The sequence below is a fragment of the Neorhizobium petrolearium genome, assembly GCF_029854435.1.
Classification (GTDB): Bacteria; Pseudomonadota; Alphaproteobacteria; order Rhizobiales; family Rhizobiaceae; genus Neorhizobium; species Neorhizobium petrolearium.
The window spans coordinates 57672-114536 of record NZ_CP123000.1 but is presented as its reverse complement, the minus strand read 5'-3'; the positions used below and the strand labels follow the sequence as shown (position 1 = coordinate 114536).

Here is a 56865-nt window from a genome sequence, read left to right as displayed (position 1 = left end):
AGCCCCTGGCGGAAGATCAACGATACGTCGCGCACATTTTCCAGGAAACCGTCGGCAAGGATGACATCCAGCACGGCATTGCCGACCGCCATGGCGAGCGGGTTGCCGCCATAGGTCGTACCATGGGTACCAGCCGTCATCCCCGACGCCGCATCCGCGGTCGCGAGGCAGGCGCCGAGCGGGAAGCCGCCGCCGATGCCCTTGGCGAGTGCCATGATATCCGGCGTGACGCCCGACCACTCGTAGGCGAAGAGTTTGCCGGTGCGACCGACGCCCGTCTGCACTTCGTCGAAAACCAGGAGCAGGCCCTTGTCGTCGCAGATCTTGCGCAGCGCAGCCAAGAATTCCTTCGGAACCGGACGGATGCCGCCCTCGCCCTGGATGGGCTCGATCAGGATCGCAGCCGTCTTTTCCGTGATGACCGCGTTCAACGCGTCCAGATCGCCGAAAGGCACCTGGTCGAACCCTTCGACCTTGGGCCCGAAGCCTTCCAGATATTTCGCCTGACCACCTGCGGCGATGGTCGCAAGCGTGCGGCCGTGGAAGGCGCCTTCGAAGGTCACGATATGGAACCGCTCCGGATGACCCTTCACATACTGATAACGGCGGGCTGTCTTGATGGCGCATTCCAGCGCCTCCGCACCGGAATTCGTGAAGAACACCTTATCCGCGAAGGATTTCCCGACGAGGCGGCGCGAGAGCGTCTCCTGCCCGGGCACTTCATAGAGATTGGAGGTGTGCCAGACCTTCTCGGCCTGCGCCTTCAGCGCTTCGACGAGATGCGGATGGGCATGACCAAGCGAGTTGACCGCGACACCCGATCCGAAGTCGAGATATCGCTCCCCGCCTTCCGTCACGAGCCATACACCCTCGCCACGCTCGAAACGCAACGGGGCCCGGGCAAAGGTGTCGAAAAGCGCGGCTTCAGCCATGGCGACATCACTCCTCTAGGCAATCCAAAAAGCCGTGGAACCGGCCAAAAAATCAAAAATGCCGCCCACTGGGCGGCGGTGGCACTATCGATGTTTAGGCTATGAATGTCAACAAACCGCGGTATTTTGCGTGACCTTGGCTAAGAAACAGGCAGGCGCCTTCAGATGTGACAAAAATGACTCTCCCGAACAGCAAGTTGGGGAAAACCACGAAATCGATTCCTGCAGATTCCTCCGACTCTTGCCACGGAGTCAGCCTCACACTAGGTTAATCGTCAATTACTAGACTGCATGCGGCGGAACTAGTCACCTCAAGCATAGATGTAGTGGGTGCTGCGGAATGATGTCCTCAGCAAAGGTGGAAGGATTCTGCATGCCTGCAACGTTCAACGGCGGAGAACGGGCATGAACTGGACAGACGAGCGTGTCGAGAAACTCAAGAGATTGTGGTCGGAAGGCCTTAGCGCCAGCCAGATCGCTGCGCAATTGGGGGGCGTGAGCCGCAATGCCGTGATCGGCAAAGTGCATCGCCTCAGCCTGCCGGGCCGGGCGAAGGCCGGCGGCACCGTGGCAACCGGTCGCAGCACCACCAAGCGCACGACGTCTGCCCCAAGGGCTCCGAACTACGCCTCCCGGGTTACGACCCGGACCGTCGCCCGTGCTGTCGGCGCGACCGTCATGAAGGAGGAGATCGAGGTCGACTCCTTCCAGGAAATGGAATACGTGCCGGCCGGCAATGTCGTGGTGCCGATTTCCCGCCGCCTGGCACTGACGGAACTCACCGAGCGCACCTGCAAATGGCCCGTCGGCGATCCGCTCAAGGAAGACTTCCACTTCTGCGGCTGCGACTCCCCGGATTCCTCACCTTATTGCAATTACCATGCCCGGCTCGCCTATCAGCCGGTGCACGACCGCCGCAGAGCCGCCGCCCGAGCCTGAAGAACCGGCACGAAGATGAATTGAAAGCGGGCTTCGAGGCCCGCTTTTTTGCGCATGACAGCCATGCCCTCCAACACTTGCCGATTGCTTCGAAAGCACCTATCTCAACGGAGCGAGGACGGCCTCCCCCATATTGGGCCAAGACTTCGGGACGACCCGGAACCAACCCATTCGGGGAGTATCATGCGCTCGACCAGCGACCGTATCCGCCACGCCATCAGCTTCGAAATTATCGCGCTGCTCATCGTCACGCCGCTCGGTGCGCTTGCCTTCGGCAAGCCGGTCTCCGACATCGGCGTTATCGCGATCGGCGGTGCGACGATCGCCACCGGCTGGAACTACCTCTACAATCTCGGTTTCGACCACCTGATGCGGCGGCTGACCGGAGGCACCCACAAGACGCCGGCAATTCGCGCAGGGCATGCCATCCTTTTCGAGGTGGGCCTGCTCGTCGTGCTTCTGCCGTTCGTTGCCTGGTATCTCGATATCAGCCTGTGGGAAGCGCTGATCATGGATCTCGCCTTTGCCGCCTTCTACGTCGTCTATGCCTTCGTCTTCAACTGGGCCTATGACCGGCTTTTCCCGCTGCCGGAATGGCAGAAGGCAGAGGCGCGTTAATGCGCGCCTCTTTTTCAGCCGTCAGGATTCCATAAGACAGGCTGTGAGTGCGAAAAGGACCATCCGCTGCCTTGCAGGCATCCGGTTTAGATCAGAACCTCACGGTGAATTCGCTTCCCTTGCCGACTTCCGACTTCACAATCAGGCGCGCCCGGTGACGAGTAAGGATATGCTTGACGATCGCAAGCCCGAGACCGGTGCCCTTCTTTGAGCGGCTGTCGGCAACGCTGACCCGGTAGAAACGCTCCGTCAGCCGCGGAACGTGCTCGGCGGGTATGCCTGGCCCCTGATCCACGACGCTCACCTCAACCGGCTTCGACGGTCCCTTCTTAAGATAAACATCGACGAACTTGCCTTCCTGACCATATTTGCAAGCATTCTCGATCAGGTTCTCGAAAACCTGGACGAGCTCGTCGCGATCACCCAGAACCTCGACCTTGCCCTCCGGCAGGTGCGTGCGGATTTCCACCCCGAGGTCTTCGGCAAGCGGCAGAAGCGCATCCCGCACGTGACCGATCAGGGGCCTCAGATCGACGGTCTGGTCAGGGGCGATATGGGATTTGAGCTCCAGGCGCGAAAGCGACATCAGGTCGTCGACGAGGCGGCTCATCCGCGTCGCCTGATCGAACATGATGGCAAGGAACCGCTCCTGGGCTGCCGGGTCGGACCGCGCCGGTCCTTGCAGCGTCTCGATGAAACCCCTCAGCGACGCAAGCGGCGTGCGTAATTCATGGCTTGCATTGGCGACGAAATCCGAACGCATCCGATCGATGCGGCGCAGTTCCGAAATGTCCTTGAACGACAGAAGGTAGAATTTCTGCACCTCGTCGTCCGGGGTCTCGGGCGCCCGCTGGCCGAGATCGATCGGCGCGACGCGCAGCATATAGACGCGTTCGGAAGGCAGGCGTTCGGAATGCTCGATCTGGTTCGGCTCGTCCGTGGCGATGGTCTCGCGCACCATGTCGAGAATGCCGGGCGAGCGTAACTTCGCGGAAAGATGCGAACCGGTGGGCAACGCACCGAAAGCCTTTTCCGCCGCCTTGTTCTGAAAAAGTACGGAGGCATCCTGCCCTAACACGAAAGCCGGAATATCCAGCGCTCCGAGGGTTGCAGCCACCTGCGGCAAAGGATCGAAAACCGGTTCCTCCTCTTCGACAACCTCCGGCTCCTCGACCGGCAAGACGGCCGGCTTGCGGGCCACCACGACGAGGATCAGGAGCAGCCAGCCGGCAAGCACACCCGGCCATGCCATACCGGCCAGAAGAGCGAGGGAGGCGACGAGCGTCAGGAGCAATAGCAAAGGCCGTTCCTGGCGAGCCCGGACAACCATCTCGCCCACACTCCGCCACCATTTTTCCAATACCGACTCCACGATCCGACTCGCCGTTCTCACAAGTTGAACACGCGCACATATATGCCTTGCGTGACAGATATACATCGCCTCCAATGGACCGATAAAAAAAACCGCGCTCACATGACAGTAGCCGGATTTCGAACCTGCGTTACATTTGAAAGTCGCTCTGTCTGCAACATTGAAGGAAGGGAATCATGGTGGATGTGACAGGAAGCCGGGCAGTCGACCTCAGGATCGGTGACAAGATCAGGCGGTTCGACATCGATGATCCGAAGCTGCCGGATTGGGTCGAAGACAATGCACTGGGCTCCGGCCGCTATCCCTATGACGACAAGATGGATGAGGACAAATACGAGAAGCAGCTCGAAAAGCTGCAGATCGAGCTCGTGAAGGTGCAGTTCTGGCTGAAGTCGACCGGCAAGCGGCTGATGGCGCTCTTCGAGGGCCGTGACGCCGCCGGCAAAGGCGGCACGATCTTCTCCATCCACGCCTATCTCAATCCGCGTTCAGCCCGGGTCGTGGCGCTCAGCAAACCGACCGAGACCGAAGCGGGGCAGTGGTATTTCCAGCGCTATATCGCGCATTTCCCGACTTCCGGCGAGATCGTGCTCTTCGACCGCTCCTGGTATAACCGCGCCGGCGTCGAACCGGTCATGGGTTTTTGCACGCCGGAACAATATAAAGACTTCATGAAGGCGGTACCGCGCTTCGAAGACACCATCTTCGATGAAGGCATCATCTTCTTCAAATTCTATCTGGATATCGGCCGCGAGATGCAGCTCAAGCGTTTCCATGAGCGCAGGCATGACCCGCTGAAGATCTGGAAGCTCTCGCCGATGGATATCGCCGCGCTCAACAAGTGGGACGACTATACCGAAAAGCGCGACGCGATGCTCGAAAAGACGCACGAGAAGGAAACGCCCTGGACGATCGTGCGGGCGAACGACAAGCGCCGCGCCCGCATCAATGTCATCCGCCATATGCTGCAGTCACTCGACTACGACGGCAAGGACAAGAGCGCCATCGACGAGGTCGATGACAAGATCCTGGGCTTCGGGCCGAAATTCCTGAAATAGGACTATTGGCCCGGCAGGATGCGCACCGAATAAAGCAGCACCGGCCGGTCGGCGCCGTCGAGGCCGCTGTTGACGATCAGGCGGCCGGGGCTGTTGGGCGCCAGCGACCGTTCGAAGGTGACGCGGAAGAGCGCATCCTGCTTCTCCTGCGTTGCCGTGAACCGATGGCGGCTGCAATTGCCGAGACTGCCGAAATCACAGCGCACCGACAGTTGCACGGAATTGTCCTGGGCCGATTGCAGCGTCAGCGCCACCGTCGAGCTCTTGCCGGCCATCTCACGCAACACTTCCGGCGGTACATCGATTGCCACGTCGCCGCCTTCGCCGGGCGTGGCGGATACGATGCGGACGGCCTGTCCCTCGGCCCCCGCCACGGCCTCCACCTGCGCCCGGTCCCCAGGCTTCAGCTCCGCAACCCGGGAGGGAACGAAGATTTCCGCCCAGTCATCGGAAAACCCGCTGCGCGGATCAAAGGCTATCGGTCCCTCTCCCGATCCTGTGGCGGTGGCCCGGTCGGCCGCCTTCATCGCCTCCTCGATAAACGACTGCACCATGCCGGACTGATAAAACCACCAGCAGGCGCCACCGACGACGGCGAGCGTGATCAGCCATGTCATGAGATGCGAGAGGAAACCGCGGCGCCGGCGCGGCTTCGCAGCGCGCTCCGGCGGAACGTCCAGGGTCGTGCCGGAAGGTGGTGCCGGCGTCTTCTTTGTCTTTGCAGCCTTGGCGGGCTTCGCTTCCGGCACGGCCTCGAGGCGCTCTGCACGGGCAGCACCGAGACCGCCGAGATCGCCGGAAGACCCCATCGGCGCGGCTGCGGCCGCCTCAACCGGGGGAGCGGTGGAAGCAGCAGGCGCGGTCGCCGCCGATCGCGTTTCGCCATCGAGCATGACCTCCGGCTCCCGCCTTGCCGGCTCGGAAGCGGCGGTCGTCTGGACAGGCGGATCCACACGCTGTGGTTCCGGATCATAGGGAAGTTCGGTATCGAGTTCGAGGACAGGCATCGGCGCCGGTTGCTCCAGGCGCCGAAGTTCCTCCGCCTCGATCTCCTGAATTTTCCGCTCCAGCAGTTCCTGCTGCTGCATGATGGTCAGCCGGTCGGAGACGCCCTGCTTGCGAAGACCGGCATCCAGCGCCTGTCGTGCCGACTGATAAATACGGGCCCTGACATCCCGGTTCAACCGGTCCGAGCGTTCCAGTGCGTTCCTGATGGCCGTTTCCAAACCGCTCACTGCCGGTCCTTCTTCCTTCTTGTTCCCGACACACGGGTATTCACGTTTCGGTAACCTCTCCGCAGAAGAACTGCAAGCGCCGCCTGCCCGCTGCACCATGGCGAAAAATAAGGTGAGCTTATGTTCCGGCCTGCCCCTGGCGATTTCAGGATCGCCACGGTTGAAAAATTTTACACCGACTTTTCGCGCCCCGCAGCATCTGCTAGGGAGATTTACGTTTGCGTAAAAGTAAATCGGGAGGGACTTACCGCATGCTTCCAGCAATCCTCAAGGACAGGCTGCGCCTGCCCGTGGTCGCGTCGCCGCTTTTCATCATCTCCCATCCGGAACTGACCCTGGCGCAGTGCAAGGCCGGCGTGGTCGGCGCCTTTCCGGCCCTCAACGCCCGGCCGGAAAGCCAGCTCGACGAATGGCTGGCGATGATCACCGAGGATCTGGCCGCCTACAATGCCGCGAACCCGGAAAGGCCCGCAGCTCCCTTTGCAGTCAACCAGATCGTGCACACCTCCAACAAGCGGCTGGAGCACGATCTCATGATGTGCGTGAAATACAAGGTTCCGATCGTCATCTCCTCGCTCGGTGCAGTGCCGGAGGTCAACGCTGCAGTGCATTCCTATGGTGGCATCGTACTTCATGACGTCATCAACAACCGCCACGCCAATTCAGCAATCCGCAAGGGCGCGGACGGGCTGATCGCGGTCGCAGCCGGCGCCGGAGGCCATGCCGGCACGCTATCGCCTTTCGCCTTGGTGCAGGAAATCCGCGAATGGTTCGACGGTCCTCTGCTGCTTGCGGGCGCAATCGCCACCGGCGGGGGGGTTCTGGCCGCCGAAGCCATGGGAGCGGACATGGCCTATATCGGCTCGCCCTTCATCGCCACCCATGAAGCGCGCGCTTCCGAAAGCTACAAGCAGATGATGGTCGATTCGAACGCCGCCGACATCGTCTATTCGAATTATTTCACCGGGGTTCACGGCAATTATCTCAAAGGCTCCATACGGGCCATGGGCATGGATCCGGATGCCTTGCCCGCCGCCGACCCGTCGAAGATGGATTTCGACAAGGCGGTGAGCGGGCCGAAGGCCTGGAAGGAAATCTGGGGTGCGGGACAGGGCGTCGGCGCAGTCAAAGCGGTGGTTCCCGTGGCCGAACTCATCGATCGGCTGGAGAGCGAGTACCGCACGGCACGGAAGCGCCTCGCGCTTTGAGCCCGGCCCTCGACGAGGAAGGCGCATTTCAGGAAAATCGCAGAGCGGATCAAATCCCGGCTTGAAATCGCAAGTTTTTGCCTGTATCAGCCGCATCACTTGCAGCCGGCCAAGCCGCCCGCTGCCCGTGCCGCTTTAGCTCAGTCGGTAGAGCACATCATTCGTAATGATGGGGTCAGGTGTTCGAGTCACCTAAGCGGCACCATTTTTCTTCAAACACGTGGAAATTTCCATCGCCAGACCGGCTGGCATCGGGCTGCCGAGCATGGCGTCTCATCCCGCTGCGGCGTCCGAATCCGCCTCCGCAAAGAGCGCCTGCAATTCCATCTGAACCGCATGCATGAACAAACCTGCCTGCCGCGATATCTCTTCCTCCGCCATTCCCTGCCCCCTGAGCGCTGCGGCAAAGCCTGTGATCTCCGATCGCCAGAAATGGTTTGCGGTCTCCCCATGGAGCCGCCGGAGGGCTTCTGCGCATCGTCTTACATCGCCGGTGCGCCGATCGGCCGGGAACTGCAGAACCGTCATTTCATCTCCATCACTGTCACGCGAATCGCCTCAGAATGCAGGCACCATCGCCGCCGATCCTTCACAAAGGGTGAACCGGTCCACCGGGCGTATTTCCCGCCGCCTCTCGCCGCAGCCACCCGGCAAGGCCGTCGAAGCACGCCTCACCAGGCCGGGGAGCGATTTTTTCCGGGAAACTCGCGAAAATACGCCTTTTTGTCAGGTCGGGCGTCCGATCAGGCGAATAGCCGAGATCGAGTGAAAATGGTCACTTTCCGGCATTCACCAACCAGACGCTCGATCCATACGTCGGAACATCCAGATGAAATACAGACCAGAGATAGATGGTCTTCGCGCAATCGCCGTGGTCTCGGTCATTCTGGCGCATGCCGGTCTTCGCCTGACGACTGGCGGGTTCATTGGCGTGGACGTCTTCTTCGTCATCTCCGGATATCTGATCACAAAGATCATCCATGACGACCTGACGAACGGGAAATTTTCGCTCTGGAAATTTTACGAGCGGCGAGCGCGACGAATTCTTCCGGCCCTGCTTGTCGTTCTCGCTGCATCCTCCGTTTTTGCGTGGATGTGGATGCTTCCCGACTATCTGGAGAATTTTGGCCAAAGCGTCGTCGCTACCCTGCTGTTCTCCAATAATATCCTGCTCGCCCTGACGAGCGGTTACTGGGAACTGGAAAGTTACTTCAAGCCTCTCCTTCACACCTGGAGCCTCGGGGTCGAGGAGCAATTTTATATAGCGTTTCCGCTTCTGATGTTCCTGCTCAGGAAGCAGACGAAACAGGTAATCCTGGGTTTCTTCTGCATTCTCGCGCTCGCCAGCATCGCGTTCGCTCAGGTTGGCTCTGTCCAATTTCCGTCCGGAAACTTCTACCTTCCATTCGGAAGGGCGTGGGAACTGCTGCTGGGAAGCATCTGCGCCTTAACGCCCCTTCGACCAAGACGCCACGACGGCTTGCTGGCATTCGTGGGACTGGCGTTGGTGCTGGGGTCCGTGGTTTTTTTTGATGAGAAACTTCCAACGCCATCGGTTTTCCTCTTGCCGCCCGTCGTTGGCGCTGTGCTGATCATTCTTTTCGCCAACGGGCAAAACCGGGTAGGGCAGCTTCTCTCGACCAAGGCGTTCGTCATGATCGGGCTGATCAGCTACAGCGCCTATCTGTGGCACCAGCCGATATTCGCATTTGCCCGCATCCGAAGCCTGGATCCGCCTTCGCCCGCCCTGATGGCGGCTTTGACACTGTCCATTTTTCCGGTCGCCTGGCTTTCCTGGCGCTTCATCGAGCTGCCTTTCAGGAAACCGGCCTTGTTGAAGGTGAGGCCCTTCACAGCGATCTGTACCGCTGCTGCGGCCCTTATGGTGACTTTCGGACTCTATCTTCACGCAACCCAGGGACGGCCGGACAGACTATTCCCAAACGCCAAGCAGGGCGATCTCTACATAGCCTACAATGAGCGGATCAGGACTTATACCGCAGATACTTTCCCCGCAAATGCGCAGGAAAATGTTCTGGTGATTGGCGACAGCTTCGCGCGTGATGTGGCAAACGCGCTGTTCGAAGGCGGCTTTCTTGCCAGCCGAAATCTCGTTTACAGAGAAGACCTTCCCGCCTATTGCCGGCAGGGCGAAATGCAGTCCCAGGTCCACGACGCCCTTTTCCAACAGGCCGACTACATCGTTCTCACCGGCATTGACGATTGCGCTTCGCTGCTGGTCTCCCGCGCGAAGCAGCTCGAAAGGAGAGCCCTGGTGATTGGCCCGAAGCATTTCGGCTACAACCTCAACCCGTTCATCGGGACGCCGATCGAAAAAAGAGCCTATGCCCTGACCACTCCGATTGAAAGCGTCCGCGTACAGAACGAGACTTTGAGAAGACAGCTTCCTCCCGAAAACTATTTCGACCTCCTGGCCTCCCTCGAAGGCAATAGGGGCGGATTGCCGGTTTTCGACGATCGCGGCCAGATGATCTCGCAGGACAGAATGCACTTCACGAAGTTCGGCGCAATCTATGCGGCTCCGATGATTGTCTCCGCGGTCAGATCAATCAGCCCGTGAAGACGGGATCTGCCGGACCATCTTAAGGGGTCTGTGCCGCCTCGGCACAGGAGCTGTGGAAAATAAAAGTTCGTTTACTTCGATCCTTAACGGCACTGGAACCAAGAGCAGGACTCGAAAAACGTCAGGCGCGTCGCGCCGGGCGGAGTCCTCCCCGCCTGGGCAGCGGCCGGAGGCTCGGTGCGGCGGATCACGCATCAGGCGGGCGCCGGGCCTCCAGAAGGTTGATATCACGATCGCCGGAAAACGATCCGCTTAATCAGAACATTTGTTCGATCGGGCCGCTTCGCAAATTTGCGGCGCATGATCCTGGCTCCTTCGACATTGGCACTAAAGCGCGGCGGATGGTCGACGACCACCCTCCGGTGTCTCGACGCTCATATCTGAAAAATCAATGACTGCGGGCATCAGGGCCCTGCCGGCGACGGGATCGCTCTCATGTCAATAAAGGAAGCCATCAGTTTCCTTGACGAACGGGAGTACGCGAAGGAATATCGCGCCCGTCGCCAGCCCTGGCGGCTCAAGAAATTTCCCGAGGAGAATTCATGTCGCTGGACCAGGAGATCATCGAGACACTCAAAGGCGTTTCCACCGCCACGCTAACCACGGTGCTTTTGAAGAAGGGCCTGCGAAACGTCTGGATGCGCGGCACCAAGCCGATCAGGCCCGGCCAGGACCGTGTCGTCGGCAGGGCCTTCACTCTGCGCTTCGTGCCTGCCCGCGAGGACCTGGCGACGCCGGAAAGCTGGTCTTCGCCAATCTCGACCCGTGCTGCGATCGAGGCGATGCCGGAAGGCTGCGTGGCGGTCGCGGACGCGATGGGCGTCACCGATGCCGGCATTTTCGGTGACATTCTTTGCGCCCGCATGGCCAAGCGCAATGTGGCGGCTCTCGTTACCGACGGCGTCATGCGCGACGCGGAAGGCGTGCTCGGCAGCGGCATGAAGGTCTGGTGCAACGGGGTCGCAGCCCCGCCGTCCGTTGCCGGGCTTACTTTCGTCGGCTGGCAGGAGCCAATCGCCTGCGGCGGCGTCGCGGTCTTCCCGGATGATATCGTCGTGGTGGACGAAGACGGTGCCGTGCTGATCCCCGCGAAACTCCTCGACGCGGTGCTTGCGGAAGCTCCCGAGCAGGAACGCATGGAAGCCTGGATCATGACCGAGGTCGATCGCGGCGTGCCGCTGCCCGGCCTCTATCCAATGAACGCAGAAACGAAAGCCCGCTACCAGGCCTGGAAGGACAGCCAGAAATGACATTCGGAGCCGATTCCAAAGGCGTCTATGCCATCGCCACCACGCCCTTCCTTGAAGACGGCTCGATCGACTTTGTCTCGATCGACCGGCTGACGGATTTCTACGAGGAAAGCGGCTGCACAGGCATCACTATCCTCGGCATTATGGGCGAGGCACCGAAGATGGAGCCCGAAGAGAGCCGCGCCATCGTCAAACGCGTCCTCTCGCGTGCCAAGGTGCCGGTGATCGTCGGCGTTTCGGCGCCCGGCTTTGCCGGCATGCGGTCGCTGGCACGCGATGCGATGGAGATGGGTGCGGCCGGAGTCATGATCGCCCCGCCGCCTTCGCTGAGGACCGATGACCAGATCGTCAACTATTTCGCCGGCGCCGTCGAGGCGGTTGGCGAGGATGTGCCATGGGTGCTGCAGGACTATCCGCTGACGCTGACCGTCGTCATTTCGCCCGGCGTCATTGCGAAGATCATGACCAACCATCCGTCCTGCCTGATGCTGAAGCATGAAGACTGGCCGGGACTCGAGAAGATTTCAAAGCTGCGCGCCATGCAGAAGGCGGGCGAACTGCGTCCCTTCTCGGTCCTGTGCGGCAATGGCGGACTGTTCCTTGATTTCGAACCGGAACGCGGCGCCGACGGCGCGATGACCGGCTATGGTTTCCCGGACATGCTGACCGAACTGATCAGCCTTTTTGCAGCCGGTAAGCGGGACGAGGCGCATGATCTCTTCGATGCGCATCTGCCACTCATCCGCTACGAGCAACAGGTCGGCGTCGGCCTTGCGATCAGGAAGCACGTGCTGAAACGGCGCGGGGTTATCGCCACGGATGTGCAGCGCAAGCCGGCGCAGATGCTTTCGGCGACTGCGAAGGCGGAAGTCGACTACCTGCTTGCCCGCCTCGCCAAGCACGACAAGCGGGCGGCGCTCTGAATCCGGTAGCGCCTCCCTTCACAAAGCGAGGCGCGCCACCCTCTCGGCAATCGCCATGGAGGCCGTGAGGCCGGGGCTTTCGATACCGTAAAGCGCAGCGTAAGCGGGATGGCCGGTCGCCTCAGGTCCCTGAATGACGAAGTCGCCGCCACCACCCCCGTTAGGCCCAACCACCTTGGGACGCATGCCGGAATAGGCAGGCTGCAATGCTCCATCGGGCAGGTCCGGCCAATAACGGCGGATGGCTGCGTAAAACCTGTCCGCCCGGCGCGGATCGACATCGTAGTCGATCGTCTCGACCCATTCGACATCCGGTCCGAAACGCGCCTGACCGGCGAGATCGAGCGTCAGGTGGACGCCGAGGCCGCCCGGTTCCGGCACCGGATAGATGAGCCGCGCCGCCGGCGCACGGCCGGCGAGCGAGAAATAGCAGCCCTTGGCATAATGGCGTTCCGGCATCGTCTTTGAGTCAAGGCCGGTCAAGCCCTCCGAGACCGCCCAGGCATTCAGGCCCGCGGCGTTGACCACCAGCTTCGCCTCGATCTCCACCGGATCGCGGCCGCCGACCGAAAGCCGGACGGCATCGTTCAGCAGTTCGCCAGCAAGGACGGGCGAGTTCAGCACAATCGCGCCGCCATGCGCCTCGATATCGGCGGCATAAGCCTCCATCAGCCGGTGGCTGTCGATGATGCCGGTTGAGGACGAGACAAGTGCGGCGTACCCTCTGATCCGCGGTTCCATGCGCGCCAGTTCTGCAGCATCGCTCAGATAGCAGTCATCGACCCCGTTGGCTTCCGCCTGTTTCAGGAGCTTTTCGAGATAGCCGACTTCCGCCTCGCTGGAGGCAACCACCAGCTTGCCGCATCGCCTGTGCGGGATATCTCTTTCACGGCAATAGTCGTAGAGCCGATGTTTGCCGGCGACACAAAGCTCCGCCTTCAGGCTGCCGGTCGGATAATAGAGCCCGGCATGGATAACCTCGCTGTTACGGGCGGACGTGATGCTGCCGGTCATCGGCTCCGTCTCCAGGAGCACGACCTCGCGGCCGGCGACCGCCAGTTCACGAGCGATGGCCAACCCTACTACGCCGCCGCCGACAATGACGCAATCGAGCGTCAGGATCTCACTCATCCTCCTCCCCCTGCAATTTTACCTTCCGGTTGGCAGGTTGGATGATATACGAGAAAACCATCGCGGCCAGCGCTTCAATCGGAGGAGGGATTTAAGACATGCAGGACGTTTCTCAATGAAGGTGGTGTTTCTCGACCGCGACACGATCGGCCCCTCGGTGACGATCATAAGACCCTCTTTTGCGCACGAATGGGTGGAGTACGGCAAGACGGCGCCGGAGGACGTTGCGGCGCGCATCGCCGATGCGGATATCGTCGTCACCAACAAGGCACCGGTCCGCGAGCAGGCAATAGCCGCTGCATCGAAGCTGAAAATGATCGCTGTCGCCGCCACCGGCTATGACGTGATCGACCTCGCTTTCGCCAAGGAGCGCGGCATCATCGTGTCCAACGTGCGCGGCTATGCGGTCAACACGGTGCCGGAGCACACATTCGCGCTGATCTTCGCGCTGCGCCGCTCGATCGTCGGCTTCCGGCAGGACGTGATCGCCGGCGAATGGCAGCGTGCCAACCAGTTCTGCTTCTTCAACCACCCGATCCGCGACCTCGCCGGCTCGACGCTCGGCGTCTTCGGACGCGGCACGCTCGGCAAATCGGTGGCGCGGATTGGCGAGGCATTCGGCATGAAGGTGATCTTCGCAGCGCGAAAAGACGCGGAAAAGGTCGAACCGGGTTACACGGCTTTCGATGACGTATTGGAAACCGTCGACATCATCACCTTCCACATGCCGCTGACGCCGACGACGCGAAACCTGATCGGGATCGAGGAATTCCGCAGGATGAAGAAGCGCCCGCTGATCATCAACACGGCGCGCGGCGGGCTGGTGAACGAGGCGGACCTGGTCACCGCGCTCGACGAGGGGCTGATCGCCGGCGCCGGTTTCGACGTTCTGACGAAGGAACCGCCGGCGCCCGACAATCCGCTGCTCGCCGTCCTCGAGCGGCCGAACGTCATCGTGACACCGCATGTCGCCTGGGCGAGCGACGAGGCGATGCAGACGCTCTGGGCGCAGGTGATCAGCCATATCGAGAATTTCAAAAAGGGCACGCCCACCAACGTTCTTTAACGTCATCGCGGCCTCAAGGAGCGCAATCGATGGACCTCAGCACCCCCACCATCCGCCGCCCGCTTTCGGCCTGCCCGCTGGAGGTGGCGGCGCAGGCCTATACCGAAGGCTTTGCGGGTTATGTCGTTCCGGTCAACGTCACGCCGCAGGCCTTGGCGCTGCGCATCCAGCGGGAGGACGTCGATCCCGACATCAGCCAAGTCTTCTTCGACGGTGAAAAACCCGCGGGCATCCTGCTCGTTGCAAGACGAGGCGACCGGTCGCGCATCAGCGCACTCGGCATCGGCCCTACGATCCGCGCCAAGGGGCTTGGACGCAACATCATGCGCGAAGCCATCGAGGCGGCCAGGGCGCGCGGCGAGGCGAAACTCATCCTCGAGGTGATCAATTCCAATGTCCGGGCGCGCGACCTCTATCTCTCGCTCGGCTTCGAAATCACCCGAAAGCTGGTCGGCTTCAGCCGCAGCCACGAGCTCGCCGCCCCGGACGTGATGCCGGCAACGGAATGCGATCTCGCGACCGCCGTCGAGATGCTGTCAAAATTCTCGGATGCCGACCCGACCTGGCAGACGGACCCGATCTGCTTCCGGCAGGCCGGGCCGCCGCTCAAGGGCTTTGCGCTCGACGGAAAGGCGGCCGCATTGGTGGATGACAGCGGCCGCGACGTGCGGCTTTACGGCCTTGCCGTCGATCCGGACTATCGCCGCCGGGGATTGGGCCGGTCGCTGACGGATGCACTGGCGGCGCGCTATTCCGGGCGCAAGCTCTACGTCGTCGAAAATGTACCGGAGGGCGTGCTCGATCGTTTCATGCGGCGCGTCGCCTGGCGCAAGAGCAGGCTGACGCAGTCGGAAATGTCGCTGGAGCTCAAGTAAATTCGTCCATTACGACACATAGATACAAAAGTATTTCCGACTTTAGCGAAACATTTAGGGGTGATGCTGAAGATGGACGCTTGACTTCCGCGCCTTATCTGCGCTGGGATTTCAGGACAAAGAGGGGTTGGGCGATGGCAAATGCATTCGAAAATGCGGTGCGCGAATTTATTGCGGAAAATTTCCTTTTCCGCGCCGATGCCGACGTGACGAACAGCCAGTCGCTGCTCGATACCGGCGTGATCGACTCGACCGGTGTGCTCGAACTCATCGCCTTTCTGGAGCAGACTTACGGCATCACGATCGCCGACGAAGAGATCGTGCCGGAAAACCTCGACAGCATCGACAACATGACCCGATATCTCGCCTCCAAGCTTCCCGCGGCGGCGTGAGCGGCGGAAAGGTCATGCGATGCGCCTAGAGGCACGGCTCCGCGACAGCGCCCGACGGTTCGGCAACAAGATCGCGCTTGTTGCGGGTGACGTCCGGCTGACCTATGCGGGCCTCGATGCGCAATCCGACCGGTTGGCGGCGAGCCTCGCCCGCGCCGGCGTCAAGCCCGGAGACCGGGTACTGATGCTGCTGGATAACGGCCACGAGGCCGTCACCAGCTTCTTTGGCGCCTGGAAGGCCGGTGCGGTGCCCTGCCCGCTCCATCCTTCGATCAAAGCGGACAAGCTCGCCATCATCCTGGAAAGCACCGAGGCGGCTGCGATCCTCACGCAGGCGCGCCAGCAGATGGTTGTCAATGCCGCGGTCGCCGGCGCGAAGAGCCGGCCTATAATGATCGTCGCACAGGCGGATGCGGGAAGAGATACCGGCGAGGCCTTGCGGTTCGAGGAGGCCGTGGCGCGCGAGCCGAAGGCGCCGCCGCGGGAATTCCGAAACGAGGAAGCGCTTGCCCTGTTGATCCATACCTCGGGATCGACCGGGCGACCGAAGGGCGTCATGCTCACGCATGTCAATGTCCAGGCCGCCTGCGACGCAATCGCCTCCTATCTCGACAATACGGCGGACGACATCGTGCTGAGCGTGCTGCCTCTCTCATTCGGCTATGGCATTACGCAGATGGTCACGATGGTGACGGTCGGCGGCACGCTGGTTCTGGAAAAGAGCTTCGCGTTTCCGCGCAAGATCCTGGAGCGGCTGGCGGAGGTAAAGGCTACCGGCTTCCCACTGGTGCCGCCGATGGCGGCACTCATTGCCGGCATGAAGGATCTCGAGCCCGGCTTTCTGCCGCAGCTGCGCTATATAACCAGTGCGGCCGCCGCCATGCCGCCTGCTTTCACCGAACGACTGCAACGTCTTTTCCCGGCAACACGGCTTTTCCTGATGTACGGTCAGACCGAATGCCTGCGCGCCACCTACCTGCCGCCGGATGAAATTGCCCGCCGGCCTCTTTCGGTCGGCAAGGCCATTCCCGGCACCAGGGCCTTCGTCATCGACGAGGACGGGTTCCCGGCGCCGCCCGACGTGGTCGGAGAGCTCGTCGTCGAAGGGCCGCACGTGATGTCCGGCTATTGGGGCGACAGCCTGACGTCGCTGCGCGCGCTTTCTCCCGTGGCTGATGGCCGGCGGCTGCATACCGGCGATCTGTTCCGCACCGATGCGGACGGGTTTCTCTACTTTGTCAGCCGGCGCGACGATATCATCAAGACGCGCGGCGAAAAGGTGAGCCCGCAGGAGGTCGAGCGGGTTCTCTATGCGCTGCCGGGCATACGCGAAGCGGTCGTCGGCGGCATTGACGACCCGGTCTTCGGTCAGGCGATCCGCGCCTATGTGGTGATCGAGGATGGCGCGGTGCTGACGGAACGCGAGATCATCCGCCACTGCGCGGGCCAGCTTGAAGATTACATGGTGCCGAAAAGCGTCGAATTCCGCGATGCATTGCCGCGCACGACGACCGGCAAGATCCGGCTCGGAGCCGGTGAGACCAACGAAATCATACGGGAGAATGTGGCATGATCCAGAGTTTGAAGCGTGCCCGGGTTGCGGAGAAATTCTCGGCCGAAACACTGAGGCTCGACGCGGAAGCGGAAATCGAACGCATCTGCGGCTGGATCCGCGAAACGGTACTCAAGGACCTGCGCAAGCGCGGCGCCGTGCTGGGGCTTTCCGGCGGTATCGATTCCAGCGTGACGGCTGCACTCTGCGCCCGTGCGCTCGGGCCCGCCAAGGTTACCAGTATCTTCATGCCGGAGCACGATTCCGATCCGGAAAGCCTGCGCCTCGGCAAGGCGCTGGCCGAAGCCGTCGGCATCGAAACAGTGCTGGAGGATATCGGCCCGGCGCTCGCCGCCGCGGGCTGCTACACCCGCCGCGACGGTTTCATCCGCCAGATCGTGCCGGAATTCGGCGAAGGCTGGGGATGCAAGGTGGTGCTGGAAAATGCGCTCTCCAACCGAGGCTACAATATTTCCTGGCTGGTCGTCGCCAATCCGGCCGGCGAACAGAGCCGCCATCGCATGCCGCTCGATGTCTATCTCGGCATGATCGCCGCCGCCAACATGAAGCAGCGCACCCGCAAGCAGATCGAATATTACCACGCCGACCGGCTGAATTTCGCGGTTGCCGGCACGCCGAACCGGCTGGAATACGACCAGGGCTTTTTCGTCAAGAACGGCGATGGCGCGGCCGACTTCAAGCCTATCGCGCATCTCTACAAGAGCCAGGTCTACCAGCTCGCCGAAGCGCTCGGCGTGCCCGCCGACATTCGCCGCCGCCCGCCGACAACCGATACCTGGTCGCTGCCGCAGGGCCAGGACGAATATTACTTCTCGCTGCCCTATGACCGGATGGACCTTTGCCTCTACGGGCTCGAAAACGGCATTTCGCGGGAAGACGTGGGGGAGGCCGTGGGAATCACCCCGGATCAGGTCGAGGCCGTCTGGCGCAATATCGCCTCCAAACGCAAGGTTGCGGAATACCTGCACGCCGAGCCGTTGACGATGATCGGCTGACGAAAGTCAGTCGAAGCGGTCGCCGATCAGGCGCGTCCAGCCTTCGCCGGCCAGCCCGCTGATCAGCGCCTGGCCGGACCTGACCGGCTCCAGCAGCGCCTTGTCCCGCGCATGTGCGACATAGAAAGAGCGGCTGTAGAAGAAGGTGCGGCGGGTCATCAGCGCCGGAATCAGCCAAGGATGTGCAGCACCGCGCAGCCCGGCGCAGCCGAGCCCGTAGGCGTGGGTGAAGAGATCGTCGACGAGATCGCCCGCCATGGCCGGTGCGGCAAGCGCCTGAAGCACCCAGCCGATGCCTCCCGGCTCCGTGAAATAGGCGTAGGCGGCAATCGGCCTGTTGTCGGCAGCATAACCGACCCGCCATTCCGGATAGCCGAAATTCAGCTTCTGCTCCGCCTGACGGATGAACCAGCCGAGGCTGTCCGCGTCCCAGCGCGGCCTCAGGGGATAGAAATCCTTGAGCGTCAACAGCGCATCGCCGAACACGTCCGGCGTCACATCGCGAAAGGTGAGCTTGCCATTGTAGGCCGGATGGAAGGGCGATTTGCTGACCAGCGACACCATGCGGTCTGTAAGCCGGCCGAACGGACGCAGGAGCCGGGCCGGGCCAAAGCGGCGTTCCAGCAGTTGCACGCCGATCGCGGCCGGTCGCAACACGCGCAGCCAGTTCAGGCTGTATCCCGGGTCGAGTGGGTGACCGGCCTTCTGCCACATACCGAGCGCTGTCTGGTTGGCCGTCTCCGTCAGAGAGATATCCTGCGGGCCCGACAGAAAAGCGCGAACGAGGCGCGCGCCGGCGAGCGGATTTTCCTTCGGATTTTCCACCATCAGCGAACTTGCAAAAGCCGCACGCAGCAGACGGCCATCCAATTCCAGGCGCGAGGGAAAAACGCCGACGAAACCCGATATCCGGCCATTCCCCTCGACGAAAACCTTCGAGCGGATATCCGGCTCCGTCCAGGGATGATCGAAAAAGGCCTGTTTCAGATAGGTGACGAGCGAAGGCGATGGCGTCTTCGTGTCACGGAACGTCCTTTGAAAAAGCTGTGCGACGGCATCGACGTCGCCACGTTCAAAGTCGCGGACCGTACCCGCTTCCGTCCTGCCCGTCATGATCATCCCCTTGTTGGGGAAAGAACTTGCATGATGAGAATTAAATAAACGAAAAGAGGCTCGCTGATCGCGAGCCTCCCAAAAACGAATACTCTACCGGTTACATCCAATAGGGCGGAACGCCGTAATAGTCGTAGATCGACCGGCCGTCGTTGTACCAGGTCTCGTCGTCCAGATCGCGATACCGCGGGGCGCCGACGATCTGGTCCTTCGTCAAGTCGATACGATAGCCATCGAGCTCTTCATCGTAGCGCAGCTTTTCCCAAGGCAGCGGATAATAGTCGTCGCCGATCCCCAGGAAGCCACCGAAACTCAGCACCGCATAAGCAACTCGGCCGCCGCGCTTTTCAAGCAACACGCGCTCGATAGATCCAATACGCTTGCCATCGGCGCCGTAGACGCGCGTGCCTTCCACCTTGTCGCTGGCGATCAGCGACGGCGTATCCTTGACATAGGGGTCCTGTCCAGCTCGCGGTTCGTGATGCAACATGACGCACCTCCTTGTTTTCCTCGTATATTGTTACGTCTGGAAAACTCCGGCCCTGGCGCTTTGTTCCCCGGCTTGCGGACGTCAGAGAGAGCGCATCACGGCTCAATTGACGTTTACGTTAAAGTTATATAGCTCTTTTAAACTCCCTATGGCTCAAGGTCATGGTGGCGTGGCATAATCTGTTTTCTCGCGGCGAGGTGGAGGACCTTGCCGTTATGCGTCACAGAAAGACGTGGGGCAGCGGAAACACAACGGAGGAGGCTTTCATGAACGAACTGTCCGCACGAATAGGCGCAAACCCGGACAAAATCTGGCTGGCCTCCTATCCTCCGACCGTGCCGGAAGAGATTCCTCCCCTCGCCCATCATTCGCTCGGAGAGCTTTTCGAGGAAAGTTGCGCGCGCTACGCGGACCGGCTTGCCTTTTCGAGCATGGGCAAATCGCTGACATTCAGGCAGCTCGAAGCGGAAAGCCGCAAGATCGCCGCCTGGCTGCAGGCGCAGGGGCTTGAGAAAGGCGACCGCGTCGCCGTCATGCTGCCGAACATCCTGCAGAACCCGGTGATCGTCTACGGCATCCTCCGCGTCGGCCTGGTCGTGGTCAACGTCAACCCGCTCTATACGCCGCGCGAACTGGAGCATCAGCTCAAGGACGCCGGTGCGAAGGCCATTTTCGTACTCGAAAACTTCGCCCATACGGTCGAGCAGGCGCTGCCTCACACCGACGTCAAGCATGTGGTCGTCGCTACCATGGGCGATATGCTCGGCCTCAAGGGCCATATCGTCAACCTGGTCGTGCGGCGAGCCAAGAAGCTCGTACCGAAATGGTCGCTGCCTTCGGCCAAAAGCTTCAAGCAGGTCATCGCCGAAGGCGCACGGCTGACGATGAACCCGGTCGAAGTGCATGGCCGGGACATCGCCTTCCTGCAATATACCGGAGGCACGACGGGCGTCTCCAAGGGCGCGATCCTCACCCATTCGAACCTGCTCGCCAACAAGGAGCAGATGGGAATCTGGCTGGAAACGGCCTTCCTCACCAAACCCCGGCCGGAGAATCTGCAATTCCTCTGCGCGCTACCGCTCTACCACATCTTTGCGCTGACGGTGAATTCGCTGATGGGCATTGCGACCGGTAGCCATAACGTCCTGATCGCCAATCCCCGCGACATTCCCGCGCTGGTAAAGGAGCTGCAGAAATACAAGATCCACGTTTTCCCGGGCCTCAATACGCTGTTCAACGCGCTGATGAACAACAAGGACTTCCAGAAGCTCGACTTTTCCTCGCTGCTTCTCGTCTTCGGCGGCGGCATGGCGGTTCAGCGGTCGGTGGCGGAGCGCTGGCTGAAGATGACCGGATGCCCAATCACCGAGGGATACGGACTTTCCGAGACCTCGCCGGTCGCCACCGCCAACCGGCTCGACACGACCGAATTCACAGGCATGATCGGCCTGCCTCTCTCTTCGACGGAAATTTCCATTCGGGACGATGACGGTGACGAGGTCGAGCTCGGCGATGTGGGTGAGATCTGCATCCGCGGGCCGCAGGTCATGGCCGGTTACTGGAACCGTCCGGACGAGACCGCCAGGGCGATGACACCCGACGGCTTCTTCCGCACCGGCGACATGGGCTATATGGACCGCCAAGGATACACGAAGATCGTCGACCGCAAGAAGGACATGATCCTGGTCTCCGGCTTCAATGTCTATCCGAACGAAGTCGAAGAGGTGGTCACCATGCATCCCGGCGTGCTGGAATGCGCGGCGATCGGCGTGCCGGACGAGCATTCCGGCGAGGCGGTGAAACTCTTCGTAGTGAAGAAAGACCCGAACCTGACGGATGTGGACATCAGGGCCCATTGCGCCGCCAACCTGACCAATTACAAGCGGCCGCGCTTCATCGAATTCCGCACCGAACTGCCGAAATCGAATGTCGGCAAAATCCTGCGGCGCGAGTTGCGCGGCTGACCGATCGTTGCATTGCCGCGACAGGACCTCCCCAAGCGCCGGTCCTATTTGCGGAATCCCGGCATTCATGGTGGACGCTCGGGCATTCCTTGATTAGTGCTTTGCAATAATAGGCTGGACAAAGAGCATGTTGGAGTTCGCTTGCAGAGCCGCACCGGGTTTTCGTTTCACCTGATCATTGTCGTCACGGTCCTGGCCGTTCTTTCCGGCTGCGCCGGACGGCCCGAAGGCGTGCTCGTTCCAACTGAAGCACGGGCAGCCCAGACATCGAAGGTCGATGTGCTCGTCGCGACCACGCGGCGCCCTTCCGAAACGCCGGGCATGCTGTTTTCCGGTGAACGCGGCAAGGATCTGCAGGTCACCGAGATCGGCGTCTCGGTTCCGCCGGACAGCGCCCGCGAGATCGGTCAGGTGCAATGGCCGAAGAAACTGCCCGCCAATCCGGCCAAGGAATTTGCGACCATCTCCGTCACGCCGATGGCGCCGCAAAGCGCCCAGGGCTGGCTGAAGCAGCATCTGCCGAAAAGCCGGCGCGTGCTGGTCTTCGTGCATGGCTTCAACAACCGCTACGAGGATGCAGTCTATCGCTTCGCCCAGATCGTTCACGACTCGAAGGCGGACGTGGCGCCGGTGCTTTTCACATGGCCGTCGCGCGGCAGCATTTTCGCCTACAACTACGACAAGGAAAGCACGAACTATTCCCGCGAGGCGCTTGAGGAGATGTTGCGCCGGTTGTCCCAGGAGCCAACCGTCGGCGAAGTCACCATCATGGCCCATTCCATGGGGTCCTGGCTGACCGTCGAGGCGCTCCGGCAGATGGCAATCCGCGACGGCCGCGTGGCACCGAAGATCCAGAACGTCATCCTCGCCTCCCCGGATCTCGACGTCGATGTCTTCAGCCATCAGCTTGCCGAGATCGGCGAGAAGCGGCCGCATTTCACCCTGTTCGTTTCCCGCGATGACCGAGCACTCAGCCTGTCACGCCGTATTTCCGGCAATATCGACCGGCTCGGCCAGGTGGACCCGACCGTCGAGCCCTATCGCAGCGAGTTCGAAAAGGCCGGCATCGTCGTCCTCGATCTGACGGCGCTCAAGACTGGCGATCGCCTGAATCACGGGAAATTCGCCGAAAGCCCGGAAGTCGTAAAACTGCTCGGAAACCGGCTGATCGCCGGACAGACGGTGACCGATTCCAATGTGGGTCTCGGAGAGCGGCTCGGCGCGGTCGCGGTCGGCACGGCCCAGACGGTCGGAAGCGCCGCAAGCGTTGCGGTCAGCGCCCCGATCGCGATCTTCGATCCGGCAACACGCCGCACCTACAACGAACAGGTCGACCGCTTCGGCAATGCCGTGGGCAACACGGTTACCACGGCGGTCGGGCAATAAAACACATCGTCTCCTGAGCCGCGCTTGATTTGACATGCTTGATTTGATGGGGAAAGCGAATAGGTTCCCGTGCATCCCTTTCCGAGCGTGAGGACATATCCATGCGGGCCATCATCCAAGACCTGAAATCCGCCGTCGCGAGAGCCAATGCCACGAATATCCGTGCTGCATTCGCGGCCGATCCCGATCGTTTCGAAAGGTTCAGCGCCAGCTTCGGCGACCTGCTGATGGACTATTCGAAGACGGCGGTGAACGAGGAAATCCTGCTGCTTCTCGAAAGGCTCGCCGAAGTTGGCGGCGTCGCGAAGAAGCGCGAGGAAATGTTCTCGGGCGTTCCGATCAATTTCACCGAGGGCCGCGCGGTGCTGCATACCGCGCTTCGCAACCGGTCCAACACACCGGTCCTTGTCGAGGGCAAGGACGTCATGCCGGATGTCAACGCCGTACTTGCCGCGATGGGTGCGTTTGCCGACGGCATCCGCTCCGGCGCCCTGAAGGGCGCCACCGGCAAGCCGATCACCGATGTCGTCAATATCGGCATCGGCGGCTCCGACCTTGGCCCCGTCATGGCGACGCTGGCGCTGGCGCCCTACCATGACGGCCCGCGCGCGCATTTCGTCTCCAATGTCGACGGCGCGCATATCGCCGATACGCTGAAACTGCTCGACGCTGAAACGACGCTGTTCATCGTCGCGTCGAAGACCTTCACGACCATCGAGACGATGACGAATGCCGCCTCGGCCCGCGCCTTCATCGCCGACAAGCTCGGGGAAGCGGCCGTGAAACATCATTTCGCCGCGGTCTCCACGGCGCTCGACAAGGTCGCCGCCTTCGGCATCGAAAGCGGCCGCATCTTCGGCTTCTGGGACTGGGTCGGTGGGCGTTACTCCATCTGGTCGGCGATCGGCCTGCCGCTGATGATCGCCATCGGTCCGGACAATTTCGGAACGTTCCTCGATGGCGCCCATGCGATGGACAAGCACTTCCGCACCGCACCGGCGCGCCAGAACCTGCCGATGCTGCTCGGCCTGATCGGCTACTATCACCGCAACGTGCTGGGTTACCCGTCTCGCGCCATCCTGCCCTATGACCAGCGTCTCCTGCGCTTCCCGGCCTACCTTCAGCAGCTCGATATGGAATCGAACGGGAAAGGGGTGACGATCGACGGCTCGCCGGTCGAGGGCAATTCAGGCCCGGTCGTCTGGGGCGAGCCCGGCACCAACGGCCAGCACGCCTTCTACCAGCTCATTCACCAGGGCACGAGCATCATTCCGGCGGAGTTCATGATCGCGGCCAATGGTTTCGAGCCGCACTTGCGCCACCAGCACGAGCTCCTGATCGCCAATTGCCTGGCGCAATCGGAAGCCCTGATGAAGGGCCGTACCCTAGACGAGGCGAAGGAACAGCTCACCACCAAGAGCATGGACGAAGCGAAGGCGGATTTCATCGCGCCGCACCGCGTCTTCACCGGCAACCGGCCATCGATCACCTTCGTCTACGACAAGCTGACACCCTTCGCGCTCGGCCGGCTGATTGCGCTCTACGAGCACCGCGTCTTCGTCGAAGGCGTACTCTTCCGCATCAATTCTTTCGACCAGTGGGGCGTCGAGCTCGGCAAGGAACTGGCGACCGGCCTGCTCCCCATCGTGCAGGGCAAGGAGAGCGCCGCGGAGCACGACAGCTCGACGCAGGGACTTGTCACGGCGCTTGCGGGTCTAAAGGCATAACGCCCGCGACACGATAAGTCCTCCCCGCGAGAGCGCCGGGAGGGCTCCGTTCATTGCGTTGAAGTTACAAACCGATCTCGTGGGCGAAAGGCGGATTGGCGCCGGCGCGCGAGACGGTGACGGCGGCAGCCTTGGCGCCCAGCGCCAGCGCCTTGCGAACCTGATCCTCGGTCAGTGCCGCGACCTTTTCCTTGGTCAGAAGGCCCTGCTTCTTGAACGAAGCCAGAATGCCGGCATCGAACGTGTCGCCCGCACCGACCGTATCGACCACCGCCACGCGCTCGCTCGGCACCGAAACCTTGAAGCTCTTCGTATAACCGGTCGCGCCCTCCGCGCCGCGGGTCAGCACGACGAGCCTTGCTCCCTCGTTCAGCCAGTAGGCGGCGAGCGCATCGTGATCGCCCTCCATGCCGAACCAGTCGAGATCCTCGTCCGAAAACTTCACAATGTCCGACATGCCGGCCATGCGGCGGACACGATCCATATGCTTCTGCTTGTCCTTGATGAAACCCGGACGGATGTTCGGATCGAAGGAGATGACGCGCGTCCTGTATTCGCGGGCCATCAGCGCTTCATAGGTGCTGCCGCAAGGCTCCGGAATGAGGCTGATCGCGCCGAAATGCATCGCTTCGCAATCGTCGCCCAGCACCGGCAGGTCGGCCTCGGTGATCATCCGGCCAGCCGTGCCCTCGTCATAGAAGGCATAGCTCGCCTGGCCGTTGACGAGCTTCACGAAAGCGATCGTCGTCGGGCGGGAGGAGACGGCCGCGAGACTGTGGTCGACGCCGCTGTTTGCCAGCGTCTCGCGCAGGATGTCGCCCATCATGTCGTCGGAAATGCCGGTAAAAAAGGCCGTCGGCTGACCGAGGCGGCCAAGCGCGATCGCCGTATTGAAGACCGCGCCGCCCGCATAGGGCGCAAAACCCCTCTCTCCAAGCGTCGTCTCGCGCGGCAGCATGTCGATCAGGGCTTCGCCGCAGCACAAAATCATAAGAGTCCTCCCGCTCGCTCCAGCAACTTTCAATCGATTAAGCGAGCTTTTGTCAAAAGGCCAGAGCAAAAAATCAAGGCGCCAGTTCGCTCACGCCGCCATTGCGGCCCGACCAGGCGAGCGGCGCGTCGAGAAACGCCTCGACTTCAGATAGCGTCTTGTCGTCAAACAGCTTGCCTTCGCGCGCGACCGCCAGGACATTACGCCACGTGGCGATGTGATGGAGCTGGACCTTGCCGTCTGCAAAACGCTGTCCGGCTTCCGGAAAGATATCATAGAAGAAAAGCGCGATGCCGTGATCCACCACGCCGCCGGCGGCACGGATGGCATCAATGAACGTGAACATGCTGCCGCCTGCAGTCGTCAGGTCCTCGATGACAAGCACGCGCGCGCCTTCCGGCATGTGTCCCTCGATCTGCGCGTTACGACCGTGGCCCTTGGGTTTCTTGCGGACATAGATCATCGGCAGGCCGAGGCGTTCGGAGAGGAAAGCCGCGAAGGGAATGCCGGCCGTCTCGCCGCCCGCGACGCAATCGAACTTCTCGAAGCCGGCGTCGCGCATGACGGTCGCGGCAGCGAAATCCATGATCGACGAGCGGATGCGGGGATAGGAGATCAGCTTGCGGCAGTCGATATAGACGGGGCTCATCATGCCGGACGAAAGCTTGTAGGGCTTGTCGGCGCTGAAATGAACCGCCCCGATCTCCCAGAGCATCTTCGCCATCAGTTCGGCCATTACGCCCCGGTCTGGAAATGTGGTCTGGATCATGCGCCCGCTCCTGTTTGATCACCACGCGCCGCAATAGCAGCATGCGGCGGCAGGCGCCAGACGATGCCGGGAAATGATGTCAGAAATAACGTGCGATCAGGCGCTGCTGCGCGTGTCGCCCACGTCCACCGATCGCAGGTAGCCGGCAACCTCGACACGGTTGCGACCTGCGCGCTTGGCCTCATAGAGCGCGTTATCGGCCAGACCGAGCACGGTTTCGAAGGGCTGGCCGCCGGTCGCCCCCACGGCAACACCCGCGCTGACGGTGCAGCGGAGCACCGTTTCGCCCATCGGGATTTCGCGGGCAGCAAAGCGACGGGAAATCTCGTTGGCAATCCGCTCGGCCCGACCGGGCAGGACGTTGTGAAGGATCATCGCGAATTCCTCGCCGCCAAGACGGGCTACGGTATTCGGCGCCGGCGTACCGTTTGCCAGTTCCTCTGCAAAAATCTTCAGCATCATGTCACCCGCTGCATGGCCATGCTGGTCGTTGATCGACTTGAAGCGGTCGATGTCGAAAACGATCACGGCGGTCGACGAATTCAGGATGCGGCTGCCGTGCTGCTCGAAAAGCGCCCGGCGGTTGAGAAGCCCGGTCAATGCGTCGGTCATTGCCTCCCGACGGTGATGGGCGGCCATGCGCCACTGGTGAAGAGCAAGCGACAGCGAACCGATGCCGGTCATACCGGCAATACAGACACCGATATTGAGATTCTCCGCCCAGTTGTCGGGTGCGCGTCCGAGCACCCATTGGGCCCCGTCGATCAAGACGACGGCACATAGGGCGAAGGATAAACCGCTCAGATTATAGAGAATCGCCATTCCGCACAGCGGTCCGGGAGCTTCCTGACGCGCCAGCCAGTATTGCCAGGCGGTGCCTATCAGCAGCATCGCCGCGCCAATATTCATCGCAATCAGCCCGAGCCCGTCAACCCCGACGGCAAAGAGCGGCAGCCCCAGTATGGCGCTTACGACAGAGAGCGTTACAGCAAGCCTCCAAGGCTTGTTGCCGATCCGGAACTGCACGGATGCGGCATAGGTGGTGCTGAAGCCTGCCATGAGGAACGTGTAGGCGACCGATACCCGCAGCAGGCCTGTTTCCATAGTGTAGGAACTATAGGAAAATATCCCCGATACGATCAGGCAGAGCGCAACGACCAGCGTGAGCAGAAAGGAATCCGTACGACGGGAAAACCATGTTCCGAACAGCGTTACCATAAGGCACGCCGCCGAGACACCCAGCGCCAGCAGAAGAGAATGGTAGTCGAGCATCATGCCAAGCTTTCTCTTCGGGGCACCCCCAGCGGGAAATCTTGGCGCCTACGCTAATTCCGGATTCTATCCAAAAGGTTACCGCATTGCACCAAATGCTACCCATCCGCGTGCATTAGGCATCACTTTTCAACCACTTGCCAGTGGAGCGGGAACATCGGATCGAAAACCGTGATCGGTCCGGCACCTGTTTCCCGCTTTGGGGGGAAATTGGCCGGTTCATCCCGCTTCTCAAGCGTGATCGTCTCCTCGTTCGGCTTCAGGCCATACCAGGCAGGGCCGTTGAGTGACGTGAAGGCCTCCAGCTTGTCGAGCGCATTCTCTTCTTCGAACACATGCGCCAGACAGCTCATCGTGTTGACCGAAGTATAAATGCCGGCACAACCGCAGGCGCATTCCTTCAACGGATCGACATGCGGGGCGGAATCCGTACCCAGGAAGAAGCGCGCATCGCCGGAGGTCGCGGCAGCGCGGAGCGCCAGCCGGTGGTTCTCACGCTTGGCGACCGGCAGGCAATAATAGTGCGGGCGGATACCGCCGACGAGGATGGCATTGCGGTTGATGATCAGGTGATGGGTGGTGATCGAGCCGGCGAGATTGCCCTTCGACGACTTGATGTAGTCGATACCATCCGCCGTCGTCACATGTTCCATGGTGATCTTCAGTTCCGGCAAGCGCTTGCGCAGCGGATCGAGTACCGTCTCGATGAAAACCGCCTCGCGATCGAAGATGTCCACCTCCGGCGTCGTCACCTCCCCATGCACGCAGAGCGGCAGGCCGATCTTCGCCATGCGCTCCAGAACTGGCATCGCGTTGTCGAGATGGCGCACGCCGCCATGGGAATTGGTCGTCGCGCCCGCAGGATAAAGCTTCACCGCGGTGATGAGGCCACTCTTCTTGCCCTCCTCCACATCGTCCGGGTCCGTATGCTCAGTCAGGTAAAGGGTCATCAGCGGCTCGAAGCGATCGCCGTTCGGAAGCGCGGCGATGATACGGTCCCGATAAGCCCTGGCATCCGTGGTCGTCACAACCGGCGGCACCAGATTGGGCATGATGATGGCGCGAGCGAAATGCCGGCTCGTATCGCCGATCACCCCTTGCAGGATCGCGCCGTCGCGCAGATGCAGGTGCCAGTCATCGGGGCGGCGAAGCGTGAGCGTTTTCATGAAAAGCTTCCGAATTGATCGATCTCAACCGCATACCACCAACGGCTCATCCAAAACAATCCGATGGGATGAGTGAAACCGTCCAGGACATCTCATCTGCCAAATATCAGGCTTCACGGAAATGTGCAGGATAAGAGGACCGATCGTGGAACGAAAGCTCAGGACAAGCGGAACCTGCGCCCGCCAACAGCGTTCGTTAACCAATCTGAGGAATCTCTGAGTCGGAGTACATACGATGAAATCCCAGGCATCCAAAGTCAACAGGGGATTTGCAATTGCCACAGGTACCGCCATCGCACTTTGCGCATTGGCGGTTTCCCCGGGTGCCGAGGAACAAGCCAGCCTGCAGCTCGCGGCGGCCGTGCAGACGGAATGCGACCGGCTCGCCGGCAGCCCTTACGACCAGCAGCGCAACAGCGAATTCGCGCCGGTCGGCATCGATGATATCGACGGTTCTGCCGTCAATGCCTGTCGGATGGCCTATGACGCAACCGGCAATCCACGTTTTGCCTATCAGCTCGGCCGTGCGCTCAACAAAATCCAGCAGCCTGACCACGCGATGAGCGCGTATAATGCCGCCGTCCAAGCGGGCTATCCGGCCGCCAAGGTGAATTTCGGCATGCTGATGGGGCGGCTCGGCGACGAACAGGCAGAATTTCAGCTTTACCAGGAAGCCGCTCTCAGCGGCAACGTACTTGGTGCTTACAATCTCGGCGTCGCTTATCGCGACGGCCTCGGCACCAAGCCGGATGTGAGCAAAGCGCTGCAGTGGTTCGAGAAGGCTGCAGCCGAAGGCGATGATACCGCCGCGTTCAATGTCGGCGCGATCTACGATGAAGGCCAACTGGTTCCGCAGGACGACCAGATGGCGATCGCCTGGTATGATCTTGCCGCCCAGCGCGGCAATACCGATGCGATGGTCAATCTCGGCCTGATGTATGAGGCCGGCGAAGGCATCGCGGCCGATGCCAAGAAGGCTGCCGAAATGTATCGCCAGGCCGGCGAAGCCGGCGACCTCTTCGGCGCCTACAAGTTCCTGCAGATGCAGGAACTTGGCATCGTTCCGGCACCGAGCGATCCGTCCATGCCGGAAGGCGTGAACTCGCTTGTCCTGAAGCCGGGCGATGTGGAAACGCCCACGACCGTGGCCAAGGAAATCTAAAGTTCAGATTTCCGACCTTAGATTTCTCCGGCCGACGGTCCCCAAACGTCGGTCATGGCAAAACCATCCGCGAGTGGATCGAACGGATCAAGCGCCACCTGATGCAGGCCAAACGTAAAACCACGACCGGCGATCGTCGGAATGATCGCCGGTTTTCCCGCAACCGTCGTTTCCGCCGCCAGTCCCACCTCGAATTCCGAGCCGATGATGGAGCGCGACTTGAAGACGTCGCCGACCCTCACCTTGCCACGGGCATGCAAGGCGGCCAAGTTGGCGGAATTGCCCGTTCCGCAGGGCGAGCGATCCGCCCGGCCCGGCCACATCGTGGTGCAGGTGCGTACCGTGCCATCGGCTTCAGTATCGCGGAACATCACATAAGCAACGCCGGAGATCGCCGGGATTTCCGGGTGAACGACGGGTATCTGCCTGTTGATCAGGTCCTTGAGCACCATGCCCGCCTTGACGAGCGCCGCGGCGTTGCCCTTCTCGATCGTCAAATTGATCTGACCGACATCCACCAGCGCATAAAAAATGCCGCCATAACAGAGATCGAGCCTGATCCCGCCCCATTCCGGCGTATCGAGCCGAACCTCGAGCTCGTGCACGAAGGAGGGCACCATCGTAAGCTTGACCTTTTCGCAGCGTCCGTCCCGGCAAGAGGCTGTCGCCTTGACCAAGCCGGCCGCCGTTTCCAACGTCACGACGGTTTCCGGCTCCTTCATCTCGACAATACCGGATTCCAGAAGCGCCGTCGTGACGCAGATGGAGTTCGAGCCGGAGCTCGCATGCGCCTGGTCGGGCTGCAGGATGATAAAGGCGGCGTCCGCATCCGGATGTTTTGCCGGCAGCAGCAGGTTGACGGAGCCAATCGGCGCGCCGCGCGGTTCGAGGCAGAGGAAACGGCGAAGCTCCTGCCCCTTGGGATCGGTGTTCAGCCAGTGAAGCTGGGCGGCGATCGTCTCGCCGGGTATCTTCGGCACGCCGCCGATCGCGACCTTGCCGATCTCGCCTTCGCAATGAACGTCCAGAAGCTGGATCGTGCGCTTCCATCTCATTCCGGGATGCTCCAATCAAACGTGGCGGGTAATGCCGCCATCGACGCGAATGTTCTGGCCGGTGATGTAGCCGGCGCCGTCCGACAGGAGGAAGGCAGCCGTCTTGGCGATCTCCTCCACATGGCCGATACGCTTCATCGGGACCTTATCGGCGGTCTCGGGTTTGTGGTTCAGGCTGTCGATATAGCCGGGTAGAATGCAGTTCATGCGGATGTTGTCCGCCGCATAGCGGTCTGCATAGAGTTTGGTGAAAGCTCCGGCTGCCGCACGGTAGGTACAGGAAACCGGGAAAACCAGCGAAGGCTCATAGGCAGCAAACGTGGTGATGTTGACGAAGGCGCCCTTGCCCTGCTTCAGCATCACCGGTGTCACGAGGCGGGCCATGCGCACCAGCGACAGGATCATCATGTCGGAGCCGAGCGTCCAGGCTTCATCGGTGATGTCGAGCAGATCACCCTTCGGCGGATGGCCGGTATGGTTCACGACGGCGTCGATGCGGCCGTAGGTCTTCATCGCAAGGTCGAAAATTGCCTGAATGTCTTCGGCCTTTTCCGCCACACCGCGGGATGCCACGCCTCCGAGCTCGGCTGCCAGGATCTCGCAGCTTTCCGATGGTGACATCAGAGCCAGCCTGTAACCTTGAGCATTGAGTTCCCGCGCTATCGCTTCGCCCATGCCGCGTCCGCCGCCGGTGATCAGCGCCACCTTTTCCGTCTCAGCCATCGGAACCTCCCTGAAGATTTTGCCGGCGATCAGCCAGCCTCCGCGAACAGGTATATCAGCGCGTCGGTTTTGCCTACTGTCTTCAGCGAAGCCAGAGATAACCGAGGCTCAGCTTCGTGTTGCCGTCACTATAATAATAGGGAAGCGAAAGGGATTGGGGGGGCGACGGTGTCAGCCCCAGGACGTTCACGGATGAAAGGTCGATCGGCGGCGTGCCTGTGGTCTTCCCGCCATCAATCCATATGGCCAAGACCGGTGCCCTCATAGCATCCGGTGGCGGAAAGCCCTCGATCGGCTGCTCGGAATTGATGACGGGCACGTCGGGAAACTGCAGCCGCATATTGCCGGCAAGATGCATACCGCCAGCGACGATCAATGCGGGTCGTTGTTCAGCATTCAGCACTTCCGCGACGGATGCGAAGGGATAGTTTATCCGTGAATAAGAGCCCGTCAGCCCGCTGGTCAGTGTCTTGCCCGCCAGCGGAACCAGGGTGACGGCCATGATGACAACGAAGACAGGCACGAAGCGCCCGAGGTTCGCTCCGGTATCCACACCCGACCGCTCCAGCTTCAGAAGCAGATAAAGCGGCAGGGCAAGCAAATAAGGATCGAGCCAGCGCTCGGTGATCTTGGTCGTTCCCGTGACCAGGATCACGAAGACAACGCCCAGGAGTGCGACCAGCATCATCCGTCCGAGCAGACACGTCCACCGATCCCCAGCCTTCAAGGCACGGCGAAAATCCTTCTTGAAGGCGACCGCGAAGATGACAACCGTCAGAGCTCCGAAGGCAATACAGGCGAGGACGAGGGAACTGAACGCCCTGGCAACACGGGCGGCTCCATGGGGAGCGTTGGCTTCCACCATCTTGCCGATCGTACCGTTCGTTGCGAGATCGATATTGCCGACAAGCCAGAGCGCATGCGGGAGAATGATGGCCAGGCCAACAACGGCGGTCAGAAGCACGCGCGGATCGAACAGGCGACCGCGCCACTCGCGATCACAGAATACCGCAACGACCGTCGCCGCCGGCAGCAGAACGAAATTGTATTTCGAGATCATACCGATGCCGATTGCAATTCCGAGGATCACGTAACCCTGCCATTCCTGGTGCCTGAGCGTGCGGAAAAGGCCATAGAGGAACAGCGAGGTCGCCATCAGCACCGCGACCGTATGGGTGAGATCCTGCTGCGGCATGTAGGAGACCTGCGGCAGAGTAACCAGGCTCAGCATCGCCATCGCCACGAAAGCGGGACGCCGGTCGAGTTCGCGCGCCGCCAGGCCGAAGAACACGTAGCATAGGAACAGCATGAGGAATTTCGGGAGCATCAGGGAAAGCAGCGAAATCCCCATGACGCGAACGAAGGCATTCTGAACCCAATTGTAGAAAGGCGGCTGCGGTCCGTAACCGGCAAGCCAATATTGTGAGAACAGCGACTGTTCCGCCTCGTCGAGGGTCAGCGAATTCGGCAGAATCAACCGGACGGCAATGCTAAGGGCAAAATAGATGCCGAGAAACAGCGCACTCGCCCACAGGCCCCGCGAGAGAAATCGCGTCAGGCGGCCGGGCTCTTCCAAATCTTCGCGCGCGAATATCGCGCCGCTCTCACGATCCATTTCCGTTCCTCGTGGAAGACGACATCCTTCAGCACGTGACACGGCGCACGGCACGGATCAATAACAAACTGGCGGCGGCCGGACCTTGGATATAGATCACCAACTGTCGAGAAAAATGGCGCACCGGAACTCGCGAAGGATAATTCCTGTTTCGCGCTTCCCCACTCTGGTGTTCGGCTATGTGCAAAATCACGTGGGGCTCGATGCTGTTCGAATACCGGCTCTTCGATCGTCCTGCGTCTTCAGCGCCACCGCGATGCGGCAGAAGGCCGCGATCCCATCAGAACAGGCTTGGCATCTTGCCTCTCGACACATTGTTTGATCTATCGCAGGGAGCGGACGATGAGACGCTCCTAGAAATGGAAGCGGTTCGCGGCATGGGTATACGATGGAATCTCGCCTGACCTTCATCGAGCGATTGCTGGTGCGCATTGTCTGCGTGCTTGCACTTGTTATGGTTGGTTTCGGGCACAAGGCCCCAAGCCTGGATTCCATATGGGGCGCCGCAGAGGTTGCCCAATACACCTTGCCGGATGGCAACCTGCCTACCCTTTGCGTGACTGTCACCGATGATGAGGGCAGCAGCGGCAAACACGAATCATTCAAACCCACGGGCTGCGAAGCCTGCCGCCTCTCGGCATCGGTGCTTTTGCCGACTCCGACCGACATGGTCGGGACCATCACGCGCTTCATTCCGGCGGCACGACAGCCCCAGCGCGACGAGACGTCCCCTCCCCGCCTCTTTCCGCCCAATACAGGCCCGCAGGCCCCTCCTTCCATGATGAGCATCGCCTAACAGCTCCGAGCTTTTTGCTCAAAGCTGTCGGCGTGGTTCGCGTCCTGCGCTCCATCACAAGGGCCTTTGCCCGGGCGTGCCGGACTTCATCACCGTCATCTGGAAGAAACCAATGTTCAATCTCGTTCGCCGTGCCATGCGCATGGCCAAGCCCGCTGCCCTGTCCGGCATTCTTTGCCTCGGAGCCATCCCGGCAGCGCATGCAGACATCCAAATCACAGACGTGCTCGGACGGCGCGTCATGCTCGAAAAGCCCGCGCAGCATGTGATGCTCGGCTTCTATTTCGAGGACTATATCGCCATCACCGGTCCGACCGCGATCGGCCGGCTCAAGGCAATCTCACTCAACTACTGGAAAGGCTATCGCCCTCTGCAATACGAAGCCTATCTGAAGACTACGCCGAAAATCGCTGAGCTGATCGATGTCGGAGACGCGGACGCCGGAACCATGTCGGCAGAAAAGATCATCGCCTCGCGGCCGGACGTCGTGATCCTGTCGGCTGGACAGTACAAGTACCTCGGTGCAGCCGCTCAGACGATCGAGCAGGTGGGCATCCCGCTTGTCGTGGTCGACTACAATGCCCAGACGGTCGAGAAACATGTCGCCAGCACGCTTATCATCGGGAAGGTGATGGGGGCCGAGGAGCGCGCCGAAGAACTGGCCGAACAGTACAAGGCAAAAGTTGCCGACACCCTTGCCCGGGTAGAACGAGCATCCAAAAACGCGAAGCCGAAGGTCTATGTTGAATTGGGCCAGAAGGGCGCGGCCGAGTTCGGCAATTCCTATGGCCAAGGCATGTGGGCGGGTGTCGTGGATGCCGCCGGCGGGCGCAACATCGCTGCCGGACAGATTGCAAGCTGGGGTCCGCTGAACCCGGAATACGTTCTTTCGTCGAAGCCGGATGCAATCTTCATCACGGGTTCTGAATGGACCAGCCTTTCGAACGCGGTTTTGATGGGCTTCAACATCCCGCCGGACGTCACCCGCACGCGCGCCGAGCCATATATCGGACGCGCCGGATGGCTGGACCTTCCGGCAGTGAAGAATGGCGAGGTCTATGCCATCTATCACGGCGGCACCCGCACACTCTATGACTATGCATTTCTGCGCTACATGGCCAAAGCGCTTTATCCGGAAGCTTTTCGGGACGTCGATCCTGCGGCAGAACTCTCTGCCTATTACCGGGCTTATCTGCCGGTGAAGCCCGACGGGACCTTCATGCTGAAGCTCGGGCAAGACAAATGACCATCGTTCCTGCACTACAAGGGCAGAACCTGCACGCTCTTTACCGAAAGAGCCTGCAGAGGCGGCTCTGCCTCCTCACCGGCTGCGTCGTCACCCTGGCCTGTCTGATAGCGGTCGATCTGGTGACGGGACCGTCTCCCCTCTCTGCCAAGGAGGCATTCGCCGCGCTGTTTGCCGGCCCCGCCGGCGACGACCGCACAGCGGCGGCCATCGTCTGGTCGATCCGACTTCCCATGACCATCATGGGAGTGCTGGTTGGAATGGGCCTTGGTATCGCAGGCCTTCAGATGCAGACGATCCTCGACAACCCGCTTGCCAGTCCCTTCACTCTCGGATTTTCGGCGGCCGCGGGATTTGGGGCCGCGCTCGCCATCATGTTCGGCGCGGCAGTGCCGATCGCCTCCTGGATCATCGCGCCGCTATCCGCCTTCGCCATGACGCTCGTTGCATGTGCGCTTGTTTACTTCATCGCGCGGCTGCGCGGAGCCAATGCCGAAATACTCGTGCTGGCCGGCATTGCCGTGATGTTCATGTTCCAGGCATGCCAGTCGCTGCTGCAATATCTCGCCGAGCCGGAAGTGCTGCAGCAGATCGTATTCTGGCTGTTCGGCAGCCTGCTCAAATCTACTTGGACAAGCGTCGCCGTCATCGTCGTCATTCTTCTCGGCAGTATTCCGTTTCTGGCGCGCGACGCCTGGCGGTTGACGGCAATGAGGCTTGGCGATGCCCATGCGACCAGCCTGGGCACCGACATCCATGCGCTACGCCGCCGGACATTCCTGGTGATCGCCATGCTGACGGCGGCCTCCGTAGCCTTCGTGGGAACGATCGGCTTTATCGGCCTCGTCGCCCCGCATGCCGCACGCGCCATGGTCGGTGAAGATCAGCGCGTGCTGCTGCCGGCCTCCGGGCTGATGGGGGCAATGCTGCTGGCCGGCGCGTCGATCGTCTCCAAAATCCTCGCGCAGGGCGCAGTAATCCCCGTCGGCATCGTCACGGCCGCGGTCGGCGTTCCAGTGCTCTTCGCATTGATCATGCGGCGCAATGCAGGAGGCTTGCGATGAGCCATGCTCTGGTTCTCGAAAATGTCCGCGTATCGCGAGGCGGTGCTGAGATCATCAAGGGTGTCTCTGCAGAGTTTCCGGCAGCGGGCATTACCGCTATCTGCGGGCCTAACGGTGCCGGCAAATCCACCTTGATGGCTGCGGCCGCCAATCTGCTTCCGCATGATGGCAAGACTACGTTCAATGGCCGCCGACCGAATGCGACCGAACTTTCCTTCATGCCGCAGGCCCTTGGCCTTCGCGCCCAGCTTTCGGTTCTCGAAGTCGTGCTGCTGGGACGGCTCGACAAGCTGGGTTGGTCGCTTCGTCCCGCAGACATAGACGCCGCGGATGCGGCAATGGCTGCGGTCGGCATAACAGAGTTTGCGGCACGAAGGGTAGACACCCCGTCAGGCGGGCAGCAGCAGCTCGTCCTCCTCGCGCAGCGGCTCATTCGACGGCCGGAAATTCTTCTTCTGGATGAACCGACCAGCGCACTCGATCTGCGCCGACAACTGCTTGTTCTGGATATTTTGAAGACCTACGCGGAGGAAAATGGAGCTGTCGTGGCGGTGGTATTGCACGATCTCTCCTTGGCCGCACGCTACAGCAGCAATCTTCTGATTCTTCACGAAGGCCGGAGCGCCTGCCTTGGCCACCCGTCGCATGTGCTGGATGAACCCCTCATCCGCTCGGTCTACGGAGTCGATGCGGAAATCCTGTTCACATCCGGCGGAACGCCGGTCATCGCCCCGCTCAGCCCGTCCGAGACCCCGAGGACGAAGAGTCTCGATAAGTTCTCATATCGACAAGAGACGAACGGGTTGCGCTCAACTTAAGATTTAAAGCGGCAACCTTGGGGATGGCCCGGCCCGTGGCCCATCTCATGTGTCATCATGTTATAGGTCATCTTTTGAAGGCCGAAGCCCTAGAAAAGCGTGACGCCAGCGGTGAGCGACGCCACAATGCCGATCGGGACAAACTCCATATCCTGTCTTCCTTTCGCAATCGGCTTTCGCTATCGTGAACCGATATCATGTACCGATCGCTCCGCGAATCAGGAAGGCAGGTGACATGACAGAGAGCCAGTCGAAAGACGCCTTGCCCGAGAAACGGCATTCGCTGAAAATGGAGCACCACGATCTCCTCTCCGGCCTTGTGCGCCTGCATGTGCTCCATCATGCAGCCGAGCATGAGATTTACGGCCAGTGGATGATCGATGAACTGGCGAGCCACGGCTACCGCCTGTCTGCCGGCACGCTCTATCCGCTGCTGCACAAGATGACACGCGATGGCTACCTCACCGCACGCGAAGAGCGCGCCGGACGCACCGTGCGCAAGCTCTATTCCATTACCGACAAAGGGCGCGATGGCCTTGCTGTGGCCAAGCAGCGCATCCGTGAATTTACGGGGGAGGCGATGAAAAGATGACGGATACGACGACGAGCCAAGATGAAAACCAGAGCACCCGAGGCTCGGCCGGTGAGGTTTTCGCAGCTTTCCTCAAGCTCGGCCTCACCTCCTTTGGCGGGCCAATCGCGCATCTCGGGTACTTTCGCGACGAACTGGTTCTGCGGCGCAAGTGGATCGATGACAAGGGCTATGCCGACCTCGTGGCGCTCAGCCAGTTCCTGCCCGGTCCGGCATCGAGCCAGGTCGGTTTCGCCCTGGGGCTTCTGCGCGGCGGGCCGCTCGGCGCGCTTGCCGCCTGGACGGCCTTTACCTTGCCGTCGGCCATTCTGCTCGTCCTCTTCGCCTACGGCGCAGCGGCATTCGGCGGACCGATCGGCGGTGGCATCATCACCGGCCTCAAGATCGTCGCTGTCGCCATTGTCGCCCAGGCCGTCTGGGGCATGGCGAGGAACCTCTGCCCGGACCGCGAGCGGGCCACCATCGCCCTCGGTGCGGTGCTGATCATCGTTCTCGTGGCAGGTGCGCTCGGACAGGTGGCGGCGATCGCTGCCGGTGCCGTGGCGGGCCTTGTCTTCTGCCGCAACCATCAGGCGGAGATCACCCGGCACATCGAATTCCCAGTTTCGCGATTGTTCGGGGCGATTTCGCTCTCGCTTTTCATCGCTCTGCTCGTCGGACTGCCCATCGTCACCTCCGCTACGTCTTCGCAAGGATTCTCCGTCTTCGACTCGTTCTACCGCGCGGGCTCGCTGGTCTTCGGCGGCGGACATGTCGTATTGCCGCTTCTCGAAACGGAGGTCGTTCAACGCGGCTGGGTCAGCCACGACCAGTTTCTTGCCGGCTACGGAGCGGCGCAGGCCGTGCCTGGGCCGCTCTTTACCTTTGCTGCCTATCTGGGAACTGTTTTGGAGCAGGCCCCCAACGGTTTCGCCGGAGCGGGCATTGCGCTGATTGCCATCTTCCTGCCGGGCTTTCTGATCCTGCTTGGCGTTATTCCGTTCTGGGACAGCTTCCGCAAACGCGAAAGCGCGCAAGCCCTCATGCGCGGCGCCAATGCCGCCGTTGTAGGCATTCTCGGCGCGGCACTTTACGATCCCGTTTTCACCAGTGCGATTGTCGGTCCGCGCCAATTTGCGCTGGCGCTGACCTGCTTCGTGCTGCTGATGGCGTGGAAGGCCGCACCCTGGATCGTCGTGCTCGTCGCTGCGGCGGGTGGCGTGCTGATCGGTATGGGCTGACATCAACCCGCTGCCGGAAAGCGTTCGGAAGCCCTTCGCGCACTGCGCCGCGACGGCCTCGAACGATAGAACGCAGTACGGCCCGCAGCAGTAGGCCACGATCCCTTGGCCGGGAGGAGCCTGTCGGGTTTCGGAGGCGAAACTGTAAAAGCAGTCATACCCACATTCAGTGAACAAAACCGAATTTCAGCTTCCGAAAATACCTCTTGGAAACCTGTCGCAAAAGTCAGTCGCATAACGCTGACTTTTGCGAGAGATTCTTGCGACGGAGATTGCAGCGATTTCTCAGTCCCGCCGATTTCGTCGCCAGTGTCAGGAATTACGCAACACGACAGCTACAGGCTCGCCTTGTGGGAAGCTGACAACCCGCTTTGGTAGAGGCCAGTCCGCTACAGCTTCCAGCTCGCCGTTCCCGTCAACATCGGCGTTCTTGAGCCGTGAAGCGAGTTGGTCGAACGTTGTCCGCGCCTGCTGCGACAACTCGGTTGAAACGGGGGAAAGGTTCTTTGATAGACCCCAGTAATCCCACGGTTTCAGTTCCAGCTTACGCAGGGCTGCGATTTCTCGAAGCAGGCTTCCCGCGACGAACCACTCTCCCCCAAGGTTGAGGCTTGACACGCCAAATCGTGAGGCAATCGCAGGCTCGTCTTTGATCCTGAACCATGCCTCGCTTGCTGTTAGGAACCGCTCGCGCGGCAGGTCCAAGGTATCGAAAGAAACTCCCCCGATAGCCGCAAACTCCACATCAAGCCGTTTCCAACGCCCGCCGTCATGCCATTCGCAAAGCCAATGATCTTCCCAGTGGCCAGGCACCAGATAATCAGCAAACCCGACACGGAGGCGAGCCGGGATGCCGCGCTCACGAAATCGACTAACCGCCAGTATAGCGAAATCCCGGCATACGCCGCCGACCTTGTGCTGTGCGGAATCGCCTTCAAGCAAATTGCGTTTTACGGCGACGGACAGAATCTCTGCCACCGACCGAAGTTCCAGATCGGCGGCCTGTTCAGGTGTGAAGCCACGTTCTTCGGACTCAGCCCCGCGAGGATGCTGCATGAATGAGCTAATCCACCGGGCAATTGACTTAGGTTCGACGCCACCGCGCATCAATGTTTCGCGATACGGCCCAGGTTCCGAGTAGATGCTTTGGGAAGCATAGAAGGATTTGCGCATTGCTGTCTCTTTCCAGTTGAGATTGAGACACGACAAGGAGGGCAAATTTTCAAAAATTGTCAATCGGGCGCTTGTCACAAAAGTCCCGGGTTTTGAACCGGTCTTCCGCCTGCATTTTGCGATGTCGCAAAATAGGGAGGTTGCAACTACGGAATAGGCCATTCGAAATGGAGGCGTCCGTTCGCGCTACAAAGAACGCCGCCACTCTCCGCTATTGCAAAGAATTTGGCCATGTTGGGGCGAACGGTGGCTTACGGACGCTAGAATGGAAGTTCGAATGTCCGAAACGGGGTGCTTAGTTGCAGTTCAAAAATCTCGGCGCAACTTTTGCGCGTAAATCGCCAATCTACCGGACGCAATTCAAACTTTTTCACCGCCACGCCGCCGTTTCTACGCTTTTCTGCGCACAGGCTATGCTCCACCTGATGCAAGGCGTAAGTTCGGCAGTTATCGCGTGCTGTGGAGGGCAATCGGCGGTAGTTGGCGCACCCGAAGAGATTCGAACTCCTGACCCCCAGATTCGTAGTCTGGTGCTCTATCCAGCTGAGCTACGGGTGCGTAAGCAAGCAGTGCGTCACCGCTTGCGTGGCGATCCTCTAATGGGTGCTGCGAAGGATTGCAAGCGATTTTACCGCGGGCCACGTCATTTTACTGTCACTTCTCGCTCAAACCGTTGAGAAGCAACATTTATTTGCGTCAGGCCCGAGCCCGGTAGTCTTCCAGCGAGACCGGGCGGTCGGGAATTTCGATCCTGAACTGCGTGCCAGGACCGGGTTTTTCCACAAGCGCGATCGTGCCGCCATGCGCCAGAACCAGTTCGCGGGCGATTACCAGGCCGAGGCCGGTGCCTCCTGAACGGGCGGAGCCGCGGAAGGCCGCGAACAGATTCTCGCGCGCCTTGCGCGGCATGCCGGGGCCGGTATCGTCGATCATAATGCTGACCACGCTGCCCACCCGATGCGCCGAAACGGAGATCCGGCGGACCATGGACGCATCCTGAGGGTCAAAGGTCGTAAGCGCCTGCACGGCATTGCGGCAGAGATTGTGGATGACCCGGAAAAGCTGCTCACTGTCGCAATCCACCTCCAGGTCGGCCGCCACCTGCTCCTGGAATTCGATACCCGCATCCGGATCGATAGCCAGGATATCGCGTACTTCCTGGCAAAGATCGGCGAGCCGGATGCGCCGGCGGCGCGGCGCGGCTTCGGAAGCCTGACCGTAGGCAAGCACCTCACTCGTATAGCCCACGGCACGATCGATCGTGCGCAAAAGCTTCGGGGCGAAACTCCGCACCATCGGATCCTCGACGTCCGTCAGCCGGTCGGACATCAGTTGCGCAGACGCAAGGATGTTGCGCATGTCATGGTTGATCTTCGAAACGGCAAGGCCGAGATCGGCAAGATTCTTCTGCTGCTTCAGTGTGCGTTGCAGTTGCACCTGCATCGCGGTCAGATGCCGGCCTGCCACCGCAAGTTCGCCGCGCGAGCGGTCGGGGGCGAAGACACGGGCAGGATCCTCCGGCTGCTCGGAAAAGCGCTGCATGCTATGGGTGAGCCGCCGGATCGGCAGGATCATCATGCGGTTGATGGCGAGGAAGATCAGAACCGCTGTGAAGAGCGAGATCAGCAAGGAAATCAGAAACATCATCTTTGAATATTTCAGCATGTCCTTGCGCAGCGCGCCATCCGTCATCACCAGCTCGATGACCATGTCGCTCTCGCCGATCGGACCATAGAAACGCATTACGCGGCCGCCGCCGAACAGGAGCGTGTCGAGCGCATCGCGCATGGACGCAAGCATCGGCGTATCGGAGAGATCAAAGACCTCATCCACCTGCGGCGGCACATCGGTTGCAGCAAGCAGCCGCGAGGTGCCGTCCTTGCGAAGCGCGATCACCTTGGTGCCGGTGGCAAGCAGCGTGTCGTCCTGAACGGCGCGGGGAAGCTCGGCGGACTGCAGGCCGTCGATGACGATGCCGGCGGCCGCAGCCGTATCCAGTTTATCGCGCAGCCAGTTCATCCGCATATTGGCGACGGAGGGCACGAAGATCAGCACTTCGGCGAGCATGACGAAGATGACGGTAAGCCAGAGAAGCCGGCCGGACAGGCCGCGGAAAAGGCGCGGCATCGGCTCCAGGCCCGCGCCCTCCGGCGAGGACCCCGAGCGTCCCGAGGTGTGAACCTCGCCGTCCATGCGGGTCTCCATTTCCGAATTTCGATCCCGACCGGCACCAATATCAGCCGATTTCGGTAATTCTCTATTTTAAGCCTTCGATGCCAATTTACCAGCCCCTTCACCGCAGCGCAAAAAGAAAGCGGAGACGTTTCCGTTTCCGCTTCCTGATCTGGTTGATTTACGCAGCGTGGATCAGAATTCCTCCCAATCTCCCGCCGCCGGGGCCGCTGCGGCACTGCCGCCGAAAGCGCGTTTCAGCGCACCCGCCATTGCCTTGACAGGGGAAACGCGCGGACTGTGGGTCGAGGCAACTGCAACCGGCCGCGGCGCTCCGGCACTTGCACCGGTCCTTTCGGCACCGTCGCCGATGTTGAACTGGGACAGGAGAGCAAAGAGGCTATCGGCTTCCGAAGAGAGCTTCTGGGTCGCTGCCGAAGTCTCTTCCACCATGGCGGCGTTCTGCTGTGTTACCTGATCCATCTGGTTGACGGCGGTATTGACCTCCGCAAGGCCGGTTGCCTGCTCACCGGAAGCGACCGCGATCGAATGGATATGATCGTTGATCTGCAGCACACGCGTTTCGATTTCGGAGAGGGCGTCACCGGTCTTCTGTACCAGATCCACGCCCACCGCCACTTCGCCGCCGGATTTGCTGATCAGCGCCTTGATGTCCTTTGCCGCACTTGCCGAGCGTTGTGCAAGTTCACGAACTTCCTGGGCCACGACCGCAAAGCCCTTGCCGGCCTCGCCGGCACGGGCTGCCTCAACACCGGCATTCAGCGCCAGAAGATTGGTCTGGAACGCGATTTCATCGATGACGTTGGTGATCTGGGCGATCTCGCGGGACGCCTGCTCTATGCGGCCCATCGCCTCGACGGCGCTGCGGACAACTTCGCCGGACTGCGCCGCACTCTGTTTTGCCTCGCCCACCATGACGGTGGCCTCCTGCGCGCGTTGCGTGGACGTGCGCACCACCGCGGTAATCTGATCGAGCGCTGCGGACGTCTGTTCCAACGCAGCCGCCTGCCGCTCCGTGCGTTTGGAGAGGTCGTTGGTCGCATTGCTCAGCTCTGAAGCGCTGCCGTTCATCGAGCCGGTCGCGACGCGGACATTGCTCATGGTGACGCGCAACGTTTCCATCGTGCCGTTGACGTCGCGCTGCAGCTCTGCGAACGCACCCTTGAAGTTGCCGTTCATGCTGTCTGTGAAATCGCCGGCGGCGAGGCTCTTCACAACCCGGCACGTCTCTGAAATGCCTGTATCGACGCTCGCCAGCAAATGGTCGACAGTGCGGGCAAAATGATCGAGGCTTTCCTCGCCCCATTGCTTGTCGATGCGGTGGGTGAAGTCGCCTTCGGCGGCGGCGGCCACCACAGTCGACATGCGAGCCTGCAGATCGTCGCTCTTGGCCCGCATGGTCGCCTCCGAGGCATTCATACGCGCGACCTCGATACCGTTCTTGCGGAAGATCTCGATTGCTGCCGCCATATCGCCGATTTCGTCAGCGCGGCCCGCTCCGGAAACCTGCGCATTGAAATCGCCGGCAGCAATCTGCTTCATCGCTTTCGTCAAGTTCATGATCGGATGGCTGAGCTGACGCCGGCCAAGATAGAGTCCGAAACCCGCACCGGCCGCGACGCCGGCAACGGTAATGGCAGATACTAGGATGAAGAGCGTGCGGGTGAAATCATTGAGTTTCTGATCCACCTCGTCGAGCAGCGCCTGGTCTGTCTTGACGACTTCGTCGATCTCCACCTGATAGGCCTTGCGGTTGTTGCGATTGGCCTCGTTGTTGCCCTGCTCGTTTGCCGCCGCGGGACTGACTTCGCGCCCAAGGCGCGCGGTCTCGGTCCTGAAGGCGGTGAATTCTTTCGACCGGGCAAGCAGCTTGTCGAATACGGCCCGCTCGTCCGCGGGAACGATCTTGTCCCAATCCGTAAGGAGTTGTTCCATCTCCTTGAGATAACCGAGGATGCCGTCACCGAATTTCTTGGCTTCCTTGGTATCCTTCGACATGTAGACGCCGCGGGAATCCATGACGACAGCGGTTACGAGACGGTTCAAATGCTCGCCCTTTTGCGCGCGATCAGCCGCCAGCTCATATTCGTCCATCATGGTACGATATTCCGTCATGGCAAATAGCGACATGCCGCCGATAAAGCAGGCCACGAGGCTCATGAACCCGACGAGGAGATTGATTTTCCCGCGAATTTTCATTGCTTTCCTTCCAGACCCGGGTGGATTCCAGGGAAATGCAACTGTTCAGCAGTTCCTCCCCTATCCCGATATGCTAAAATTAGCTCTCATCAATTAAGAAATACTTGAAACTCCTCTTGAAACGAAAACAATCGCGACGGGTATAATTTTCCAAAATTACTCCTGATTGCAAAACAGCTTGCCATTCCTCGCCTTGGTCTTCTCCGCTCCTGAAATTATTGCATTTCAATTCGGAAAAGCTTGAATAACCGGAGAAATTCGGAATGGTTAACAGGATGCCTTGCAATTTTATCCTTTGAATCCGCAGCAAAAAGGGATGCCTCTCCCCAGGCTACGATCAAAAAGCCCGCCGTGATTGACTTTTCCGGCAAAGTCCTCTTATAAGCCGCGCACGTTTAGCTCCGGCGGGCTTGCACGCATGCAGCCGGCTATGCGGAACGTTTTTTCCGAAGCGCTCTTGCTCTCTTTCACGGGGGCAAAATCCAAGAAGGGCCGCACACCGCGGTATTAAAATAAATGAAGCGTACCTACCAACCGTCCAAGCTTGTTCGCAAGCGTCGTCACGGATTCCGTGCCCGCATGGCCACCAAAGGCGGCCGTAAGGTTCTTTCCGCACGCCGCGCCCGTGGCCGCAAGCGTCTCTCGGCCTAAGGCCGAGCTGCCCGAGGCAACCGGGCGATGATGACGGAGACCAAGATCAAGAAAACTGTCGGGCGACTGAAAAGTCGGCCGCAGTTTCTTGCTGTCCGGGAGGGCGAAAGTCGTCGTGGCCGAACCTTCCTTCTGGAAGTGCTCGATCGCCATGTGCCGGACGAGCAGCCGCGCGTCGGCTTCACCATCACCAAGAAACAAGGCAACGCCGTCGAACGCAACCGCATGCGCCGACGCCTCAAGGAGGCGGTGAGGCAATCTGCCGGATTTGCAATGAAGAACGGACACGACTATGTGATTGTCGCGCGGAGGGAGGTGCTGGCGGTTCCCTTCGCTGATATGACGGCTCAGCTCATCGAGCGTATTGAAGGCAGGCCGAAACCGAAGCGGTCCGAGGAGACCCGTTCCAGGAAAGCATGATGGAAAAGAACCGCAATTACTTCATCGCGATCGCGCTCTCGGTGCTGATCGTCCTTGCCTGGCAGTTCCTCTACATGAATCCGAGGATGGAAGCTCAGCAGCGCGCCGAAGAGGCCCGCCGTGCGCTGCAGGGCGAAACCGCCCAGACCACCTCCCCGGAAAGCCCCGGCGCCCAAAGCGGATCGAGTGCGCCCACGGGTACCTTGCCAGGAGCCGCCCCAGGGCAGACGACCGTCACTCGCGAACAGGCGCTTGCCAAATCGCAGCGCGTCCAGATCGAGACGCCAGCCCTCACCGGTTCCATCAACCTGACCGGCGCCCGTTTCGATGATCTGAAGCTGCGCGAATACCACGAGACCGTGGACGACAAGAGCCCGATCATCACGCTGTTCTCGCCCTCCGATACGAAGGATGGCTACTTCGCCGAAGTCGGCTACGTCCCCAATGAATCGATAGGAACAGTGCCCGGTACGAGCACCCAGTGGACGCTCGCAAGCGGCGACAAGCTGACCCAGCAGACGCCTCTGACGCTCTCCTTCACCAACGACAAGGGCATCACCTTCACCCGCACGATCTCGGTCGACGACCACTACATGCTGACGGTCGTGGATAGGGTTGACAACAAGACCAGTGCGCCGGTGACATTGACGCCCTATGGACGCGTTATCCGCAACAACAAGCCGGCAACGCCTTCCGTCTGGGTCATTCACGAGGGCTTCATCGGCGTGATGGGCGAAAGCGGCTCGCTCAGCGAGCACACTTATTCCAATATCGAAGAAGAACAGTATACCAACGAGAAAGCGACCACCGGCTGGTTCGGCATCACCGACAAGTATTGGGCCGCGACCATCGCTCCCCCTCAGACGCTGCCCTACGTTACGCGCTTCTCGCATTTCACCGGCGGACAGGCGAGCTACCAGGCGGATTACAAAGGCGACGACCTGACGGTGCAACCCGGCCAGTCGACCGAGCTCAAGAACCTCGTGTTTGCCGGCGCCAAGGAAGTGCCGCTGATCTCGCGCTACGAAACGGAATACGCCGTTCCGCAGTTCAATCGCCTGATCGACTGGGGCTGGTTCTACTTCATCACCAAGCCGATGTTCCAGCTGATGGACTTTTTCTTCCGTCACGTGGGCAATTTCGGCGTCGCGATCCTGCTCACCACCATCGTCGTCAAGGCGCTGTTCTTCCCGCTCGCCAGCAAGCAATACGCCTCCATGGCCAACATGAAACGCATGCAGCCGAAGATGGAGGAGCTCAAGGCCAAGTTCGGCGACGACCGCATGGGCCTGCAGCAGGCGATGATGGCCCTCTACAAGGAGGAGAAGATCAATCCGATTGCCGGCTGCTGGCCGGTGCTCCTGCAGATCCCGGTCTTCTTCGCGCTCTACAAGGTCATCTACGTAACGATCGAGATGCGTCACGCGCCCTTCTTCGGCTGGATCCAGGACCTTTCCGCGCCCGACCCGACCTCGCTCTTCAACCTGTTCGGCCTGTTGCCCTACGACGTGCCACACTTCCTGTTGATCGGCGTCTGGCCGCTCGTCATGGGGGTCACCATGTTCCTGCAGATGCGCATGAACCCGACGCCACCGGACCCGACCCAGGCGATGATCTTCACCTGGATGCCGGTCGTCTTCACCTTCATGCTGGCATCCTTCCCGGCCGGCCTCGTCATCTACTGGGCCTGGAACAACACGCTGTCAGTCACGCAGCAGGCGATCATTATGAAGCGCCACGGTGCCAAGGTCGAGCTCTTCGACAACCTGAAGGGTCTCTTCCGACGAAAACCGGCGGCTTCGAAGTAACATCAGAAAACCCCGGTTCGCCGGGGTTTTCTTTTTCGGCAATAGGCAAATATCCTCCATAGCTTGACATTGGCCGGCAAAACCCGGAAGCCGTGTCGCTTCGATCAAGACAGGACCGACAGAACCGATGCCCGCAGACAGGAACATGGACGACAAGCCGCTTTTCGGCCGCCCCTGGATCTTCATCCGCGGTGTGCCGTCGATGAAATTCCTTCCCCCGGAGGGCCCGCTGGAAGTGGCTTTCGCCGGACGCTCCAATGTCGGCAAGTCGTCGCTCATCAACGCGCTCGTAGGCCATAAAGGGCTTGCCCGCACCTCCAACACGCCGGGCCGCACCCAGGAACTCAACTATTTCGTTCCGGACGGCTATTCCGGCGAAGGCACGGACCTGCCGCCGATGGCGCTGGTCGACATGCCGGGCTACGGCTATGCGCAGGCGCCGAAGGAACAGGTCGACGCCTGGACCAAGCTCGTCTTCGATTACCTGCGCGGGCGCGCCACGCTGAAGCGCGTCTATGTGCTGATCGACAGCCGCCACGGCATCAAGAAGAACGACGAGGAAGTGCTTTCCCTGCTCGACAAGGCCGCCGTCTCCTACCAGGTCGTGCTGACGAAGACCGACAAGATCAAGGAACCGGCTGTCGCGAAACTGATCGCGGAAACGACGGAAAAGATCCGCAAGCGACCGGCAGCCTACCCGCTCGTTCTTTCGACGTCATCGGAAAAGGGCCGCGGCCTCGATGAACTGCGCCAAGCCATCACCGAAACGGTCAGCATGCCGGCCTGATGGCCTCGAAACTTCGGCCATGATTATTTCCTCTGTCAAAAACATGCGCTAAAAGGCCCCACTCACTTCATGGGGAATCCGATGACCGCTTCCGATAGCGAACTTCAGGCCAAGCTTCTGGCCCAGGCGCTGCCCTATATGCAGCGTTACGAGAACAAGACCATCGTCGTGAAATATGGCGGCCACGCCATGGGCGACCCGGAACTCGGCAAGGCGTTCGCGGCGGATATCGCGCTTCTCAAGCAGTCGGGCGTCAACCCGATCGTCGTCCATGGCGGCGGCCCGCAGATCGGCGCGATGCTGACCAAGATGGGCATCGAATCCAAGTTCGAAGGCGGCCTGCGCGTCACCGACGCCAAGACCGTCGAGATCGTCGAAATGGTGCTCGCCGGCTCGATCAACAAGGAGATCGTCGCGCTGATCAACCAGACCGGCGAATGGGCGATCGGGCTCTGCGGCAAGGACGGCAACATGGTCTTCGCCGAGAAGGCCAAGAAAACCGTCATCGACCCGGACAGCAATATCGAACGCGTTCTCGACCTCGGCTTCGTCGGCGAAGTGGTGGAAGTCGACCGCACGCTGCTCGACCTGCTCGCCAAGTCGGAGATGATCCCGGTCATCGCGCCCGTCGCTCCCGGCCGTGACGGCGCCACCTACAACATCAATGCCGATACGTTCGCTGGCGCCATCGCCGGCGCGCTGAACGCGACGCGCCTGCTCTTCCTGACGGACGTTCCTGGCGTGCTGGACAAAGACAAGAACCTCATCAAGGAACTGACCGTCGCGCAGGCCCAGGCGCTCATCAAGGACGGCACGATCTCCGGCGGCATGATCCCGAAGGTCGAGACCTGCATCGAAGCGATCAAGGCAGGCGTACAAGGCGTCGTCATCCTGAATGGCAAGACCGCCCATTCCGTGCTGCTCGAAATCTTCACGGAGCGTGGCGCGGGCACGCTGATCGTGCCCTGATCCCGAGGCGCTTCAAGGCTCAGCCCGCGGCGGAAAAGACCGCCGCGGCGTCCTCCTTCAGCTTCGCCATCATCGCGCGATAGGGGCCCGGACCGTAACTGACCCGCCCGACACCGAGTTCGGCAAGCTGTCTCGGTTCCGGAACGCCCGGCATCATCATGATGTTGACAGGCACTGGCGACGCTTCGCAGAGCGTGCGGATCAGCTCTTCATCCGCCAGTCCTGGTGCGAAAAAGCCGCTGGCGCCGGCCCCGGCATAAGCTTTGGCGCGTTCGATTGCCTGATCGAGAAGGCCTGCATGCTTCGTTCGGTCGCCCTCCTGCAGGAAAAGATCGGTGCGGGCATTGATGAAGAAAGGGATATCAAGCGCGTCCGCAAATGCCCTTATGGCGCGGACGCGTTCCGCCTGCACCTCGATGGCGTAGACGCCGCTGCCGCCAACGACCTGATCCTCGAAATTGATGCCGATCGCGCCGGCATCGATGACCTTGCCGACATTCCGCGCAAGCTCGGTCGGTTCTTCCGCGTAACCGCCTTCGAAATCCACCGACAAAGGCACATCGACCGCCGCAGTGATCGATTTCACGGTCGCAAGCAATGCTTCCATCGGCAGGTTCTCGCCGTCGGCATACCCTTGGGCGGCTGCGACCGACCAGCTTCCGGTGCCGAGCGCCCTGGCGCCGGCATCTGCCACAGCCTTGGCCGTGCCGGCGTCCCAGATATTGTAGATGATGACCGGATTGCCCTTTTTGTGAAGTGCGCCGAAAGCGGCCGCCTTGTCCTTCTGAGACATCAAATGATCCTCCCGTTAAGGACACTACCCTAACCGGATTCGATCACTATTGCCGCCTGAAATCGGGCGCCGATTACGAGAAAAGCAACCCGAGGATGCCGCAGACGATCAGCAAACAGCCGATCACCTCCATACGGTTCACCCGCTCGTGGAAGAGGAAATAGGAAGCCATGAAGGTGAAGACGAGTTCGATCTGGCCGAGCGCGCGCACATAGGCCACCTGCTGCAGCGTCATCGCCGTGAACCAGCCGGCCGACCCTACGACACCGGCCAGACCTACCAGCGAAGACGAGCGCCAGGAGAGAAGCACCTGGACGATCTCGCGCTTGTCCTTCCACACCATCCAGACCAGCATGAAGGCCGTCTGGAAGGTCGTGACGCAGGCGAGCGTTACCGCCGCCTCCATCACCGGCCCCGGCCCGCCGAGGGAGAGCGACGCGCTACGATAGGCCACGGCCGAAATGCCGAAGACGGCGCCCGAGGCGATGCCGATCAGCGCCGTGCGGCCGGTCAGCGCGACCAGTGTATTGCGCCAGGAAAGCGGCATGCGCGCCATGGAAATCATCATCACGCCCAGGACGCCGACGATGATCGCCATGACTGCGCCGGGTGTCAGCTTCTCGCCGAGCAGGATGAAGCCGAAGATCGCTGCCTGCACCGGCTCCGTCTTGGAATAGGCCGTGCCGACGGCGAAATTCCGAAGCGAAAAGAGATGCACCAGCATGATCGTCGCGAAGATTTGCGCCAGCCCGCCGATAACGGCCCATGCCGCAAAGGTCCAGTTCGGCGCAGGAAACGGATAGTCGGCAAGATAATGCAGCGCCAGCACATAGAGGATCGCCACCGGAAACCCGTAGCCGAAGCGCACGAAACTTGCCCCGCGCGTGCCGAGCGAAACCTGCAGATGCTTCTGCAAGGCGGAACGCAGGTTCTGCAGGAAGGCGGCGGCAATGGTGATGGGGATCCAGAGTTCCATATCGTGGCGGTATCATGCCCGCTCATCTACCGCCAAGGCCGGATTCGGCTGAAACCGGTCGTCTTTTTCGATTTTCTTTATCGGCCCGGCGGTGCATAAAACCGGCATGGACAAGAAACCCAAGACCTCTCCCGATCCCATCGATTTCGACCGCATCCGCGACTGGGTGTTCGATCTCGACAACACGCTTTATCCGCATCACGTCAATCTGTTCGCGCAGATCGACAGGAACATGACGACCTATGTGCAGGAACTGCTGCAGTTGGAACCGGAAGAGGCCAGGGTGCTGCAGAAGCGCTACTACCACGAGCACGGCACCACGCTGCAGGGCCTGATGCTGCACTACGGCATCGATCCGGACAGCTTCCTTGAACGGGCGCATGCCATCGACTATTCGGCGCTCCTGCCCAATCCGGAGCTCGGCGAGGCGATCAAGGCGCTTCCCGGCCGCAAGTTCATCTTCACCAATGGCAGCGTGCCGCATGCGGAGGCCGCCGCGCGGGCGCTCGGCATCCTCGACCATTTCGATGACATCTTCGACATCGTCGCTGCCGATTACGTGCCGAAGCCGGCAGGCGCTACCTATGACAAGTTCGCGAGCCTGCATCGCGTCGACACGAGGAACGCGGCGATGTTCGAGGACCTGCCGCGCAACCTGCAGGTGCCGAAGACCCTCGGCATGCGCACAGTCCTTCTCGTGCCGCGCAATCTCGATACGGTTCTGATGGAACGTTGGGAGAAGCTGAGCGACGAGGACGATCACATCGATTATGTGACTGACGACCTTGCCGGCTTTCTCGGCGGTCTGCGTACGAGCTAGAGTCTTATTCGCCTTACCAAAAGTTCATCCACCTTACGGATGTTTAAGTAGCTTTAACCGGGGCCGGGACCTACCTTCAAGCTATTGAAGTAACCGGAAAGGACCCCTCGATGACCGCGAAGAAAATCGTTTTGGCGACCCTTAGTGCCGTCTTGGTCGCAGGAGCCGCTATCCCGGCTCTCGCGGCACCAGGGCGCGATGGACCTGGCCGTCCCGGCGGTCCCGGCCGCGCAATGATGCAGGACGTGATGTTCGTCCGCCTGCTCAAGAACGCCGACACCGACAAGGACGGCAAGATCTCCAAGGATGAAGTGACCGCCTTTCAGGACAAGCTGTTCACCCAGATCGACGCCAACAAGGACGGCTCGCTGACACGTGGCGAGATGCTCGACGACCGCCAGGCGAGGATGGAGGAGTTCCGCAAGAACAATCCGCCGCCGGAACAGGCCGATAATGGTGACGACCAGCCGCAGGACCGGCGGGATCGCATGGCCGAGAGGCGCGACGATCGCCGTGACGGGGACCGCCAGGCATGGAACCACCACGGCTGGGGCCATCACGACCGGGATCGCCGTGAAGCCCGCTGGGACGGGCCGCGCCATGGCGGCATGATGCGCGGCGGTTTCTTCCGCATGGTCGATGAAGACAATGACGGGAAGGTCACCAAAGCTGAAGCCACTACGGCCACCGACAAGCTGCTTGTCCGCATGGACACGAACAAGGACGGAATGATCTCCATCGACGACCTGCCGGACCGCCCCCTCTAGTTCTCCGCCCCCTTTAGAACTAGTACCGGCTGTCGTCTCAAAGGACCCGCCTCTTCCGCTAGAGAGGCGGGTTCTTTCTTTCAGTGCTCGTAAAAGTCCGCGATGATTTTCCAGGCCTGATCGGCCGTTTCCACGAAGCTGATCAAGTTCACGTCATCCGGCGCGATCGTGCCGAATTCCGCAAGCGCTTCGAAATTGATGATACCGCGCCAGAAGGATTCGCTGAAAAGGATCAGCGGAACGCGCTCCATGCGCCTGGTCTGGATGAGAGTGAGCGCCTCGAACATCTCGTCGAGCGTGCCGAAGCCGCCTGGGAAAACCGCTACCGCCTTGGCGCGCATCATGAAATGCATCTTGCGGATAGCGAAATAGTGGAAGTTGAAACTGAGCTCGGGGGTCACGAACCGGTTCGGCGCCTGCTCGTGCGGCAGCATGATGTTAAGACCGATGCTGGGCGCGCCGGCTTCGGTCGCTCCGCGATTTCCGGCCTCCATCACGCCAGGGCCTCCGCCCGTCACGACCACGTATTCCTGATGGTTGTAGATGGCCGAATACTTGCCGCAGAGGGCTGCGAATTTCTGCGCCTCCTCGTAATAAACCGAAGCCGCTTCGAGGCTCTTGCGCTGGGTTTCGTTGCGAGCCGCCCAGGCGCTCTGGCCCGGAGCGGGAATGCGCGCACCACCGAAGAGCACGACGGTCGATCGGATGCCGCGTTCGGCAAGGGCCATCTCCACCTTCAGCAGTTCGAGCTGCAGGCGAACCGGGCGAAGCTCTTCCCGGCACAGAAAATCTTCATCCACATAAGCGAGCCGGTAGGACGGCGATTCCGTCTGCGGCGTCTTTGGCAGGCCCGCCGCCGCCTGCCTGTCCGCCACATTGTCCTTCAGCGGATCCCAGACACCATCCTTGCGCCTTGGTCCGTCTTTCCTTGACCTTGCCATTTGCCTGATCCTTCCGGCATCAACATCGGTTGACGCCAATTCACATTGACGCTTGAGTGGCGGTCGCTTAGAGCAAATGACACTAAAAAACCACCTCTCCCACCATCACGATATCGAGCGACGTTTAAGGATTTCCCATGAGCAGCCCCGACTTCTCTTCCCTCGAAAAGACTATCGAGACCGCTTTCGACAACCGTGACAGCGTCACGGTCTCCACGAAAGGCGAGGTGCGCGATGCCGTCGAGGAGGCGCTCTCGCTGCTGGACGGCGGCAAGGCGCGCGTGGCAAGCCGCGGTGCGGATGGAACCTGGACCGTGCATCAGTGGCTCAAGAAGGCCGTGCTGCTCTCCTTCCGGCTCAGCGACATGGAAGTGGTCAAGGGCGGGCCGGGCAATTCCACCTGGTGGGACAAGGTGCCGTCGAAATTCGAAGGCTGGGGCGAGAATGCGTTTCGCGCAGCAGGGTTCCGCGCCGTGCCTAACGCGGTGGTTCGCCGTTCCGCCTATATCGCGAAGAACGTGGTGCTGATGCCCTCCTTCGTGAACCTCGGCGCCTTCGTCGATGAAGGCACGATGGTCGACACCTGGGCGACCGTCGGTTCCTGCGCGCAGATCGGCAAGAACGTACATCTCTCCGGCGGAGTCGGTATCGGCGGCGTGCTGGAACCGATGCAGGCAGGCCCCACTATCATCGAGGACAATTGCTTCATCGGCGCCCGTTCGGAAGTCGTCGAAGGCTGCATCATCCGTCAGGGTTCGGTGCTCGGCATGGGCGTTTTCATCGGCAAATCGACCAAGATTGTCGACCGCACGACCGGCGAAGTCATGTATGGGGAAGTGCCGCCCTATTCGGTGGTCGTGGCCGGCACCATGCCGGGCAAGCCGCTGCCGAACGGCGAACCGGGCCCGAGCCTCTATTGCGCCGTGATCGTCAAGCGCGTCGATGAAAAGACCCGCTCCAAGACCGGCATCAACGAACTGCTCCGCGATTGAGCGAACAATGTCCACATCCGATCCCGTCATCAATCTCCAGACTCTCATCCGCTGCCCTTCGGTGACGCCCGCCGAAGGCGGTGCGCTTTCGGCACTGGAGGCCATGCTCCTGCCGCTCGGCTTCAAGGTGGAGCGCATGGTGGCGACGGAACCGGGCATGCCGGACATCGAGAACCTCTATGCGCGACTCGGAAACAAGGGCCCGCACCTGATGTTCGCCGGCCACACGGACGTGGTGCCGCCGGGCGACGAAGCCTCCTGGAGCCATCCACCCTTCGCCGCCGTGATTGCCGGCGGTGAGCTTTTCGGTCGTGGCGCGGTGGACATGAAAGGCGGCATCGCCTGCTTCGTCGCGGCAGTCGCACGCCATATCGAAAAGCATGGCATGCCAAAGGGCTCGATCTCTTTCCTGATCACCGGCGATGAGGAAGGCCCGGCCGTCAACGGTACGGAAAAGCTGCTGAAATGGGCAGCCGAGAGAGGGGAACGCTGGGACGCCTGCCTGGTCGGCGAACCGACCAATCCGGACGCCCTCGGCGACATGATCAAGATCGGCCGACGCGGCTCGGTCTCCGGCAAGGTGAGCGTTCTCGGCGTCCAGGGTCATGCGGCCTATCCGCATCTTGCCGACAATCCGGTGCGCGGGCTGTTGCCGCTTGCCTCGGCGCTGATGGATCCGCCCTTCGATACGGGAACGGATAATTTTCCGCCCTCCAACCTGGAGGTGACCTCGGTGGATGTCGGCAATCCGGCCACCAATGTCATTCCGGCCAGGGCAAGCTTTGCTTTCAACATCCGGTTCAACGACACCTGGACCGCTGATACGGTGAAAGCCGAGATCCTGCGGCGGCTCGATGCCGCCGCAGCCGGCAGCCCGCTTCGCCCGGGCCGCGATCCGGTCCGCTACGAGATCACCTGGGCCGAACGGCCAAGTCATGTGTTCCTCACCCGCAACAATGCGCTGATCGCCTCGCTTTCCGAAGCGGTCGAAACCGTGACAGGCAGGACGCCGCAGCTTTCCACCACCGGCGGCACATCGGATGCCCGTTTCATCAAGGATTACTGCCCGGTGGTGGAATTCGGCCTCGTCGGCCAGACCATGCACATGGTGGATGAACGGGTAGCCCTTGCCGATCTGGAAATACTCACCCAAATCTATGGGACTTTCATCTCCCGCTGGTTCGATAATGCCCTCCTACCATGAAGTCAGGCTCTATCTTAATGGCCTCTGGCTGTTGATCAGAGGCGACGCCCAAGGTTTCCGGCTCCTCGACATTTCCGATCGAGGCATGATGCGCTCGTTCTGGGCTTTCGTCTGGTGCCTGCCGGCAGCAGCGATTTCCTGGCTGTGGTGGCGGGCCTATCTGCTCGAAGGCATGCCGGCGGGTGCGCGGGTCGGCGGGCTTTTCTTCGTCCGCATGGCGATGCTGGAGGTCTTCAATTGGCTGGTGCCGCTGATTCTTGCCGGCATTCTCTGCGCGCTGCTCGGCATCGGGCGGAAATTCTCGGCCGTCGTCGTCAGCGTCAACTGGCTCTCGGTTCCGTTCGCCTATCTCTACGGCCTGCTCAGTCTGCGCTTCCTGTTGCCTTCCAGCCTCGACGCGTTGCTGGCGCTCGTCCACTTCGCCCTGCTCATCGCCATGGTCGTTTCCGTCTCACGGGTGATGCGGATGATCTGCGGGCCGCAGCCGCTGATGGTCACGGGCCTCGTCCTGGTGCTGATCGTTCCGGGCATGCTGCTGACCGAAGCATTGCAACGCTTCCTCGGCATCTATCCGTTCTGACTATCTTTGCGGGATCACGGATCGCCGGGATAATCGACCTTCATGAAATAAAGGCCTTCCGGCGGCGCGACCGGCCCGCAGGCCGAGCGATCCCGCGCATCCAACGCGGCGCGCACATCTTCCGGCGTCATCTTGCCCTCGCCCGCAAGCTTCAGCGTGCCGGCGAAGGAGCGGATCTGGTTGTGCAGGAAACTCTGGGCGCTTGCCCGGATTTCGATCAGGTCGCCGGTGCGGGTCACATCCAGCCGGTCGAGCGTGCGAACCGGGCTCGT

53 protein-coding genes and 2 tRNA genes (2 of these 55 running past the window's edge) are annotated in these 56865 nt (G+C 60.9%); 33 read left to right on the top strand and 22 right to left on the bottom strand.

The genetic code is table 11. The features are described 5' to 3' along the window. Positions 1-932, bottom strand: partial view of an aspartate aminotransferase family protein gene (locus tag QEO92_RS00560; RefSeq protein WP_037159028.1) — the 5' portion only. It extends 265 nt beyond the left edge of the window; 932 of the gene's 1197 nt are visible here — the first part of the coding sequence; it begins with the start codon at positions 930-932; its stop codon lies beyond the left edge, outside the window. 405 nt (positions 933-1337) lie between these two features. On the opposite strand from QEO92_RS00560, the gene QEO92_RS00555 reads away from it, so the two are divergent. Together QEO92_RS00555 and QEO92_RS00550 are read left to right on the top strand one after the other, a co-directional pair. Next, positions 1338-1871: a GcrA family cell cycle regulator gene (locus QEO92_RS00555; RefSeq protein WP_037159029.1), complete on the top strand. Its 534-nt coding sequence runs from the start codon at positions 1338-1340 to the stop codon at positions 1869-1871. A gap of 183 nt (positions 1872-2054) precedes the next feature. Beyond that, the gene (locus QEO92_RS00550; RefSeq protein ID WP_037159030.1) at positions 2055-2489 is read left to right on the top strand and encodes a PACE efflux transporter; all 435 of its coding nucleotides are present in this window, start codon (positions 2055-2057) and stop codon (positions 2487-2489) included. Positions 2490-2580: 91 nt separating this feature from the next. Here the strand turns inward: QEO92_RS00550 and phoR are convergent, their stop codons facing one another. Next, positions 2581-3819, bottom strand: coding sequence for a phosphate regulon sensor histidine kinase PhoR (gene phoR / locus QEO92_RS00545; RefSeq protein ID WP_037159031.1), 1239 nt, complete (start codon positions 3817-3819; stop codon positions 2581-2583). 218 nt (positions 3820-4037) lie between these two features. Between phoR and ppk2 the strand changes: the two genes are divergently transcribed. Beyond that, positions 4038-4919 carry a polyphosphate kinase 2 gene (gene ppk2 / locus QEO92_RS00540; RefSeq protein WP_037159032.1) on the top strand — a complete coding sequence of 294 codons (882 nt, stop codon included), beginning with the start codon at positions 4038-4040 and terminating at the stop codon, positions 4917-4919. Between the two features lie 2 nt (positions 4920-4921). Here the strand turns inward: ppk2 and QEO92_RS00535 are convergent, their stop codons facing one another. Beyond that, the gene (locus tag QEO92_RS00535) at positions 4922-6154 is read right to left on the bottom strand and encodes a hypothetical protein (protein WP_037159034.1); all 1233 of its coding nucleotides are present in this window, start codon (positions 6152-6154) and stop codon (positions 4922-4924) included. Between the two features lie 251 nt (positions 6155-6405). Between QEO92_RS00535 and QEO92_RS00530 the strand changes: the two genes are divergently transcribed. Beyond that, positions 6406-7362 carry an NAD(P)H-dependent flavin oxidoreductase gene (locus QEO92_RS00530; protein ID WP_037159035.1) on the top strand — a complete coding sequence of 319 codons (957 nt, stop codon included), beginning with the start codon at positions 6406-6408 and terminating at the stop codon, positions 7360-7362. A 129-nt stretch (positions 7363-7491) separates the two neighbouring features. Continuing rightward, positions 7492-7567, top strand: a tRNA-Thr gene (locus QEO92_RS00525). 68 nt (positions 7568-7635) lie between these two features. Here QEO92_RS00525 and QEO92_RS00520 read toward each other — a convergent pair. Next, positions 7636-7890: a DUF6074 family protein gene (locus tag QEO92_RS00520; protein ID WP_227701789.1), complete on the bottom strand. Its 255-nt coding sequence runs from the start codon at positions 7888-7890 to the stop codon at positions 7636-7638. Positions 7891-8191: 301 nt separating this feature from the next. Between QEO92_RS00520 and QEO92_RS00515 the strand changes: the two genes are divergently transcribed. The 3 genes from QEO92_RS00515 (at position 8192) to QEO92_RS00505 (ending at position 12119) form a co-directional block, all read left to right on the top strand. Continuing rightward, positions 8192-9943, top strand: a complete 1752-nt coding sequence (locus QEO92_RS00515) for an acyltransferase family protein (protein ID WP_227701788.1) — start codon at positions 8192-8194, stop codon at positions 9941-9943. Between the two features lie 545 nt (positions 9944-10488). After that, positions 10489-11196, top strand: a complete 708-nt coding sequence (locus QEO92_RS00510) for a ribonuclease activity regulator RraA (protein ID WP_227701787.1) — start codon at positions 10489-10491, stop codon at positions 11194-11196. Then, on the top strand, positions 11193-12119 hold the full coding sequence (locus tag QEO92_RS00505) for a dihydrodipicolinate synthase family protein (RefSeq protein WP_227701786.1): 927 nt from the start codon (positions 11193-11195) through the stop codon (positions 12117-12119). Before QEO92_RS00510 ends, QEO92_RS00505 begins: the two co-directional genes overlap by 4 nt. Positions 12120-12137: 18 nt before the next feature. Here QEO92_RS00505 and QEO92_RS00500 read toward each other — a convergent pair whose 3' ends face one another. After that, entirely contained in the window at positions 12138-13250 is a 1113-nt protein-coding gene (locus tag QEO92_RS00500; RefSeq protein ID WP_227701785.1) for an NAD(P)/FAD-dependent oxidoreductase, read from the bottom strand. A gap of 115 nt (positions 13251-13365) precedes the next feature. On the opposite strand from QEO92_RS00500, the gene QEO92_RS00495 reads away from it, so the two are divergent. From QEO92_RS00495 to nadE, 5 genes are all read left to right on the top strand, one after another. Beyond that, positions 13366-14316 (top strand): D-2-hydroxyacid dehydrogenase, encoded by a 951-nt coding sequence (locus tag QEO92_RS00495; protein ID WP_227701784.1) that lies wholly within the window; start codon positions 13366-13368, stop codon positions 14314-14316. Between the two features lie 29 nt (positions 14317-14345). Further along, entirely contained in the window at positions 14346-15191 is an 846-nt protein-coding gene (locus QEO92_RS00490) for a GNAT family N-acetyltransferase (RefSeq protein ID WP_227701783.1), read from the top strand. Positions 15192-15325: 134 nt separating this feature from the next. Then, the gene (locus tag QEO92_RS00485) at positions 15326-15583 is read left to right on the top strand and encodes an acyl carrier protein (RefSeq protein ID WP_037160005.1); all 258 of its coding nucleotides are present in this window, start codon (positions 15326-15328) and stop codon (positions 15581-15583) included. A gap of 19 nt (positions 15584-15602) precedes the next feature. Then, positions 15603-17156 carry a class I adenylate-forming enzyme family protein gene (locus tag QEO92_RS00480; RefSeq protein ID WP_227701782.1) on the top strand — a complete coding sequence of 518 codons (1554 nt, stop codon included), beginning with the start codon at positions 15603-15605 and terminating at the stop codon, positions 17154-17156. After that, positions 17153-18151 (top strand): NAD(+) synthase, encoded by a 999-nt coding sequence (gene nadE, locus QEO92_RS00475; RefSeq protein WP_227701781.1) that lies wholly within the window; start codon positions 17153-17155, stop codon positions 18149-18151. The genes QEO92_RS00480 and nadE overlap by 4 nt, the downstream gene beginning before the upstream one ends. A 6-nt stretch (positions 18152-18157) precedes the next feature. Here the strand turns inward: nadE and QEO92_RS00470 are convergent, their stop codons facing one another. Next, complete coding sequence (locus QEO92_RS00470) at positions 18158-19264, bottom strand: hypothetical protein (protein ID WP_227701780.1); 1107 nt, start codon at positions 19262-19264, stop codon at positions 18158-18160. A 100-nt stretch (positions 19265-19364) separates the two neighbouring features. Continuing rightward, on the bottom strand, positions 19365-19754 hold the full coding sequence (locus QEO92_RS00465; protein WP_227701779.1) for a PRC-barrel domain-containing protein: 390 nt from the start codon (positions 19752-19754) through the stop codon (positions 19365-19367). A 266-nt stretch (positions 19755-20020) separates the two neighbouring features. Here QEO92_RS00465 and QEO92_RS00460 point away from each other — a divergent pair, with 266 nt between their 5' ends. The 3 genes from QEO92_RS00460 to pgi all read left to right on the top strand — a co-directional run bounded on the left by QEO92_RS00460 (position 20021) and on the right by pgi (position 24831). Beyond that, positions 20021-21718: a long-chain fatty acid--CoA ligase gene (locus tag QEO92_RS00460; protein ID WP_227701778.1), complete on the top strand. Its 1698-nt coding sequence runs from the start codon at positions 20021-20023 to the stop codon at positions 21716-21718. Positions 21719-21859: 141 nt separating this feature from the next. Beyond that, entirely contained in the window at positions 21860-23104 is a 1245-nt protein-coding gene (locus QEO92_RS00455) for an alpha/beta hydrolase (RefSeq protein WP_227701777.1), read from the top strand. A gap of 101 nt (positions 23105-23205) precedes the next feature. Further along, positions 23206-24831: a glucose-6-phosphate isomerase gene (pgi, locus tag QEO92_RS00450; protein WP_227701776.1), complete on the top strand. Its 1626-nt coding sequence runs from the start codon at positions 23206-23208 to the stop codon at positions 24829-24831. Positions 24832-24895: 64 nt separating this feature from the next. On the opposite strand, the gene QEO92_RS00445 is transcribed toward pgi, so the two are convergent. The 4 genes from QEO92_RS00445 to pyrC form a co-directional block, all read right to left on the bottom strand. Continuing rightward, positions 24896-25822 carry a carbohydrate kinase family protein gene (locus QEO92_RS00445; RefSeq protein ID WP_227701775.1) on the bottom strand — a complete coding sequence of 309 codons (927 nt, stop codon included), beginning with the start codon at positions 25820-25822 and terminating at the stop codon, positions 24896-24898. Positions 25823-25895: 73 nt separating this feature from the next. Then, on the bottom strand, positions 25896-26591 hold the full coding sequence (locus QEO92_RS00440; protein ID WP_227701774.1) for an orotate phosphoribosyltransferase: 696 nt from the start codon (positions 26589-26591) through the stop codon (positions 25896-25898). Between the two features lie 96 nt (positions 26592-26687). Then, positions 26688-27866 (bottom strand): GGDEF domain-containing protein, encoded by a 1179-nt coding sequence (locus QEO92_RS00435; RefSeq protein ID WP_227701773.1) that lies wholly within the window; start codon positions 27864-27866, stop codon positions 26688-26690. Positions 27867-27985: 119 nt separating this feature from the next. Beyond that, the gene (gene pyrC / locus QEO92_RS00430; protein ID WP_037159068.1) at positions 27986-29029 is read right to left on the bottom strand and encodes a dihydroorotase; all 1044 of its coding nucleotides are present in this window, start codon (positions 29027-29029) and stop codon (positions 27986-27988) included. A gap of 235 nt (positions 29030-29264) precedes the next feature. Between pyrC and QEO92_RS00425 the strand changes: the two genes are divergently transcribed. Further along, positions 29265-30191 (top strand): tetratricopeptide repeat protein, encoded by a 927-nt coding sequence (locus QEO92_RS00425; protein WP_052183172.1) that lies wholly within the window; start codon positions 29265-29267, stop codon positions 30189-30191. 17 nt (positions 30192-30208) lie between these two features. Here the strand turns inward: QEO92_RS00425 and QEO92_RS00420 are convergent, their stop codons facing one another. The 3 genes from QEO92_RS00420 to QEO92_RS00410 all read right to left on the bottom strand — a co-directional run bounded on the left by QEO92_RS00420 (position 30209) and on the right by QEO92_RS00410 (position 33584). Then, positions 30209-31246: a 4-hydroxyproline epimerase gene (locus QEO92_RS00420; RefSeq protein ID WP_227701772.1), complete on the bottom strand. Its 1038-nt coding sequence runs from the start codon at positions 31244-31246 to the stop codon at positions 30209-30211. 15 nt (positions 31247-31261) lie between these two features. After that, positions 31262-31969 (bottom strand): SDR family oxidoreductase, encoded by a 708-nt coding sequence (locus tag QEO92_RS00415; RefSeq protein ID WP_037159073.1) that lies wholly within the window; start codon positions 31967-31969, stop codon positions 31262-31264. Between the two features lie 82 nt (positions 31970-32051). After that, positions 32052-33584, bottom strand: coding sequence for a glycosyltransferase family 39 protein (locus tag QEO92_RS00410; protein WP_227701771.1), 1533 nt, complete (start codon positions 33582-33584; stop codon positions 32052-32054). Between the two features lie 388 nt (positions 33585-33972). On the opposite strand from QEO92_RS00410, the gene QEO92_RS00405 reads away from it, so the two are divergent. The 6 genes from QEO92_RS00405 (at position 33973) to chrA (ending at position 39320) form a co-directional block, all read left to right on the top strand. Further along, complete coding sequence (locus QEO92_RS00405; RefSeq protein ID WP_227701770.1) at positions 33973-34380, top strand: hypothetical protein; 408 nt, start codon at positions 33973-33975, stop codon at positions 34378-34380. A 112-nt stretch (positions 34381-34492) separates the two neighbouring features. Next, positions 34493-35626 (top strand): ABC transporter substrate-binding protein, encoded by a 1134-nt coding sequence (locus QEO92_RS00400; RefSeq protein WP_200884023.1) that lies wholly within the window; start codon positions 34493-34495, stop codon positions 35624-35626. After that, positions 35623-36690 carry a FecCD family ABC transporter permease gene (locus tag QEO92_RS00395; RefSeq protein WP_227701769.1) on the top strand — a complete coding sequence of 356 codons (1068 nt, stop codon included), beginning with the start codon at positions 35623-35625 and terminating at the stop codon, positions 36688-36690. Before QEO92_RS00400 ends, QEO92_RS00395 begins: the two co-directional genes overlap by 4 nt. After that, entirely contained in the window at positions 36687-37508 is an 822-nt protein-coding gene (locus QEO92_RS00390) for an ABC transporter ATP-binding protein (protein WP_227701768.1), read from the top strand. The genes QEO92_RS00395 and QEO92_RS00390 overlap by 4 nt, the downstream gene beginning before the upstream one ends. 235 nt (positions 37509-37743) lie before the next feature. Then, complete coding sequence (locus QEO92_RS00385) at positions 37744-38100, top strand: PadR family transcriptional regulator (RefSeq protein WP_425272355.1); 357 nt, start codon at positions 37744-37746, stop codon at positions 38098-38100. Further along, a complete protein-coding gene (chrA, locus tag QEO92_RS00380; protein WP_227701767.1) occupies positions 38097-39320 on the top strand; it encodes a chromate efflux transporter in 1224 nt (407 codons plus the stop codon). The genes QEO92_RS00385 and chrA overlap by 4 nt, the downstream gene beginning before the upstream one ends. A 312-nt stretch (positions 39321-39632) precedes the next feature. On the opposite strand, the gene QEO92_RS00375 is transcribed toward chrA, so the two are convergent. The 4 genes from QEO92_RS00375 to QEO92_RS00360 form a co-directional block, all read right to left on the bottom strand. After that, the gene (locus tag QEO92_RS00375; RefSeq protein WP_227701766.1) at positions 39633-40493 is read right to left on the bottom strand and encodes a transglutaminase-like domain-containing protein; all 861 of its coding nucleotides are present in this window, start codon (positions 40491-40493) and stop codon (positions 39633-39635) included. 481 nt (positions 40494-40974) lie between these two features. Continuing rightward, a tRNA-Arg gene (locus tag QEO92_RS00370) sits at positions 40975-41051 on the bottom strand. 138 nt (positions 41052-41189) lie between these two features. Continuing rightward, positions 41190-42620 carry an ATP-binding protein gene (locus QEO92_RS00365; RefSeq protein ID WP_227705061.1) on the bottom strand — a complete coding sequence of 477 codons (1431 nt, stop codon included), beginning with the start codon at positions 42618-42620 and terminating at the stop codon, positions 41190-41192. Between the two features lie 240 nt (positions 42621-42860). Further along, positions 42861-44885: a HAMP domain-containing methyl-accepting chemotaxis protein gene (locus QEO92_RS00360; protein ID WP_037159087.1), complete on the bottom strand. Its 2025-nt coding sequence runs from the start codon at positions 44883-44885 to the stop codon at positions 42861-42863. 516 nt (positions 44886-45401) lie between these two features. Between QEO92_RS00360 and rpmH the strand changes: the two genes are divergently transcribed. The 5 genes from rpmH (at position 45402) to argB (ending at position 49520) form a co-directional block, all read left to right on the top strand. Continuing rightward, positions 45402-45536 carry a 50S ribosomal protein L34 gene (gene rpmH, locus QEO92_RS00355; RefSeq protein WP_081953029.1) on the top strand — a complete coding sequence of 45 codons (135 nt, stop codon included), beginning with the start codon at positions 45402-45404 and terminating at the stop codon, positions 45534-45536. A gap of 30 nt (positions 45537-45566) precedes the next feature. Beyond that, positions 45567-45956, top strand: coding sequence for a ribonuclease P protein component (rnpA, locus tag QEO92_RS00350; RefSeq protein ID WP_227705060.1), 390 nt, complete (start codon positions 45567-45569; stop codon positions 45954-45956). Beyond that, positions 45956-47764, top strand: coding sequence for a membrane protein insertase YidC (yidC, locus tag QEO92_RS00345; RefSeq protein WP_037159090.1), 1809 nt, complete (start codon positions 45956-45958; stop codon positions 47762-47764). The genes rnpA and yidC overlap by 1 nt, the downstream gene beginning before the upstream one ends. Positions 47765-47891: 127 nt before the next feature. Further along, positions 47892-48551 (top strand): ribosome biogenesis GTP-binding protein YihA/YsxC, encoded by a 660-nt coding sequence (gene yihA, locus QEO92_RS00340; RefSeq protein WP_227701765.1) that lies wholly within the window; start codon positions 47892-47894, stop codon positions 48549-48551. A gap of 81 nt (positions 48552-48632) precedes the next feature. Further along, positions 48633-49520, top strand: a complete 888-nt coding sequence (gene argB / locus QEO92_RS00335; RefSeq protein WP_037159095.1) for an acetylglutamate kinase — start codon at positions 48633-48635, stop codon at positions 49518-49520. Positions 49521-49539: 19 nt separating this feature from the next. Here the strand turns inward: argB and QEO92_RS00330 are convergent, their stop codons facing one another. Both QEO92_RS00330 and QEO92_RS00325 read right to left on the bottom strand, forming a co-directional pair. Next, positions 49540-50313, bottom strand: coding sequence for an isocitrate lyase/PEP mutase family protein (locus tag QEO92_RS00330; protein ID WP_227701764.1), 774 nt, complete (start codon positions 50311-50313; stop codon positions 49540-49542). A gap of 73 nt (positions 50314-50386) precedes the next feature. Then, on the bottom strand, positions 50387-51289 hold the full coding sequence (locus QEO92_RS00325) for a DMT family transporter (RefSeq protein WP_227701763.1): 903 nt from the start codon (positions 51287-51289) through the stop codon (positions 50387-50389). Positions 51290-51395: 106 nt separating this feature from the next. On the opposite strand from QEO92_RS00325, the gene QEO92_RS00320 reads away from it, so the two are divergent. Both QEO92_RS00320 and QEO92_RS00315 read left to right on the top strand, forming a co-directional pair. Beyond that, positions 51396-52109, top strand: coding sequence for a pyrimidine 5'-nucleotidase (locus QEO92_RS00320; protein ID WP_227701762.1), 714 nt, complete (start codon positions 51396-51398; stop codon positions 52107-52109). 110 nt (positions 52110-52219) lie between these two features. Next, the gene (locus QEO92_RS00315) at positions 52220-52876 is read left to right on the top strand and encodes an EF-hand domain-containing protein (RefSeq protein ID WP_227701761.1); all 657 of its coding nucleotides are present in this window, start codon (positions 52220-52222) and stop codon (positions 52874-52876) included. Positions 52877-52956: 80 nt separating this feature from the next. Here the strand turns inward: QEO92_RS00315 and QEO92_RS00310 are convergent, their stop codons facing one another. Next, complete coding sequence (locus tag QEO92_RS00310; protein WP_037159109.1) at positions 52957-53817, bottom strand: LOG family protein; 861 nt, start codon at positions 53815-53817, stop codon at positions 52957-52959. A gap of 137 nt (positions 53818-53954) precedes the next feature. Here QEO92_RS00310 and dapD point away from each other — a divergent pair, with 137 nt between their 5' ends. From dapD to QEO92_RS00295, 3 genes are read left to right on the top strand one after another with little or no spacing between them, the layout of a single operon-like run. Then, positions 53955-54809 carry a 2,3,4,5-tetrahydropyridine-2,6-dicarboxylate N-succinyltransferase gene (dapD, locus tag QEO92_RS00305; protein WP_227701760.1) on the top strand — a complete coding sequence of 285 codons (855 nt, stop codon included), beginning with the start codon at positions 53955-53957 and terminating at the stop codon, positions 54807-54809. 7 nt (positions 54810-54816) lie between these two features. After that, positions 54817-56013, top strand: a complete 1197-nt coding sequence (dapE, locus tag QEO92_RS00300) for a succinyl-diaminopimelate desuccinylase (protein WP_227701759.1) — start codon at positions 54817-54819, stop codon at positions 56011-56013. Next, positions 55997-56593, top strand: coding sequence for a hypothetical protein (locus QEO92_RS00295; RefSeq protein WP_037159117.1), 597 nt, complete (start codon positions 55997-55999; stop codon positions 56591-56593). Before dapE ends, QEO92_RS00295 begins: the two co-directional genes overlap by 17 nt. Before the next feature lie 14 nt (positions 56594-56607). Here the strand turns inward: QEO92_RS00295 and truA are convergent, their stop codons facing one another. Next, positions 56608-56865, bottom strand: the 3' end of a protein-coding gene (truA, locus tag QEO92_RS00290) for a tRNA pseudouridine(38-40) synthase TruA (RefSeq protein WP_227701758.1). The gene runs 498 nt beyond the window's last position; 258 of the gene's 756 nt are visible here — the last part of the coding sequence; its start codon lies beyond the right edge, outside the window — the gene reads right to left on this strand; the stop codon is at positions 56608-56610.

Bases quoted from the DNA above. Each gene is read 5' to 3' on its own strand.
- QEO92_RS00555 (WP_037159029.1), top strand. From the start codon at position 1,338: ATGAACTGGACAGACGAGCGTGTCGAGAAACTCAAGAGATTGTGGTCG.
- QEO92_RS00550 (WP_037159030.1), top strand. From the start codon at position 2,055: ATGCGCTCGACCAGCGACCGTATCCGCCACGCCATCAGCTTCGAAATT.
- phoR (WP_037159031.1), bottom strand. From the start codon at position 3,819: ATGGTTGTCCGGGCTCGCCAGGAACGGCCTTTGCTATTGCTCCTGACG.
- ppk2 (WP_037159032.1), top strand. From the start codon at position 4,038: ATGGTGGATGTGACAGGAAGCCGGGCAGTCGACCTCAGGATCGGTGAC.
- QEO92_RS00530 (WP_037159035.1), top strand. From the start codon at position 6,406: ATGCTTCCAGCAATCCTCAAGGACAGGCTGCGCCTGCCCGTGGTCGCG.
- QEO92_RS00520 (WP_227701789.1), bottom strand. From the start codon at position 7,890: ATGACGGTTCTGCAGTTCCCGGCCGATCGGCGCACCGGCGATGTAAGA.
- QEO92_RS00515 (WP_227701788.1), top strand. From the start codon at position 8,192: ATGAAATACAGACCAGAGATAGATGGTCTTCGCGCAATCGCCGTGGTC.
- QEO92_RS00510 (WP_227701787.1), top strand. From the start codon at position 10,489: ATGTCGCTGGACCAGGAGATCATCGAGACACTCAAAGGCGTTTCCACC.
- QEO92_RS00505 (WP_227701786.1), top strand. From the start codon at position 11,193: ATGACATTCGGAGCCGATTCCAAAGGCGTCTATGCCATCGCCACCACG.
- QEO92_RS00500 (WP_227701785.1), bottom strand. From the start codon at position 13,250: ATGAGTGAGATCCTGACGCTCGATTGCGTCATTGTCGGCGGCGGCGTA.
- QEO92_RS00495 (WP_227701784.1), top strand. From the start codon at position 13,366: ATGAAGGTGGTGTTTCTCGACCGCGACACGATCGGCCCCTCGGTGACG.
- QEO92_RS00490 (WP_227701783.1), top strand. From the start codon at position 14,346: ATGGACCTCAGCACCCCCACCATCCGCCGCCCGCTTTCGGCCTGCCCG.
- QEO92_RS00485 (WP_037160005.1), top strand. From the start codon at position 15,326: ATGGCAAATGCATTCGAAAATGCGGTGCGCGAATTTATTGCGGAAAAT.
- QEO92_RS00480 (WP_227701782.1), top strand. From the start codon at position 15,603: ATGCGCCTAGAGGCACGGCTCCGCGACAGCGCCCGACGGTTCGGCAAC.
- nadE (WP_227701781.1), top strand. From the start codon at position 17,153: ATGATCCAGAGTTTGAAGCGTGCCCGGGTTGCGGAGAAATTCTCGGCC.
- QEO92_RS00470 (WP_227701780.1), bottom strand. From the start codon at position 19,264: ATGACGGGCAGGACGGAAGCGGGTACGGTCCGCGACTTTGAACGTGGC.
- QEO92_RS00465 (WP_227701779.1), bottom strand. From the start codon at position 19,754: ATGTTGCATCACGAACCGCGAGCTGGACAGGACCCCTATGTCAAGGAT.
- QEO92_RS00460 (WP_227701778.1), top strand. From the start codon at position 20,021: ATGAACGAACTGTCCGCACGAATAGGCGCAAACCCGGACAAAATCTGG.
- pgi (WP_227701776.1), top strand. From the start codon at position 23,206: ATGCGGGCCATCATCCAAGACCTGAAATCCGCCGTCGCGAGAGCCAAT.
- QEO92_RS00445 (WP_227701775.1), bottom strand. From the start codon at position 25,822: ATGATTTTGTGCTGCGGCGAAGCCCTGATCGACATGCTGCCGCGCGAG.
- QEO92_RS00440 (WP_227701774.1), bottom strand. From the start codon at position 26,591: ATGATCCAGACCACATTTCCAGACCGGGGCGTAATGGCCGAACTGATG.
- QEO92_RS00435 (WP_227701773.1), bottom strand. From the start codon at position 27,866: ATGATGCTCGACTACCATTCTCTTCTGCTGGCGCTGGGTGTCTCGGCG.
- pyrC (WP_037159068.1), bottom strand. From the start codon at position 29,029: ATGAAAACGCTCACGCTTCGCCGCCCCGATGACTGGCACCTGCATCTG.
- QEO92_RS00425 (WP_052183172.1), top strand. From the start codon at position 29,265: ATGAAATCCCAGGCATCCAAAGTCAACAGGGGATTTGCAATTGCCACA.
- QEO92_RS00420 (WP_227701772.1), bottom strand. From the start codon at position 31,246: ATGAGATGGAAGCGCACGATCCAGCTTCTGGACGTTCATTGCGAAGGC.
- QEO92_RS00415 (WP_037159073.1), bottom strand. From the start codon at position 31,969: ATGGCTGAGACGGAAAAGGTGGCGCTGATCACCGGCGGCGGACGCGGC.
- QEO92_RS00410 (WP_227701771.1), bottom strand. From the start codon at position 33,584: ATGGATCGTGAGAGCGGCGCGATATTCGCGCGCGAAGATTTGGAAGAG.
- QEO92_RS00405 (WP_227701770.1), top strand. From the start codon at position 33,973: ATGGAATCTCGCCTGACCTTCATCGAGCGATTGCTGGTGCGCATTGTC.
- QEO92_RS00400 (WP_200884023.1), top strand. From the start codon at position 34,493: ATGTTCAATCTCGTTCGCCGTGCCATGCGCATGGCCAAGCCCGCTGCC.
- QEO92_RS00395 (WP_227701769.1), top strand. From the start codon at position 35,623: ATGACCATCGTTCCTGCACTACAAGGGCAGAACCTGCACGCTCTTTAC.
- QEO92_RS00390 (WP_227701768.1), top strand. From the start codon at position 36,687: ATGAGCCATGCTCTGGTTCTCGAAAATGTCCGCGTATCGCGAGGCGGT.
- QEO92_RS00385 (WP_425272355.1), top strand. From the start codon at position 37,744: ATGACAGAGAGCCAGTCGAAAGACGCCTTGCCCGAGAAACGGCATTCG.
- chrA (WP_227701767.1), top strand. From the start codon at position 38,097: ATGACGGATACGACGACGAGCCAAGATGAAAACCAGAGCACCCGAGGC.
- QEO92_RS00375 (WP_227701766.1), bottom strand. From the start codon at position 40,493: ATGCGCAAATCCTTCTATGCTTCCCAAAGCATCTACTCGGAACCTGGG.
- QEO92_RS00365 (WP_227705061.1), bottom strand. From the start codon at position 42,620: ATGCCGCGCCTTTTCCGCGGCCTGTCCGGCCGGCTTCTCTGGCTTACC.
- QEO92_RS00360 (WP_037159087.1), bottom strand. From the start codon at position 44,885: ATGAAAATTCGCGGGAAAATCAATCTCCTCGTCGGGTTCATGAGCCTC.
- rpmH (WP_081953029.1), top strand. From the start codon at position 45,402: ATGAAGCGTACCTACCAACCGTCCAAGCTTGTTCGCAAGCGTCGTCAC.
- rnpA (WP_227705060.1), top strand. From the start codon at position 45,567: ATGACGGAGACCAAGATCAAGAAAACTGTCGGGCGACTGAAAAGTCGG.
- yidC (WP_037159090.1), top strand. From the start codon at position 45,956: ATGGAAAAGAACCGCAATTACTTCATCGCGATCGCGCTCTCGGTGCTG.
- yihA (WP_227701765.1), top strand. From the start codon at position 47,892: ATGCCCGCAGACAGGAACATGGACGACAAGCCGCTTTTCGGCCGCCCC.
- argB (WP_037159095.1), top strand. From the start codon at position 48,633: ATGACCGCTTCCGATAGCGAACTTCAGGCCAAGCTTCTGGCCCAGGCG.
- QEO92_RS00330 (WP_227701764.1), bottom strand. From the start codon at position 50,313: ATGTCTCAGAAGGACAAGGCGGCCGCTTTCGGCGCACTTCACAAAAAG.
- QEO92_RS00325 (WP_227701763.1), bottom strand. From the start codon at position 51,289: ATGGAACTCTGGATCCCCATCACCATTGCCGCCGCCTTCCTGCAGAAC.
- QEO92_RS00320 (WP_227701762.1), top strand. From the start codon at position 51,396: ATGGACAAGAAACCCAAGACCTCTCCCGATCCCATCGATTTCGACCGC.
- QEO92_RS00315 (WP_227701761.1), top strand. From the start codon at position 52,220: ATGACCGCGAAGAAAATCGTTTTGGCGACCCTTAGTGCCGTCTTGGTC.
- QEO92_RS00310 (WP_037159109.1), bottom strand. From the start codon at position 53,817: ATGGCAAGGTCAAGGAAAGACGGACCAAGGCGCAAGGATGGTGTCTGG.
- dapD (WP_227701760.1), top strand. From the start codon at position 53,955: ATGAGCAGCCCCGACTTCTCTTCCCTCGAAAAGACTATCGAGACCGCT.
- dapE (WP_227701759.1), top strand. From the start codon at position 54,817: ATGTCCACATCCGATCCCGTCATCAATCTCCAGACTCTCATCCGCTGC.
- QEO92_RS00295 (WP_037159117.1), top strand. From the start codon at position 55,997: ATGCCCTCCTACCATGAAGTCAGGCTCTATCTTAATGGCCTCTGGCTG.